Source organism: Pseudomonas morbosilactucae (genome assembly GCF_023241715.1).
Classification (GTDB): domain Bacteria; phylum Pseudomonadota; class Gammaproteobacteria; order Pseudomonadales; family Pseudomonadaceae; genus Aquipseudomonas; species Aquipseudomonas morbosilactucae.
Map to the genome: position 1 here is coordinate 1 of NZ_JALQCW010000053.1, position 57,671 is coordinate 57,671.

45 protein-coding genes and 6 pseudogenes (1 of these 51 running past the window's edge) are annotated in these 57,671 nt (G+C 62.1%); 35 read left to right on the plus strand and 16 right to left on the minus strand.

Features of this window, described 5'->3' with window-relative positions; genetic code table 11:
* Positions 1-138: 138 nt before the first annotated feature.
* On the minus strand, positions 139-2,322 hold the full coding sequence (locus M1B34_RS19625; protein WP_268266016.1) for a hypothetical protein: 2,184 nt from the start codon (positions 2,320-2,322) through the stop codon (positions 139-141).
* A 196-nt stretch (positions 2,323-2,518) separates the two neighbouring features.
* Here M1B34_RS19625 and M1B34_RS19630 point away from each other — a divergent pair, with 196 nt between their 5' ends.
* Positions 2,519-3,415 carry an NAD(P)-dependent oxidoreductase gene (locus M1B34_RS19630; RefSeq protein ID WP_268266017.1) on the plus strand — a complete coding sequence of 299 codons (897 nt, stop codon included), beginning with the start codon at positions 2,519-2,521 and terminating at the stop codon, positions 3,413-3,415.
* Here M1B34_RS19630 and M1B34_RS19635 read toward each other — a convergent pair.
* On the minus strand, positions 3,306-5,594 hold the full coding sequence (locus M1B34_RS19635; RefSeq protein ID WP_268266018.1) for a putative bifunctional diguanylate cyclase/phosphodiesterase: 2,289 nt from the start codon (positions 5,592-5,594) through the stop codon (positions 3,306-3,308). The two genes, M1B34_RS19630 and M1B34_RS19635, sit on opposite strands and share 110 nt — an antisense overlap.
* Before the next feature lie 421 nt (positions 5,595-6,015).
* Here M1B34_RS19635 and M1B34_RS19640 point away from each other — a divergent pair, with 421 nt between their 5' ends.
* Positions 6,016-7,380 carry a spinster family MFS transporter gene (locus M1B34_RS19640; RefSeq protein ID WP_268266019.1) on the plus strand — a complete coding sequence of 455 codons (1,365 nt, stop codon included), beginning with the start codon at positions 6,016-6,018 and terminating at the stop codon, positions 7,378-7,380.
* Positions 7,381-7,490: 110 nt separating this feature from the next.
* Here the strand turns inward: M1B34_RS19640 and rapA are convergent.
* Positions 7,491-10,336: pseudogene (rapA, locus tag M1B34_RS19645) on the minus strand (RNA polymerase-associated protein RapA).
* A 217-nt stretch (positions 10,337-10,553) separates the two neighbouring features.
* Between rapA and M1B34_RS19650 the strand changes: the two are divergent.
* From M1B34_RS19650 to ccoM, 3 genes are all read left to right on the plus strand, one after another.
* The gene (locus M1B34_RS19650) at positions 10,554-10,895 is read left to right on the plus strand and encodes an aspartate-semialdehyde dehydrogenase (RefSeq protein WP_123336462.1); all 342 of its coding nucleotides are present in this window, start codon (positions 10,554-10,556) and stop codon (positions 10,893-10,895) included.
* 172 nt (positions 10,896-11,067) lie between these two features.
* On the plus strand, positions 11,068-11,229 hold the full coding sequence (locus M1B34_RS19655) for a hypothetical protein (protein WP_008074569.1): 162 nt from the start codon (positions 11,068-11,070) through the stop codon (positions 11,227-11,229).
* 143 nt (positions 11,230-11,372) lie between these two features.
* Complete coding sequence (gene ccoM, locus M1B34_RS33760) at positions 11,373-11,489, plus strand: cytochrome c oxidase subunit CcoM (RefSeq protein WP_015634423.1); 117 nt, start codon at positions 11,373-11,375, stop codon at positions 11,487-11,489.
* A 150-nt stretch (positions 11,490-11,639) separates the two neighbouring features.
* Here the strand turns inward: ccoM and M1B34_RS19660 are convergent, their stop codons facing one another.
* Together M1B34_RS19660 and M1B34_RS19665 are read right to left on the minus strand one after the other, a co-directional pair.
* The gene (locus M1B34_RS19660) at positions 11,640-13,115 is read right to left on the minus strand and encodes an inorganic phosphate transporter (protein ID WP_123336460.1); all 1,476 of its coding nucleotides are present in this window, start codon (positions 13,113-13,115) and stop codon (positions 11,640-11,642) included.
* A gap of 356 nt (positions 13,116-13,471) precedes the next feature.
* Complete coding sequence (locus M1B34_RS19665; protein WP_268263628.1) at positions 13,472-13,672, minus strand: hypothetical protein; 201 nt, start codon at positions 13,670-13,672, stop codon at positions 13,472-13,474.
* Between the two features lie 619 nt (positions 13,673-14,291).
* Between M1B34_RS19665 and pcaR the strand changes: the two genes are divergently transcribed.
* The 10 genes and pseudogenes from pcaR to pcaC all read left to right on the plus strand — a co-directional run bounded on the left by pcaR (position 14,292) and on the right by pcaC (position 23,738).
* The gene (pcaR, locus tag M1B34_RS19670; protein ID WP_123336456.1) at positions 14,292-15,134 is read left to right on the plus strand and encodes a pca regulon transcriptional regulator PcaR; all 843 of its coding nucleotides are present in this window, start codon (positions 14,292-14,294) and stop codon (positions 15,132-15,134) included.
* 292 nt (positions 15,135-15,426) lie between these two features.
* Entirely contained in the window at positions 15,427-16,767 is a 1,341-nt protein-coding gene (gene pcaK, locus M1B34_RS19675; RefSeq protein WP_123336454.1) for a 4-hydroxybenzoate transporter PcaK, read from the plus strand.
* A gap of 249 nt (positions 16,768-17,016) precedes the next feature.
* Positions 17,017-17,109: pseudogene (locus M1B34_RS19680) on the plus strand (CoA-transferase subunit beta); the annotation flags it as partial.
* Positions 17,106-18,310: pseudogene (gene pcaF / locus M1B34_RS19685) on the plus strand (3-oxoadipyl-CoA thiolase). The pseudogenes M1B34_RS19680 and pcaF, both read left to right, overlap by 4 nt.
* A 31-nt stretch (positions 18,311-18,341) precedes the next feature.
* Positions 18,342-19,046 (plus strand): protocatechuate 3,4-dioxygenase subunit beta, encoded by a 705-nt coding sequence (pcaH, locus tag M1B34_RS19690; RefSeq protein ID WP_268266020.1) that lies wholly within the window; start codon positions 18,342-18,344, stop codon positions 19,044-19,046.
* 1 nt (position 19,047) lies between these two features.
* Entirely contained in the window at positions 19,048-19,614 is a 567-nt protein-coding gene (gene pcaG, locus M1B34_RS19695) for a protocatechuate 3,4-dioxygenase subunit alpha (RefSeq protein ID WP_123336448.1), read from the plus strand.
* Positions 19,615-19,795: 181 nt separating this feature from the next.
* Positions 19,796-21,091: an MFS family transporter gene (locus tag M1B34_RS19700; RefSeq protein WP_123336446.1), complete on the plus strand. Its 1,296-nt coding sequence runs from the start codon at positions 19,796-19,798 to the stop codon at positions 21,089-21,091.
* A 48-nt stretch (positions 21,092-21,139) separates the two neighbouring features.
* Positions 21,140-22,504, plus strand: coding sequence for a 3-carboxy-cis,cis-muconate cycloisomerase (locus tag M1B34_RS19705; RefSeq protein WP_268266021.1), 1,365 nt, complete (start codon positions 21,140-21,142; stop codon positions 22,502-22,504).
* 11 nt (positions 22,505-22,515) lie between these two features.
* Positions 22,516-23,319, plus strand: a complete 804-nt coding sequence (gene pcaD, locus M1B34_RS19710) for a 3-oxoadipate enol-lactonase (protein ID WP_268266022.1) — start codon at positions 22,516-22,518, stop codon at positions 23,317-23,319.
* A gap of 23 nt (positions 23,320-23,342) precedes the next feature.
* Positions 23,343-23,738 (plus strand): 4-carboxymuconolactone decarboxylase, encoded by a 396-nt coding sequence (gene pcaC, locus M1B34_RS19715; RefSeq protein ID WP_123336441.1) that lies wholly within the window; start codon positions 23,343-23,345, stop codon positions 23,736-23,738.
* Between the two features lie 111 nt (positions 23,739-23,849).
* Here the strand turns inward: pcaC and M1B34_RS19720 are convergent, their stop codons facing one another.
* The 4 genes and pseudogenes from M1B34_RS19720 to M1B34_RS19735 form a co-directional block, all read right to left on the minus strand.
* Positions 23,850-25,115, minus strand: coding sequence for an OprD family porin (locus M1B34_RS19720; protein WP_268266023.1), 1,266 nt, complete (start codon positions 25,113-25,115; stop codon positions 23,850-23,852).
* A 298-nt stretch (positions 25,116-25,413) separates the two neighbouring features.
* The gene (adeC, locus tag M1B34_RS19725; RefSeq protein WP_123336437.1) at positions 25,414-26,874 is read right to left on the minus strand and encodes an AdeC/AdeK/OprM family multidrug efflux complex outer membrane factor; all 1,461 of its coding nucleotides are present in this window, start codon (positions 26,872-26,874) and stop codon (positions 25,414-25,416) included.
* A pseudogene (locus M1B34_RS19730) lies at positions 26,871-30,028 on the minus strand (efflux RND transporter permease subunit). The gene adeC and the pseudogene M1B34_RS19730 overlap by 4 nt, the downstream one beginning before the upstream one ends.
* Before the next feature lie 3 nt (positions 30,029-30,031).
* Positions 30,032-31,177 carry an efflux RND transporter periplasmic adaptor subunit gene (locus tag M1B34_RS19735; protein ID WP_268263625.1) on the minus strand — a complete coding sequence of 382 codons (1,146 nt, stop codon included), beginning with the start codon at positions 31,175-31,177 and terminating at the stop codon, positions 30,032-30,034.
* Between the two features lie 366 nt (positions 31,178-31,543).
* Here M1B34_RS19735 and M1B34_RS19740 point away from each other — a divergent pair.
* Both M1B34_RS19740 and M1B34_RS19745 read left to right on the plus strand, forming a co-directional pair.
* A pseudogene (locus M1B34_RS19740) lies at positions 31,544-32,076 on the plus strand (TetR family transcriptional regulator).
* A 163-nt stretch (positions 32,077-32,239) separates the two neighbouring features.
* Positions 32,240-33,124, plus strand: coding sequence for a DMT family transporter (locus M1B34_RS19745; protein WP_268266024.1), 885 nt, complete (start codon positions 32,240-32,242; stop codon positions 33,122-33,124).
* Positions 33,125-33,209: 85 nt separating this feature from the next.
* Here the strand turns inward: M1B34_RS19745 and M1B34_RS19750 are convergent.
* The 3 genes and pseudogenes from M1B34_RS19750 to M1B34_RS19760 form a co-directional block, all read right to left on the minus strand.
* Positions 33,210-34,258: pseudogene (locus tag M1B34_RS19750) on the minus strand (alkene reductase).
* A gap of 33 nt (positions 34,259-34,291) precedes the next feature.
* Positions 34,292-35,458: an MFS transporter gene (locus tag M1B34_RS19755; protein WP_123336425.1), complete on the minus strand. Its 1,167-nt coding sequence runs from the start codon at positions 35,456-35,458 to the stop codon at positions 34,292-34,294.
* Between the two features lie 18 nt (positions 35,459-35,476).
* Entirely contained in the window at positions 35,477-35,779 is a 303-nt protein-coding gene (locus M1B34_RS19760) for an ArsR/SmtB family transcription factor (RefSeq protein WP_123336423.1), read from the minus strand.
* 153 nt (positions 35,780-35,932) lie between these two features.
* Between M1B34_RS19760 and M1B34_RS19765 the strand changes: the two genes are divergently transcribed.
* Positions 35,933-36,514 (plus strand): acyl carrier protein phosphodiesterase, encoded by a 582-nt coding sequence (locus M1B34_RS19765; RefSeq protein ID WP_268266025.1) that lies wholly within the window; start codon positions 35,933-35,935, stop codon positions 36,512-36,514.
* Positions 36,515-36,596: 82 nt separating this feature from the next.
* Here M1B34_RS19765 and M1B34_RS19770 read toward each other — a convergent pair whose 3' ends face one another.
* Complete coding sequence (locus M1B34_RS19770; RefSeq protein WP_268266026.1) at positions 36,597-37,391, minus strand: lysophospholipid acyltransferase family protein; 795 nt, start codon at positions 37,389-37,391, stop codon at positions 36,597-36,599.
* Positions 37,391-38,146 (minus strand): L-ornithine N(alpha)-acyltransferase, encoded by a 756-nt coding sequence (gene olsB, locus M1B34_RS19775; RefSeq protein WP_268266027.1) that lies wholly within the window; start codon positions 38,144-38,146, stop codon positions 37,391-37,393. Before olsB ends, M1B34_RS19770 begins: the two co-directional genes overlap by 1 nt.
* A 140-nt stretch (positions 38,147-38,286) precedes the next feature.
* Here olsB and M1B34_RS19780 point away from each other — a divergent pair, with 140 nt between their 5' ends.
* The 6 genes from M1B34_RS19780 to M1B34_RS19805 all read left to right on the plus strand — a co-directional run bounded on the left by M1B34_RS19780 (position 38,287) and on the right by M1B34_RS19805 (position 44,624).
* Positions 38,287-39,162, plus strand: coding sequence for an acyl-CoA dehydrogenase middle domain-containing protein (locus M1B34_RS19780; protein WP_268266028.1), 876 nt, complete (start codon positions 38,287-38,289; stop codon positions 39,160-39,162).
* Between the two features lie 117 nt (positions 39,163-39,279).
* Positions 39,280-40,380: a serine hydrolase domain-containing protein gene (locus M1B34_RS19785; protein WP_123336413.1), complete on the plus strand. Its 1,101-nt coding sequence runs from the start codon at positions 39,280-39,282 to the stop codon at positions 40,378-40,380.
* The gene (locus M1B34_RS19790; protein ID WP_123337505.1) at positions 40,380-40,712 is read left to right on the plus strand and encodes an amidase; all 333 of its coding nucleotides are present in this window, start codon (positions 40,380-40,382) and stop codon (positions 40,710-40,712) included. Before M1B34_RS19785 ends, M1B34_RS19790 begins: the two co-directional genes overlap by 1 nt.
* 175 nt (positions 40,713-40,887) lie before the next feature.
* Positions 40,888-42,063 (plus strand): M20 aminoacylase family protein, encoded by a 1,176-nt coding sequence (locus M1B34_RS19795; RefSeq protein ID WP_268266029.1) that lies wholly within the window; start codon positions 40,888-40,890, stop codon positions 42,061-42,063.
* 97 nt (positions 42,064-42,160) lie between these two features.
* A complete protein-coding gene (locus M1B34_RS19800; RefSeq protein WP_268263620.1) occupies positions 42,161-43,468 on the plus strand; it encodes an MFS transporter in 1,308 nt (435 codons plus the stop codon).
* A gap of 385 nt (positions 43,469-43,853) precedes the next feature.
* A complete protein-coding gene (locus M1B34_RS19805; protein WP_268263619.1) occupies positions 43,854-44,624 on the plus strand; it encodes an IclR family transcriptional regulator in 771 nt (256 codons plus the stop codon).
* 17 nt (positions 44,625-44,641) lie between these two features.
* Here M1B34_RS19805 and M1B34_RS19810 read toward each other — a convergent pair whose 3' ends face one another.
* Entirely contained in the window at positions 44,642-45,229 is a 588-nt protein-coding gene (locus M1B34_RS19810) for a hypothetical protein (RefSeq protein WP_268266030.1), read from the minus strand.
* A 281-nt stretch (positions 45,230-45,510) separates the two neighbouring features.
* On the opposite strand from M1B34_RS19810, the gene M1B34_RS19815 reads away from it, so the two are divergent.
* Together M1B34_RS19815 and M1B34_RS19820 are read left to right on the plus strand one after the other, a co-directional pair.
* Positions 45,511-46,092, plus strand: coding sequence for a YceI family protein (locus tag M1B34_RS19815; protein ID WP_268266031.1), 582 nt, complete (start codon positions 45,511-45,513; stop codon positions 46,090-46,092).
* A 1-nt stretch (position 46,093) separates the two neighbouring features.
* On the plus strand, positions 46,094-47,251 hold the full coding sequence (locus tag M1B34_RS19820; protein ID WP_268266032.1) for a phospholipase D-like domain-containing protein: 1,158 nt from the start codon (positions 46,094-46,096) through the stop codon (positions 47,249-47,251).
* 35 nt (positions 47,252-47,286) lie between these two features.
* Here the strand turns inward: M1B34_RS19820 and bglX are convergent, their stop codons facing one another.
* The gene (bglX, locus tag M1B34_RS19825) at positions 47,287-49,578 is read right to left on the minus strand and encodes a beta-glucosidase BglX (protein WP_268263617.1); all 2,292 of its coding nucleotides are present in this window, start codon (positions 49,576-49,578) and stop codon (positions 47,287-47,289) included.
* Positions 49,579-49,819: 241 nt separating this feature from the next.
* On the opposite strand from bglX, the gene M1B34_RS19830 reads away from it, so the two are divergent.
* The 9 genes from M1B34_RS19830 to M1B34_RS19870 all read left to right on the plus strand — a co-directional run.
* Entirely contained in the window at positions 49,820-50,428 is a 609-nt protein-coding gene (locus M1B34_RS19830) for a LemA family protein (protein ID WP_123336400.1), read from the plus strand.
* Between the two features lie 170 nt (positions 50,429-50,598).
* Positions 50,599-51,324, plus strand: coding sequence for a TPM domain-containing protein (locus tag M1B34_RS19835; RefSeq protein ID WP_268266033.1), 726 nt, complete (start codon positions 50,599-50,601; stop codon positions 51,322-51,324).
* Between the two features lie 29 nt (positions 51,325-51,353).
* Positions 51,354-51,971 (plus strand): TPM domain-containing protein, encoded by a 618-nt coding sequence (locus M1B34_RS19840; RefSeq protein ID WP_123336397.1) that lies wholly within the window; start codon positions 51,354-51,356, stop codon positions 51,969-51,971.
* 745 nt (positions 51,972-52,716) lie between these two features.
* Positions 52,717-53,835, plus strand: coding sequence for an ABC transporter substrate-binding protein (locus M1B34_RS19845; protein ID WP_123336394.1), 1,119 nt, complete (start codon positions 52,717-52,719; stop codon positions 53,833-53,835).
* Positions 53,836-53,961: 126 nt separating this feature from the next.
* Positions 53,962-54,876, plus strand: coding sequence for a branched-chain amino acid ABC transporter permease (locus M1B34_RS19850; protein WP_123336392.1), 915 nt, complete (start codon positions 53,962-53,964; stop codon positions 54,874-54,876).
* On the plus strand, positions 54,869-55,873 hold the full coding sequence (locus tag M1B34_RS19855; RefSeq protein ID WP_123336390.1) for a branched-chain amino acid ABC transporter permease: 1,005 nt from the start codon (positions 54,869-54,871) through the stop codon (positions 55,871-55,873). Before M1B34_RS19850 ends, M1B34_RS19855 begins: the two co-directional genes overlap by 8 nt.
* Complete coding sequence (locus M1B34_RS19860) at positions 55,870-56,625, plus strand: ABC transporter ATP-binding protein (protein WP_123336387.1); 756 nt, start codon at positions 55,870-55,872, stop codon at positions 56,623-56,625. Before M1B34_RS19855 ends, M1B34_RS19860 begins: the two co-directional genes overlap by 4 nt.
* The gene (locus M1B34_RS19865) at positions 56,622-57,329 is read left to right on the plus strand and encodes an ABC transporter ATP-binding protein (protein WP_123336385.1); all 708 of its coding nucleotides are present in this window, start codon (positions 56,622-56,624) and stop codon (positions 57,327-57,329) included. Before M1B34_RS19860 ends, M1B34_RS19865 begins: the two co-directional genes overlap by 4 nt.
* A protein-coding gene (locus M1B34_RS19870) for an NAD(P)-binding domain-containing protein (RefSeq protein ID WP_268266034.1) crosses the window boundary here: on the plus strand, positions 57,326-57,671 show its 5' end (the start). Its footprint extends 1,106 nt past the window's final position; the window shows 346 of its 1,452 coding nt (coding positions 1-346); its start codon is at positions 57,326-57,328; its stop codon lies off the right edge, out of view. The genes M1B34_RS19865 and M1B34_RS19870 overlap by 4 nt, the downstream gene beginning before the upstream one ends.

Sequence of the window (57,671 nt, forward strand, 5' to 3'; positions counted from 1 at the left end):
GCGCAGCGGCCCGGCGACAGGGTTTCTTCGTTTTTGCGGACGTCATCGCTGGCAAGCCAGCTCCTACAGGTGTGTGGGCGATGCACCTGTTGTAGGAGCCGGCTTGCCGGCGATCCGCGCAGCGGCCCGGCGATGAGCTTAGAAGGCGGTTTTGCCGGTGTGGTTGTTGAGCGAGATGACTTTGGTTTTACCGATGCGGTGACGGTAAATCTCGCGCAGGTACTTGATGGCCTTCTTCACGCAATCCCGGGACAGGCGGATGTCGTTGATCGAGACGAACTTGTCCTTGTCGTTGATCAGCTCGCGGTACTTCTTCTCGTACATCGGCTTGATCGCGTACCAGTTGGTGTCGAGGATCTTCGCCGGGTTCTCGAACTCGTTGAGCAGGTCGTCGATCAGGCTTTCGTCGAATTCGTCGCTGACGATGAAGTCGAGGATCGAGTTGTCCAGGGTTTCGTCGAAGCGATACGGGTTGCGGGCGAAGCAACGTTTGATAAAGGCCACGATCAGCGTCAGGAAATCGTCCGACAGGCACGGGCTCTTGGCGATCAGGGTGGTCAGCGAGAGGTTGGCCGAGGCACCGATCACCAGCGCATAGCGTTTGAGGGTGGTGTTGGGGAACAGGCTGTTGAGGTGGGTCTTGAGCCGGTTCAGGTCCATGTAGGACAGCTTGTAATCCTTGGGCAGGGAAACGATGGACACCACCGACGAGCAGTTTTTGAAGAAGTGCAGGTCGTGCAAGGCCGCCGCGTCGTAACCCGAGGCCTTGTACTGCTCAAGCGCCGCGCGGTAGCGCTTGGACTCGATGGGCAGCAGGCTGATGCCTTCGATGGCCTGGGTTACTTTGTTGAAGTGCGGCAGGTCGATGGAGCGGAAGAACAGGTCATCGATGTTCAGGCGCTGGGGCTCTTTCTCGAACACCTTGAACTTGTCGCCGGTAGGCGTTGGTTGTTCCGGCACCACGGACTCGGCGTAGGCAATCGCTACTGGGCCGGCGAGGCTCATGAACAGGTCGTTGGCGTCCAGGCGGATGGTTTCGCCGATATCGATGCCGGCGCGACGGAAGTAGTTCTGGTCGTAGTCGGTGGTCACCGCCTGGGCAGTGAGGATGTTGAAGATCTGCTGGGATATGTACTGGTTGGCGTGCTTCTCCATGGCGTTGACGTCGATGTTCTGGATGTTGCCGTCATCGCTTTCTTCGGCATAACGCATGATGTCGTTGGAGATCAGCATCATCGCGTTCCATGGACGGATGCGGCCCATGACGCTGGCTTCGCTGCTGTCTTCATTGTCGAAGTTGTAGGAGAAGTCCCACTCTTCCGAGAGGTATTTGCACAGCAGGCGGCCGGCGTTGATGTGCAGCGCTTCGGACATTTCGCTGCGGTGGTCCGAGATGTTCGGCAGCACGCAGATGCCGCTGGTGAAGATCGGCTCGAAGACGAAGGAGTGACCGCTTTTGCTGTCGTGCTCGTCCATCGGCTTGGTGTCGAAGGTTTTGTTCATGTACGAGTATTGCTGGGCCAGGCCGAATTCGGAGGCCATGCCCGAACCGGTACCGCCGCCGGCGCTGAAGATCGAAAAGTACAGGCGCGACTGGTTGGCCTTGATCCCGCAGGAGTCGATCAGGTACGAGTGGATCATTTTCCACTCGGGGCTGGAGAAACGCTGGGTGTCCTTGTTGAGGATGATCTTCGCCAGGTACTGGCCGAGGATCGGCGCGTTACCGGCGCCGCCGGCATGGACTTCGGACAGGTCCATGATCTTCATTTTGCTGTAGTCGCGGATAAAACCGCTCTTCTCGCCCTTGCGCGAGAAGCGGATGCGCCCGGCAATGTCTTTGTCCAGGTCGCCAAGCATCACCAGAGGCTCTACCAGGAACACCGGCTTGGTCGCCTTGTTCTGCACCAGGCGCAGGTTGTTGCGGATCCACTGGCCCGGGCTGTAGCCCTTCTCGGCGTAGGATTTGTCTTCGTTGTTGAATTCGTTGAGGTAGAACTTGCGGGCGTTGTACACCAACTCCGCCACATCCAGGGCAATGTTGGAGCCGCAACGGCCGAGGCCGATCAGGCAGACCGAGGGGAATTCCTGGTCACGACGGATCTCGTTGTCGCCTTCCAGGTGCAGCGGCCGGGGGAACACGCTGTCACGCAGGCCGTCGAGGTTGTCGAGGATGCGGTCGGTATTGGTTTCGGTGAAGTACAGGTATTGCTGGGTAGCCAGCGGGCGTGAGCTGGACAATGGCTTCGGCGCTGAGGGGCTGGGTTCGGGAGCGTTCAGCGTCAGTTCGTTGGCCGCATTGGCCGCGTTATTTTTAGAAGTCATTGTTCGCCATATGCCTGGACAGGTTGGCCCGCTGACAAATGTCTTCGAGCCATCACGATAGGGGGTCTCGTCGCTTCATGGAGCGCGAATTTAGCCTGAGCGTCAGGAACTTAGCCTGCGGGTCGCTCTGGGAATCCTTTCCCGGATTCTGTTGAATCGGCCAATATTCGGCGATCTTTAATCAAAAGGAGGCAATGTGATGGCAGAGTTACCTTCCCTGGGGTTTGCCGGAATCGGCTTGATGGGCCTGCCCATGTGCCAGCGTTTGCTGGCCGCCGGCTATCCGTTAACGGTGTGGAACCGCAACCCGGACAAGTGTGCGCCGCTGGTGGCCGCCGGGGCCCGGCAAGTGGCCACGCCGGCGCAGTTGTGCGAGGGCAACACCTTGGTATTGCTTTGCCTGGCCAACACCGAGGTGGTCCGTGAGGTGGTGTTCGGCGCCGACGGCATTGCGCAGAGCGCTCGGGCCGGCCAGTTACTGGTGGACTTTTCCAGCCTGGAACCCACGGCCACCCAGGACATGGCGGCCGAACTGGCCGCCTGCAGCGGCATGGCCTGGGTCGACGCCCCGGTTTCCGGCGGTACGGCCGGGGCCGAAGCCGGCAGCCTGGCGATTATGGTGGGCGGGGCGGCAGCGGACATTGAGCTGGTCCGCCCGGTGCTGCTGCAACTGGGGCAGCGGGTGACGCACATGGGTGCGGTGGGCGCGGGACAGGTGACCAAGGCCTGCAACCAGATGATCGTTGCTTGCAATGCACTGGTAATCGCCGAAGTGGTGGCCCTGGCCGAACGCGCCGGGGTCGATGCCGGGTTGATCGCCGAGGCCCTGGCCGGTGGTTTTGCCGACTCCAAGCCCTTGCAGATACTGGCGCCACAAATGGCCGGCAGCCAGTTCGAGCCGATCAAATGGCATGTGCGTACGTTGCTCAAGGACCTGGACGGTGCCGTGAAGTTTGCCCGCGAGCAGGGCTCGGCAACCCCGGTCAGCGGGCTAGCAGCCCAGTTGATGCGCCTGCATGGCAGCCAAGGCTATCTGGAAAAAGATCCCGCGACTCTGGTGCAGCTGTATCGCGAGCCTGGAACGGCGCATTGACCCCACTGGCCGCTTGCTTGCAGCGCGCTTCAAGCTCCTCCAGCACCCCCGGTAGCTCGCTCAAGGGCACGGGACGGCTGAGCAGGTAGCCCTGTAAATAGTCGCAGCCATGGTATTGCAGGAATTGATACTGCTGCTCGGTCTCGACCCCCTCGGTCACCACCTGTAAATGCAGGGTATGGGCCATGACGATAATGGCCTGGACGATTTCCCGGTCCTGGGTCGACTGGGGGATGTCCTGGATAAACGAGCGATCGATCTTCAGGGTATTGAGGGGCAGGCGCCGGAGGTAGGCCAGGGACGAGTAGCCGGTGCCGAAGTCGTCGATGGACAGCGAGACGCCGAGGGTACGAATCTGCTGCAACAGCACCAGGGTTTTGTCGATGTTGCCCATCAGGGCGTTTTCCGTAACCTCCAGTTCCAACCGTTGCGGCGCGATCCCAGCGTCGTGCAGGGCGGTTTCGATTTCCCCTGGCAGTTCCTCCCGTACGAGGTTCAAGGCCGAGCAGTTGACCGCCACCTTAAGCTGGTCGAACCCACTCTGGGACAGATGGGCCAGATCCTCACAGGCCTTGCGCAGGACCCAGTTGTCCAGGGCCTCGATCAGGCCGTTGGCCTCGGCAATGCCGATGAAACGGTCCGGCGCCAGCAGGCCGTGTAGCGGATGCTGCCAGCGGACCAGGGCTTCTAGCTTGCTGACCTTGGCGGTTTTCAAGTCATAGATGGGTTGGTAGTAGAGTCGCAGTTCGCTGTCGCTGCGCAGGGCGTGGCGCAGTTCTTCTTCGAGCTGCAATTCCAGGGTGGCCCGGGCTTTTAGGTTGCTGCTGAAAAAATGCAGGTTGTTGCGGCCACCGGCTTTGGATTGATACAGCGCCAGGTCGGCATTCTTCAGCAGTTCTTCGCAGGTGGTGCCGTCGTCCGGGAACAGGCTGATGCCGATGCTGGTGGTCATCACCATGCGCCGGCCCGCGAGCTCGATGGGCTCCTTCATTTTTTGCATGATGCGCTGGGCCATGTGCCGAGCCTCGTCGCGCTCCTTGAGGCTGGTGAGGATGCAGAACTCGTCGCCGCCAAAGCGCGCCACCACGTCCTCATGGGTGCGGGTGGAGTGTTTGATGTGGCCGGCGATGACTTTCAGCAACTCGTCGCCCGCGTCGTGGCCCAGGCTGTCGTTGATCCGCTTGAAGTGGTCGATGTCGAGGAACATCACCGCCAGCTTGCCGCCGTAGGTGGTTTTTTCCAGAAGCTTTTCGGCGAACAACTGGTTGAAGCCGCGGCGGTTGATCAGGTTGGTCAGGGCATCGTAGTGGGCCACTTGTTGCAGCGAGACCCGGGCCTGGTCCAGTTGCGAGAGCAGGGCGTTGACCCGGCGCAGGTCGTGCTCCTTGTGTTGCAATTTCTTGTCGGCCAGGGCCGCACTGATGGCGCTGCCGATCACCAGCAGGGCAATCACCGCGATGGTCAGCCCCAGTTGCATGCTGTTGTTGTCCACGGGGGCACGGGCCGGGCTGTCCAGGGGCAGCACCAGGGTCAAGGCGGCCATGCCGGTGAAGTGGCTGCTGATGATCCCGGCCCCCAGCAGCAGGCTGCTGGCGTACTTGAGCAGTTGGTGAAACATGCCGCTGCCGTTGTACAGATGGCGCGACAGCAGCAGGGCGGCGAGGCTGGTACCGATCGCCACGACCATCGAGAGCAGCATCAGCGGCGTCTGGTAGTACTGCACCGCGTTGGAACGCATGGCCGCCATGCCGACGTAATGCATGGTGCAGATGCCCAGGCCGATCCACACCGCTGCGCAGACGTAGCGCCATAACGGCAGTTGCGGGTGACTGAGGGTCTGCATGGCCAGCCACGCGGCGATCAGGGCAATCAGCAGTGACAGCAGGGTCAAGGGCAGTTGGTAGTGCACTTCGATGGGCACTTGCAGGGCGAGCATGCTGATGAAATGCATGGCCCAGATGCCCCCAGCCAGGCAACAGGCCCCGATCCAGCGCCAGAGCCGTTGGGTGGACGGGCGTTCGACGTGCCCGACGCGCTCGGCCATATCCAGGGTGGCGAAGCTGGCGGCGCAGGCCACCAGATAGGCCAGCAGCACCAGAAAGGGGCTATGACTGCAACCGAGTACTGTCTGCCCGCGCTCTGGAAGCTCGGTAAAGAAATGCACACCCAGCCATTCCATAGCATGCCTCGTCTCAGAGTCATCTCAACTCGGTGCCTTGGGGCGCCGACGAATGCCTGGAGTATAGAGGCCGTCCGGCGACCGGGAATGGTGCTGGCAGTTTGCTCCCAACGATTTAGATATGGGCGTAATCGCCAAAGATGCTAAGCGCTTCCGGCGATGACTGTTTCTGTTACCAGGGTTTTCAGAGGCGCCAGCCTGAACGCCGCTCGCAACGGTGGGCGCACAGGCTGTGATCCACGCCATCGGTGCGCTCCCGTCAGGGGGGCGTGTGTGGTTCATGGATTGAGGAGGGGCAGGCCAGGGGCCATGGCTTGATATCAGACTGGCGAATGATCACAGACAGCACGTAGCCGCCTGACTAGATTGCAGCTTCCAGGCTCGGTTGCGTCTGGCCGAATAACAATAAAGAGACCAACCCATGCAGAACTCGACCCAAGCGGCGAATGCCTGGCGCATTCTGTTCCTGTTGTTCCTGGCTAATCTGTTCAATTTCTTCGACCGCACCATCCCCGCCATCATCATTGAGCCGATCCGCATGGAATGGCACTTGAGTGACTTCCAGCTCGGGATCATCGGCACCGCCTTTACCCTCGTTTACGCCATTGCCGGGTTGCCCTTGGGACGCCTGGCCGACACCGGTTCACGCAGCAAGCTCATGGGCTGGGGCCTGGCGACCTGGAGTGCGCTGACCGCGGTCAACGGCATGGTGGGCAGTTTCTGGACCTTCCTCCTGGTGCGCATGGGCATCGGCATTGGCGAGGCCAGCTATGCGCCGGCGGCCAATTCGCTGATTGGTGACCTGTTCCCCGCCCATCGGCGTGCCCGGGCCATGGGCATTTTCATGCTTGGCCTGCCGCTGGGGCTGTTGCTGGCGTTCTTCACCATTGGCGCGATGGTCAAGGCCTTCGACAGCTGGCGCGCGCCGTTCTTTATCGCCGCGGTGCCGGGGTTGGTGCTGGCGGTGTTCATGTTCTTTATCAAAGAGCCCAAGCGCGGTGCGGCGGAAGCGGTGAAGGTTTCCCAGGAACGGGTGGACCGGCCGATTCGCCGGGTGCTGGCGATCCCGACCTTTCTTTGGCTGACCCTGGCCGGCTTGACCTTCAACTTCGCCACCTACGCCTGCAACTCGTTCCTGGTGCCGATGCTGCAGCGCTATTTCCTGATGCCACTGCATGATGCGGCGGTGGCCACAGGGATCATTGTCGGGGTCACTGGGTTGTTTGGCCTGACCCTGGGCGGCTGGGTGGCGGACAAGATCCACCAGCGCGTGGCCAACGGCCGCCTGTTGTTCGCGGCCTTCAGCTTGATCATCACCACGGTGACCACGGCTTGGGCCCTGTATGCCGGGCGCATCGAGATCGGGGTGTTTGTCGCGGTGTTCAGCGTCGGCTGGCTGTTTGCCTACAACTTCTACACCTGCGTGTACACGGCGATCCAGGACGTGGTGGAGCCGCGTTTGCGGGCGACCGCTATGGCGCTGTTCTTTGCCGGCCTGTATTTGCTGGGGGGCGGTTTGGGGCCGGTGGTGGTGGGGGGCTTGTCCGATCATTTCGCCCATGCGGCCATGTATGCCGAAGGTGCGGCGCAAATGACCGAAGCCTTCAAGGCCGCGGGGCTGCACGACGCCATGTACCTGATTCCAGTGGCGCTGTTCCTGACTATGCTGTTTCTGTTCCAGGCCTCCCGTTGTTTTGTCCGCGATGCCCAGCGCATGAAAGATGGGTTGGCGGCGGTGCAAGTACCGCTTGAGGACGCCATCGCCGGCAAGCCCGCTCACACGTGACGGAAGGTGCACACGAGCCCCTGTAGGCGCCGGTTCGTCGGTGATCAGCCACCCAATAAAAAAGGCCCGCATTGCGCGGGCCTTTTTGTTCATCAGGGCAGGGAGGGTGATTAACCCGCCACCAGCACCCGAATCGCTTCCAGTCGCAGTGCGGCTTTTTCCAGCATTGCCAGGCCCTGCTCCTGTTGTTGACGCAGCGCTACCAGCTCGCTGTCGCGTACGGTCGGGTTGACCGCTTGCAAGGCGGTCAGGCGCGCCAGTTCTTCGTCGGTGTCGGCGGCCAGGCGGCGTTGGGCTTCGGCTACGCGCTCGGCGTGACGTGGCGTGACCTTGGCTTCACCGGCGTTGATCCGTGGCGTCAGTTGGTCCCGTTGTGCCTGGATGAACTTGTTGGCGCTGGCCCGTGGCACGCTTTCCAACTGGTCATTCAGGGTCTCGAACGCCACCCGCGACGACAGGTCATTGCCGTTGGCGTCCAGCAGGCAACGCAGGGCGGCCGGCGGCAAGTAACGGCCCAGTTGCAGCGCGCGCGGTGCAACCACTTCACTGACGTAGAGCAGTTCCAGCAGCACGGTGCCGGGTTTCAGCGCCTTGTTCTTGATCAGCGCCACTGCGGTGTTGCCCATGGAGCCGGACAGCACCAGGTCCATGCCGCCTTGCACCATCGGGTGTTCCCAGGTGATGAACTGCATGTCCTCGCGTGATAGCGCCTGGTTGCGGTCGTAGGTGATGGTCACGCCTTCGTCGTCGCCCAGGGGGAAGCTGGCGTCGAGCATCTTCTCGCTGGGCTTGAGGATCAGGGCGTTTTCCGAGTGGTCTTCGCTGTCGATACCGAAGGCGTCGAACAGGGTTTCCATATAGATCGGCAGGGCGAACTGGTCGTCCTGCTCAAGGATCGCCTCCACTAGCGCATCCCCTTCACCCGCGCCGCCGGAGTTCAACTCCAGCAGGCGGTCGCGGCCGGTGTGCAGCTCGGCTTCCAGGCGTTCACGCTCGCCACGGGCTTCGTCGATCAGGGCTTGCCACTCGCCGTCGTCGGCGTTTTCCAGCAGCGGCAGCAGGCGCGGGCCGAACTGGTGCTGCAAGGCGTTACCGGTTGGGCAGGTATTGAGGAAGGCGTTCAGCGCTTCGTGGTACCACTGGAACAGGCGCTCTTGCGGGCTGGTTTCCAGGTACGGCACGTGCAGTTCGATCACATGCTTCTGACCGATCCGGTCCAGACGACCGATGCGCTGCTCCAGCAGGTCTGGGTGAGACGGCAGGTCGAACAGTACCAAGTGATGGGAGAACTGGAAGTTGCGACCTTCACTGCCGATTTCCGAGCAGATCAGCACCTGGGCGCCGAACTCTTCATCGGCGAAGTAGGCGGCCGCACGGTCACGCTCAAGGATGTTCATGCCTTCGTGGAACACCGTGGCCGGGATGCCGGAGCGCACGCGCAGGGCGTCTTCCAGGTCCATGGCGGTTTCCGCGTGGGCGCAGATCACCAGGACCTTGGTGCGCTTGAGCATTTTCAACTGGTCGATCAGCCACTCGACCCGAGGGTCGAATTTCCACCAGCGCTCTTCGTCGCTGGCTTCTGGCTGGGCCTGGAAGCTGACTTCCGGGTACAGCTCGGCGTGCTCGCCCAGGGGCAGTTCCAGGTATTCGTCCGGGCATGGCAGCGGGTAGGCGTGCAGTTTGCGCTCAGGGAACCCTTGCACAGCGGCGCGGGTGTTGCGGAACAGCACGCGGCCGGTGCCGTGGCGGTCCAGCAACTCACGCACCAGGCGCGCGCTGGCTTCGGTGTCGCCATCATTGACGGCGGTCAGCAGGGCTTCACCCTCGTTGCCGAGGAAACCATGGATGGTCTTGTGTGCCTTGGGCGACAGTCGACCTTTATCCATCAGTTCCTGTACGGCTTCAGCCACCGGGCGATAGTTCTCGCTCTCGGCGCGGAAGGCGGCCAGGTCGTGGAAGCGATTCGGGTCCAGCAGGCGCAGACGGGCGAAGTGGCTGTCCTGGCCCAGTTGTTCCGGGGTCGCGGTCAGCAGCAGCACGCCGGGGATGGTTTCGGCCAGTTGCTCCACCAGGGTGTATTCCGGGCTGGCCTGGTCTTCGTGCCACACCAGGTGGTGGGCTTCGTCGACCACCATCAGGTCCCAACCGGCCGCGAACAGTGCGTCCTGGGCCTTCTCGTCGTCCACCAGCCATTCCAGGGCCACCAGGGCCAACTGGGTGTCTTCGAAGGGGTTGCTGGCATCGCTTTCGATAAAGCGTTCTTCGTCGAACAGCGCAACCTGCAGGTTGAAGCGCCGGCGCATTTCCACCAGCCATTGGTGCTGGAGGTTTTCCGGCACCAGGATCAGGATCCGGTTGGCCCGGCCCGACAGCAGTTGGCGATGGATCACCAGGCCGGCTTCGATGGTTTTGCCCAGGCCCACTTCGTCCGCCAGCAAGACCCGCGGCGCGATGCGATCGGCGACTTCACGGGCAATGTGCAACTGGTGGGCGATAGGTTGGGCGCGCACGCCACCCAGGCCCCAGAGCGAGGACTGCAACTGGCGGCTGGTGTGTTCCAGGGTGTGGTAGCGCAGGGAGAACCAGGCCAGCGGGTCGATCTGCCCGGCGAACAGACGGTCGCTGGCCAGGCGGAACTGGATGAAGTTCGAGAGTTGGGTTTCCGGCAGGGTGACCTGCTCGTTCTGCCCATTGAGGCCGTGGTAGACCAGCAAACCGTCGACGTCGTCGACTTCTTGCACGGTCATTTTCCAGCCTTCGAAGTGGGTGATGCTGTCACCCGGGGAAAACTCACGCGAGTGAGGGGCGCATTCCGTAGCGCATACTGGCGTGTGTCGCCAGTGGCCGGATAGAGCACGGTCAGCAAGCGACCGTCCTGTGCCAGAACGGTGCCTAAACCTAGCTCGGCTTCGCTGTCACTAATCCAGCGTTGCCCCGGTTGATACTGCTGCGCCATGCTGCCTGACTCCCGCCTTGAAAAAGCCGACTATCTTAACGGAACGTGGCTCTGAGACCCAAGAACTCTGAGAAAAACACTTGGTTAAACGGTAGCGCAGGATCAGATTTATCCGGCCCAAGGGCACCTTTGGCTGACGATTGGGTCACAAGTTTGCGACAGATGGCTCAAGTCGCCCCCTATGCAGCCGACAGCTTGCCGACAGGAGACTAAAAACATGCTGCCACCGATGCTGCCCCTGAGCGCCGTGCCCGTTACATCCCAGCAGGATCCGATCCGACAGCGTCCGGACATTCCGCCGGTGGTGCCGGTACAGGAAAGCTCCAACGAAAGCACGATCGACCTGCAAAAGCGCGATGCTGAGCAGTCGGCCTTGCTGCTGCGCGAAGAACAGCGTCGCCAGCAGGAACGGCAGAAGCGCCAGCGCGAAGCCGAGGAAGACCCCGAAGAGCACCTGGCGGTGCCGGGTGACGAACTCAATGCCGACAACACCGTGCCGGTGATCCCATTGATCGAGGGCGCGCCGCGCCAGGGGTTGTGGGTGGACGTCGAGGTCTAGGGGCCTGCGGCTGCTCAAAGGCATGGAGCGAGGGATTTTATTGCCACGTGCAGGGTCCGATCACTGGTCAGGCGGCGCTTCACGCCGCATGATTGGCACACCTGCAAGGGCCGTAGGCTGTCTATCCCCAGCGCTGCGGCTGTCATTGAACCCAACGATGCCAAGCCAAACCATGAGCCAAGATGACAAGCTGATCGACCTGAATGCCGAACGTGCCAAGCGTGTGCACGACCTCAATGAAAAGCGTTTGAACGAAGTTCGCCAGGCCTTCGAGCAGGCAATGCCTTTGGGTAAAGCCAAGAAAAAGCCGAAAAACAAACCGAAAAAGCGCTGAGCAGGGCGCTTTTTTTGATTCAGATCAGTTATTCCCCCTTCCTCGTGCCCCGTCTTGGGCGTCATTGACGCCGGTCAATTTTCCCCACCGCCTGTTTGTTTAACTTAGCCCCATCGCAACAGGGCAAGAGCAGGAGGCCAGTCATGTTTTTCGACAATGTGGTGATCGCCGGAGTGCTGACTGTCGGCCTCATGGTTCTGTTTTTCGCAGGGTTTGGATTCTTCATCTGGAAAGACGCAAACAAGCGTAAGAAACCTTAAGTCTTTCCGGTACAACGAGCACGCAAGGCATTTTGGGCAACTTCGGTTGCCCTTTTTTTTGCCTGCCGTTTGGCCGTTACGAGACAAATATTCAGGCGTAAAAAAAGGTGCGACCCGCAAGGGCGCACCTTTTTTCGTGACCGCTGAAGATCAGGTGCCGAGGACGGTGGACGCCAGCCAGAACAGGCCGGCCGACAAGGCCACGGTGGCCGGCAGGGTCAGGACCCAGGCCAGCAGGATGGTCCGCACAGTGCCGCCTTGCAGGCCGCTTTTGTTGGCAACCATGGTTCCCGCTACACCCGAGGACAGCACGTGGGTGGTGGAGACGGGCAGGCTGAATACGTTGGCCAGGCCGATCAAGGCTGCTGCAGTGATCTGTGCCGACATGCCCTGGGCATAGGTCATGCCTTGCTTGCCGATTTTTTCACCGATGGTCAGGACCACACGTTTCCAGCCGATCATGGTGCCCAGGCCCAGAGCCAGGGCGACGGCCAGGATCACCCAGAACGGTGCGTACTCAGTGGTGGCGGTCAGGTCTTTGCGCAGCTTGTCCAGGTCGGCTTTTTCACGCGGGGCGAGACCCGGCAGCTTGCCGACTTTCTTCGCGGTGTCATCCAGGCACAGCAGGTAGCGACGCACTTCAATACGGGTTTCCGACGGCAGCGAATGGTAGTCGGCCACACCTTTGAGGCTGCCCAGCAGCGCAGTGATGGTCGGTTCGGTCTGCTGTGGGTTGCAGCGGAACTTGCCCGGCAGGTCGTCTTTCACGCTTTTGCCCAAGGCCAGGAATTCGCCCAGGGAATCATTGTTGCGCTGGTAGAACTGGCTGAGGTGCAGGGTGGCGTCGCGGGTGCGCTCGATCTGGTAGGTGGTGCTATTGAGGTCGAGCACGAACTGCGCAGGAACGATGCCGATCAGTACCAGCATGATCAGGCCGATGCCTTTTTGACCGTCGTTGGAGCCGTGGACAAAGCTCACGGCCATGGCGGAAATCACCAGTACCAGGCGGTTCCAGAACGGCGGGTGCTTCTTGTCATCGACCTTGCGGCGCTGTTCCGGGGTCTTGTGCATCTTCGAAATCGGACGCCACCACTTCAAGCCGATCAGCACCAGGGCGGCGATGATGAAGCCGGCCATGGGCGAGAACACCAGGGAAGCGCCGATATCGATCGCTTTCTGCCAGTTCACGCCATCGCCCAGGGGAATGTCGTTGAGCAGGGCATTGGCCAGGCCGACGCCCAGGATCGAGCCGATCAGGGTGTGGGAGCTGGACGCCGGAATGCCGAAGTACCAGGTGCCCAGGTTCCAGGCGATGGCCGCAGCCAGCAACGAGAACACCATGGCCAACCCGTGACCGGTGTTGACATTGATCAGCAACTCGACCGGCAGCAAATGGACGATGGCATAGGCCACGCCGACGCCGCCGAGCAACACACCGAGGAAGTTGAAGACACCGGAAAAGAACACCGCCAGGTGCGGTGGCATGGCTTTGGTGTAGATGACGGTGGCAACTGCGTTGGCAGTGTCATGAAAGCCGTTGATGAACTCGTAGGCGAGGACAAAGGCCAGGGCGAGCAAGAGGCTCACAAGCACCCAAGCATCCAGTCCGCTGAATAAATCGATCATGAAGGTTTTCTGACCCGGTCATAAGGGGGCGCGATTATGCCAGAAAACCCCGGTAATCAATGCATAAGGTGCTCGCCGGTAACATTTTTCAACGGAAAAATTGACCGGGAGGAGAGGATCCTGGGAATTTTCGAGGCTCGGATAAGCCATTGAATTCATTGACTGAACGTGCATCGAGCAGCCGATTTGCGAGGCGTGTCGCAGGTTCAAACGCTTGTATGAAATTTCAAGGTGCAAGCCTGTGGCGGGGCCCGGCCCGATTCTGTCAGGTCGCCGCGCCGCCAATCATCCGCCGGGCCGCTGGCTGTGGCCAGGCGGTGGGCGAAGCAGGCTGGAAAAAGATCAAGAGAGCGGCATCAAGGCTGTTCGGCCTTGAGTTCTTTCTCCATCTTTTGCAGTTCTTCGTTAAATGCCTGATCAAGAATACTGGCGCGTTTACGCCATGGTTTGCGTTCTGGTTCAGGTTGGGCGGCGTAGGTGGTGACTTCCCCGCCGTAAACTTCCTTGTAACGTTGTTCCTGGCGCTCAAGTTCCGCGCGCAGTTCGTCTTTCGTCACAGTGTTACCTAATTGAGTTGAGGTAAATTCCGGTGCTACACATTGCCTGTTGGCGATTAATCAGCGCTTGAGGATACGAGCCTGTTTAAAGGCCGAGCTCCTCGCGGTGAATCAACGACGCCCATGTTGCATGCGGCCACGCCACCGGATCAGAACAGCTGTCGTAGCAACAGTCTTGTTTGCTGGCAAACGCATTGGCCGGATGGAACATATAGGGTCAAGCGCTTGCGGCAGGTTCGTCATCTAAGTTTGAGTTGCCTGAGTGACACCCAGACCGGACAAGCAATAAGTCCCGGCGGGTCACCTGCTGCATTATAGCTATCAGGTTGAATAACTCTATTGCCGCAAAGTTAAAAAGTGGCAACTTCTGTGTGAGTATTTTGTGACGTCAAAGTTTTAATCGTTGAATGCTGGACTAGACCAACACCCATCAACGGTACTTTTGCCCTCAATAAGGCTGGCGGGTGAGGGGATGGAAAGCGTCACCTGAGTGGTGATAATCGGGTGTTGCGATTATCGGTCGCTGGTTCGATAATCGCCCGATGTGGGCGGTGCTGGCGTGTGCTACCTCTCCAGTACGCCCTGTCATACGGCAGAACTTCGTCGCAGAGAGCCTGAAATGAACGATCAAATGCGTAATTCCTTTGCCTCCGTGGCACCGCCGATTGTGGCCTCTCCAGCCAAGCGCATTCAGGCTCTGACCGGCGACCCTGATTTCATGACGTCCCTGGCTCGCGGTCTGGCGGTGGTCCAGGCCTTCCAGGAGCGCAAGCGGCACCTGACCATCGCCCAGATCAGCCACCGCACCGAAATCCCCCGGGCGGCGGTGCGCCGCTGCCTGCATACCTTGATCAAGCTGGGGTATGCCACCACCGATGGCCGCACCTACTCGTTGCTGCCCAAGGTCCTGACCCTGGGTCACGCCTACCTGTCGTCCACGCCCCTGGCGGTGTCTGCCCAGCCCTATCTGGACCGCATGAGCGAGCAACTGCACGAAGCCTGCAATATGGCGACCCTGGAAGGGGAAGACATTCTCTACATCGCCCGCTCGGCGACCACCCAGCGTCTGATCTCGGTGGACCTGTCGGTTGGCGGGCGGTTGCCGGCCTATTGCACGTCCATGGGCCGAATCTTGCTGGCGGCCCTGGATGACGCTTCCTTGCGTGAATACCTGGAGCACGCGGATCTGCAAGCCAAGACCAGCCGCACGCTGCACACCCCCGAGGCCTTGCTCGAATGCCTGCAACAGGTACGTCAGCAAGGCTGGTGCATCGTCGACCAGGAGTTGGAGCAGGGCCTGCGTTCCATTGCGGTGCCGGTGTATGACGCCTCGGGCCAGGTGTTGGCGGCGCTGAACGTCAGCACCCACGCCGGGCGGGTCAGCCGGGCCGAGTTGGAGCAGCGTTTTCTGCCGGGTTTGCTCAGTGCCAGTCGCGACCTGAGTGCCCAGCTGTTTGCTTAAGGTGTTCGATAAACGCACAAATACGCGCTTGGCGAATTGACGCTCTTTCCCTTGGCTCATTAATGTCGCGGCAGCGTCATCGGCCGTTAGTGCATGTCACCGGCGGCCAGTGGCGACCCGATAATAATGAAGAGGCCCATCCTCATGAACACAGCATCCCGGCGTCGTCGCCACGACCTGTTCTGCCGTCCCGCGCGAGTCGCCTGATTCCGCTATTCCCTTGATTGTTCGATGACCCGAGCCGTTGCGCCTGGCCTCTGCTCGCCCGCGTTTTTGTGTGGAAATAAAAATAATGACCCAGCCTCAATCCGCCAACTGCCTCGATGTGCAGTCCTTCATTAATACCCAGCCCTTGTCGCGTTATCAGTGGCGAGTGGTGATCCTGTGTTTCCTGATTGTCTTCCTCGATGGCCTGGACACAGCGGCCATGGGCTTTATCGCCCCGGCGCTGTCCCAGGATTGGGGCATCGACCGCGCCAGCCTCGGCCCGGTGATGAGTGCCGCGCTGATCGGCATGGTCTTTGGTGCCCTGGGTTCCGGGCCGCTGGCTGACCGCTTCGGTCGCAAAGTGGTGCTGGTAGGGGCGGTGTTGGTGTTCGGTGCCTTCAGTCTGGCCTCGGCCTACAGCAGCAACGTCGATCAATTGCTGGTGCTGCGCTTCCTCACGGGCCTGGGCCTGGGTGCCGGCATGCCCAACGCCACCACCTTGCTCTCGGAATACACCCCGGAGCGCCACAAGTCGTTGTTGGTCACCAGCATGTTCTGCGGCTTTAACCTGGGCATGGCGGGCGGTGGTTTTATCTCTGCCAAGCTGATTCCGGCCTTCGGCTGGCACAGCCTGTTGCTGATCGGCGGCATCCTGCCGCTGATTCTGGCAGCGGTGCTGTTGCTGTGGTTGCCGGAGTCGGCACGTTACCTGGTGGTGCGCAATCGGGGCACCGACAAGGTGCGCAAGACCTTGGCCCCCATTGAGCCGACCATCGTTGGCCAAGCCACCAGCTTCAGCGTGCCGGAACAGAAGACCGTCAAGGCTCGCAACGTCTTCGCGGTGATTTTCTCCGGCACCTACAGCGTCGGCACCTTGCTGCTGTGGCTGACCTATTTCATGGGTCTGGTGATTGTCTACCTGCTGACCAGTTGGCTGCCGACCCTGATGCGTGACAGTGGCGCAAGCATGGAACAGGCCGCGTTTATCGGCGCCTTGTTCCAGTTCGGCGGGGTGCTCAGTGCCGTTGGGGTGGGCTGGGCCATGGACCGCTTCAACCCGCACAAGGTCATCGGCACGTTTTACCTGCTGGCCGGGGTGTTCGCCTACGCGGTAGGCCAGAGCCTGGGCAATATCACCCTCCTGGCCACCCTGGTGCTGATTGCCGGTATGTGCGTCAACGGTGCGCAATCGGCGATGCCTTCCTTGGCGGCGCGTTTCTATCCGACCCAGGGCCGGGCCACTGGCGTTTCGTGGATGCTGGGCATCGGCCGTTTCGGCGCGATCCTGGGGGCCTGGATGGGCGCCACACTGTTGGGCCTGGGCTGGAACTTCGAGCAAGTGCTGACGGCGCTGGTGATTCCAGCGGCCTTGGCCACCGCTGCCGTGTTGATCAAAGGCATGGTCAGCCATGCGGATGCCACCTGATACGGGCTGCGACTGGTTGACCGGCCCTGTGCAGGCAAGTCCGCCCCGGCAATTCCTGCCGGGCCGGGCTTGCCCACAAGCTTTTATGGAGATAGATAGCCTTGCAACAATCCGTTCGATAAGCGAACGCTCAGTCGATTATCGGATTGTTTGGGCGTTTGCCCCGGCTTAATCTTCAGTACCTTTATCTTCAATTGCTTTGGCGTGCCCCTCGCGCCGTTTTTTTCAGCGGTCCGATAAACGTCGCAGACCGCCGTACTGACCGAGATCGAATTGACTGCCCTGCGTGACCTGGAAGCGCGGAATGCCGCCGCTCACGGCCAAGCCCCTGGAGAAGCCTGATGCGTGAAGTATTTATCTGTGATGCCATTCGTACCCCTATCGGCCGTTTTGGCGGTGGTCTTTCGGCCGTGCGCGCCGACGACCTGGCCGCCGCGCCGATCAAGGCGTTGATGGAACGCAACCCGTCGGTGGACTGGACAGCCGTTGACGAGGTGTTCCTCGGCTGCGCCAACCAGGCCGGTGAAGACAACCGCAACGTGGCGCGCATGGCGCTGCTGCTGGCAGGGCTGCCAGAGAGCATTCCGGGCGTGACCCTGAACCGTCTCTGCGCTTCGGGCATGGACGCCATCGGCACGCCTTCCGGGCCATTGCCAGCGGCGAGATGGAGCTGGCGATTGCCGGTGGCGTCGAGTCCATGTCCCGCGCGCCGTTTGTCATGGGTAAGGCCGACAGCGCTTTCTCGCGCAACATGAAACTGGAAGACACCACCATCGGCTGGCGCTTCATCAACCCGTTGATGAAAGCCCAGTACGGTGTGGATGCCATGCCGCAGACCGCCGACAACGTGGCCGACGATTACAAGGTGTCCCGTGCCGATCAGGACGCCTTTGCCCTGCGCAGCCAGCAACGTACTGCCGCCGCGCAAGCCGCCGGGTTCTTCGCTGAAGAAATCGTTCCGGTGCGCATCGTCCATAAAAAGGGCGAGACTGTGGTTGAGCAGGACGAGCACCCACGTGCCGATACCTCCCTGGAAACCCTGAGCAAGCTCAAGCCGGTCAACGGCCCGGATAAGACCGTCACCGCCGGCAACGCCTCGGGCGTCAACGATGGCGCGGCCGCCCTGATCCTGGCCTCGGCCGAAGCGGTGAAAAAACACGGCCTGACCGCCCGTGCCCGCGTATTGGGCATGGCCAGCGCCGGTGTCGCGCCGCGCGTCATGGGCATCGGGCCGGTGCCTGCCGTGCGTAAACTGATCGAGCGCCTGGGCGTGGCGGTCAGCGATTTTGATGTCATCGAACTCAACGAAGCCTTCGCCAGCCAAGGTTTGGCGGTATTGCGTGAGCTGGGCCTGGCGGACGATGCGCCTCAGGTTAACCCCAACGGCGGTGCCATTGCCCTGGGCCACCCGTTGGGCATGAGCGGTGCACGCCTGGTCTTGACCGCTTTGCATCAGCTAGAAAAGACCGGCGGCAAGAAAGGCCTGGCGACCATGTGCGTCGGTGTTGGCCAAGGGCTGGCACTGGCGATTGAGCGCGTCTGACGCGCTGCTTTATAAGAAGAGAGAGTTGAACATGACTGACAAGCCCGGTTACCGGCGCCCGCAAGCGGGCACTCAGCCTGATTACTTGCACCCTGAATACAAGTCCACCAACCTGCGCTCGCCGTCCCAGCCGTTGGTGTTCCTGCCCCATTCGCTGTCGGAAATCACCGGCCCGACCATCGGCGCCGATTACCTGCAGGACAAGGATAACGACCTGACTGCCCAACACGCTGCCGAGCCCCAGGGCGAACGCATCATCGTGCACGGGCGGGTACTGGATGAGAACGGCTTGCCGGTGCCGGGGATCCTGGTGGAGATCTGGCAGGCCAACGCCGCCGGTCGCTACAACCACGACCGCGACCTGCACGATGCGCCCCTGGACCCGAACTTCACCGGCACTGGCCGCACCGTCACCGACGCCGACGGCTGGTATCAGTTCCAGACCATCAAGCCCGGTGCCTATCCGTGGGGCAACCACCACAACGCCTGGCGCCCGGCGCATATCCACTTTTCGCTGTTCGGCCCGAGCATCCTCACGCGCCTGGTGACCCAGATGTACTTCCCGGGTGACCCGCTGCTGGCCTACGACCCGATCTACAACTGCGTACCAGACACCCGTGCCAAGGAACGCCTGATCGCCAGCTTCGACCTGGACAAGACCATCCCTTCCTACGCCCTCGGCTACCGCTGGGACATCGTCCTGCGCGGCCGCGATGCCACGCCGATGGAGAAATAACATGACGCTGACTGCGACCACTTCCCACACCGTCGGCCCTTACTACCACATCGGCCTGACCTGGCTGAACCGTGAAGACCTGACCCAACCCGAGACCTGGGGCGACCGCGTAGCGATCACTGGGCAAGTGGTGGACGGCAACGGTGACTTCGTCAACGACGCGATGCTGGAAATCTGGCAGGCCAACGCCGTGGGCAAATACGATCACCCCGAAGATGAACAGGACAAAGCCCTGGACCCGAACTTCCAGGGTTTCGGCCGCGTGCCGGTGGACGCCGAAGGGCGTTTCCGTTTCACCACCATCAAGCCGGGGACCGTGCCGGGCCTCAAGGGCAGCACCCAGGCACCGCACTTGGTGGTGCTGGTGTTCGCCCGTGGCCTGGTCAAGCACTTGCTGACCCGCATCTACTTCGATGCCGAGCCTGCCAATGCCAACGACCCGCTCTTGGCCTGCGTGCCCGAAGCGCGTCGCGGCACCTTGTTGGCCAAGGCCGATGCCGATGGCCAGTACCAGTGGAACGTGATTCTCCAGGGCACCGACGCTGAGACGGTGTTCTTCGATTATTGAGTTCGCTGGGTGTTGATTGCCGGCAAGCCGGCTGCTGCGAGCCCACGATCTCGTAGAAGCCGGTTTGCGGGCATCGCCTTGAGGCCAGAAGCGCTGATCGGCGCCTGGTCGATGGGCTTTGCGGAACGGGACTGTTGCTAAGTGTGTCTAGACTCACACGGTCCCCTCAGAGTGAAAAACCATGACAAGCACAACCAGTCACTACACCAGCGAGGAACGCAGCAAGAGGATCTTCGCGATCGTCGGTGCGTCTTCCGGCAACCTGGTCGAATGGTTCGACTTCTACGTCTACGCCTTTTGCGCCATCTATTTCGCCCCAGCCTTCTTCCCCTCCGATGACCCCACGGTGCAGTTGCTCAACACCGCCGGTGTGTTCGCCGCCGGGTTCCTGATGCGTCCCATCGGCGGCTGGCTGTTCGGCCGAGTGGCCGACAAGCACGGGCGCAAGAATTCCATGATGATCTCGGTGCTGATGATGTGCGCCGGCTCCCTGGTCATCGCCTTCCTGCCGACCTACGCCAGCATTGGCGCCTGGGCCCCGGCGCTGCTCTTGGCGGCGCGGCTGTTCCAAGGGTTGTCGGTGGGCGGCGAGTACGGCACCACGGCCACCTACATGAGTGAAGTGGCGCTCAAGGGGCAGCGTGGCTTCTTTGCTTCCTTCCAGTACGTGACCCTGATTGGCGGGCAACTGCTGGCAGTGTCGGTGGTGGTGATCCTCCAGCAGTTCCTCGACGAAGCGGAGTTGAAAGCCTGGGGCTGGCGCATTCCGTTTGTCATCGGTGCCATTGCGGCGGTGATCTCGCTGTTGTTGCGGCGCTCCCTGAAGGAAACCAGCAGTAAGGAAATGCGTGAAGACAAGGACGCCGGCAGTATTGCCGCGCTGTTCAAGAATCACTCCAAGGCCTTTATCACCGTGCTCGGCTACACCGCCGGCGGCTCGCTGATTTTCTACACCTTCACCACCTACATGCAGAAGTACCTGGTGAACACCGCCGGCATGCACGCCAAGACCGCCAGCTACATCATGACGGGCGCGCTGTTCCTCTATATGTGCATGCAGCCGTTGTTCGGCATGCTTGCCGACAAGATCGGCCGGCGTAATTCCATGCTCTGGTTTGGCGCCCTGGGCACCCTGTGCACGGTGCCGATCCTGCTGACCCTGAAAACCGTCACCAGCCCGTTCCTGGCCTTTGTATTGATCACCCTGGCGTTGGCCATCGTCAGTTTCTACACCTCCATCAGCGGCCTGGTGAAGGCCGAGATGTTCCCGCCGCAAGTGCGTGCGCTGGGGGTGGGCTTGGCGTATGCGGTGGCGAATGCGATCTTCGGCGGCTCTGCGGAGTACGTGGCCCTGGGCCTCAAGTCCCTGGGCATGGAAAACACCTTCTACTGGTACGTCACGGCGATGATGGCGGTGGCGTTTCTGTTCAGTCTGCGCCTGCCCAAGCAGGCGGCTTATCTGCACCACGATCTTTGACCTGTTCGCCGGCGCCCATGGTGGGCGCTGGCTTCCATAGGACTGTTTATGAGTACACCGGCGAGCAATCAGCTGTTTGATGCCTACTTCACCGCCCGCGACATGCGCGGCGTGTTTTGCGACCAGGGCCGGGTCCAGGCCATGCTCGACTTCGAGGCTGCCCTGGCGCGGGCTCAGGCCCGTGTGGGGTTGATCCCGTCGAGCGCGGTGGCACCGATCGCAGCCGCCTGCCAAGCCCAGCGTTACGATTTTTCGGCCCTGGGTGATGCGATTGCTACGGCGGGCAATTCGGCGATTCCCCTGGTCAAGGCCCTGGGCAAGCAGATTGCCCAGTCCGATGCCGAGGCCGAACGCTATGTTCACCTGGGAGCTACCAGCCAGGACGTGATGGACACCGGGCTGGTGCTGCAACTGCGCCGCGCCCTGGCATTGCTCGAAGCCGACCTGGAACGTCTCGGTGGAACCCTGGCCGCCCAGGCCAAGCGCTACGCGACCACGCCGTTGGCCGGTCGTACCTGGTTGCAGCACGCCACGCCAGTGACCCTTGGCATGAAAATCGGCGGCTGGCTGGGGGCGCTGACCCGCAGTCGGCAACGCCTGCAAGAACTCAAGCCACGGCTGCTGGTGCTGCAGTTCGGCGGGGCGTCCGGAACCCTGGCCGCCCTGGGTGACCAGGCCCTGCCGGTGGCCGAGGCCCTGGCCACCGAGTTGCAGCTGACATTGCCGGAGCAGCCTTGGCACACCCAGCGTGATCGCCTGGTGGAATTCGCCGCGGTGCTGGGCTTGATCGCTGGCAGCCTGGGCAAGTTGGGCCGGGACATCAGCCTGCTGATGCAGACCGAGGCGGCGGAGGTGTTCGAACCTTCGGCGCCGGGCAAGGGTGGGTCGTCCACCATGCCGCACAAACGCAATCCGGTGGGCGCAGCGGTGTTGATCAGCGCTGCGACCCGGGTGCCGGGCTTGGTGGCGACGATGTTCAGTGCCATGCCCCAGGAGCACGAGCGCAGCCTGGGGCTGTGGCACGCCGAATGGGAAACCCTGCCGGAGATTTGCTGCCTGGTGTCTGGGGCCCTGCAACAGGCGTTGCTGGTGGCTGAAGGGCTGGAAGTCGATGCCGAGCGCATGCTGCGCAACCTCGATCTGACCCAGGGCCTGGTGCTGGCCGAAGCGGTCAGCATTGCCCTGGCCCAGCGTCTGGGTCGCGAGACGGCACATCATCTGTTGGAACAATGCTGCAAACGCGCGGTGGCTGAACAACGCCATCTGCGTGCCGTACTGGGGGACGACCCGCACGTGACCGCCGAATTGTCGGCGGCCGAGTTGGACCGTCTGCTGGACCCTGCCCATTACCTCGGCCAGGCGCACACCTGGGTCGAGCGTGCCGTGGCCGAACATTTCGCGTTGAACGCCTGAAGGAGACTGCTGTGGGATTCGTACAACTCGCCGATGGCGAACTGCACTACTTGATCAACGAGCGGCAGAGCGAGGGTCCTGATGAGGCCCCGGTGCTGGTGCTGTCCAACTCCCTGGGCACCGACCTGCACATGTGGGACGCGCAGATTCCGGCGTTCACCGAGCATTTCCGGGTCCTGCGTTTCGACACACGTGGCCATGGCAAGTCCCTGGTCACCGAGGGCCCTTACAACATCGAACAGCTGGGGCACGACGTGCTGGCCCTGCTGGACGCCTTGAATATCCAGCGTGCGCATTTCTGCGGCCTGTCCATGGGTGGCCTGATCGGCCAGTGGCTGGGCATCAACGCTGGCGAGCGCCTGCACAAGCTGGTGGTGTGTAACACCGCGGCGAAGATCGGCGAGCCGGCCATCTGGAACCCACGGATCGAAACCGTGCTGCGTGACGGCCAGGCGGCCATGGTGGCCCTGCGTGATGCCTCGATCGCGCGCTGGTTCACCCCGGACTTCGCCGAAGCCCATCCGGACCAGGCCAAGCGTATCACCGACATGCTGGCGGCCACTTCGCCACAAGGTTATGCGGCCAACTGCGCTGCGGTGCGCGATGCCGACTACCGTGAGCAGGTGTCGGCGATCAAGGTGCCGACCCTGGTGATTTCCGGCACCGAAGATGCGGTGACGCCGCCGTCGGGCGGGCATTTCATCCAAGAGCGGGTCGCCGGCGCCGAGTACGCCGAGTTCTATGCTGCCCACCTGTCCAACGTTCAAGCCGGTGCCGCGTTCAGCGACCGGGTTGTGGAATTTCTGCGGGCTTGAGTGCCCCATTCAAGGAGCCCCTTGTGGACGAGAAACAACGTTACGACGACGGCATGCAAGTGCGTCGCGCGGTGCTGGGCGATGCCCACGTCGACCGCAGCCTGAGCACCCTGACCGAGTTCAACTCGGAGTTTCAGGAAATGATCACCCGCCACGCTTGGGGCGATATCTGGACCCGTCCGGGTTTGCCGCGGCACACCCGCAGCCTGATCACCATTTCCATGCTGATCGGCATGAACCGCAATGAAGAGCTCAAGCTGCACTTGCGGGCGGCCGCCAACAACGGCGTCAGCCGTGGCGAGATCAAGGAAGTGATCATGCAGAGCGCGATTTACTGCGGCATTCCGGCGGCCAATGCCACCTTCCACCTGGCAGAATCGGTGTGGGACGAGCTGGGCGTGGAGTCTCGCGAGGGCTGATTGCCCTGGCGCGTTAAAACACAAAGGCCAGCCCGGTAACGGGCTGGCCTTTGGCGTTTCTGCTGCTCGGGTATGGGCCGGAAGCGCCCCGCAGGACGCTCCGGCGCAACGTTACAACAGGCTCAGAGGGTAGCTGACGATCACCCGGTTTTCGTCGAACTCGTTGGTGCTGAAGTCGCGGCGCATGGTCGAGTTGCGCCATTTGAGGCTGAGGTTCTTCAGGGTGCCGCTCTGGATGGTGTAAGCCAGTTCCGACTCGCGGCCCCACTCCTTGCCGTCGGTAACCCCCCCAGTGTGCACGTTGCTGCCGCTGATGTAGCGGTTCATCAGGGTCAGGCCCGGAACGCCGAGGCCGGCGAAGTTGTAGTCGTGGCGCACCTGCCAGGATTTTTCCTGGGCGTAGTCATAGCTGGCGTTGTAGCTGTCGTTCGCCAGGGTGCCGCCGCTGGTGCCGTTGACGCGCATCCAGGCGCTGTCGCCGGTGAGTTTCTGCAGGCCGACATAGAAGGTGTTGCTGCCGTACTTGGCGGAGAACAGGCCAGACCAGGTGCGGTTGTCCAGGTTGCCGGCCAGGGCGCTGCCGTCTTCCTTGCCGTAGAAGTAGCCGAGGTTGGCGCCCAGGGTCCAGTCGCCCAACGGTTGGCTGTGCACCAGGTTGACGTATTGCTGGCTGTAGATGTCTTTCAGCTCGGCATTCCACACGCCGATCAGGGTGCGCTTGTCGTTGAAGGTGTATTCGCCGCCCTGGAAGTTGAAGCGATCGGAGGTGATGCCGGCTCGGCCGTTCATCGACATCTCGGTCATGCTGCTGTCGTTGCGCGGGCTGTTTTCGCGGAATTGGCCGCCGTACAGGGTCAGGCCGTCGATTTCCTTGGAGGTGATCTGGCCACCGCGGAAGGTTTGCGGCAACGAGCGGCCGTCATCGGAGCGCAGGATCGGCAGCACCGGCATCCATTCCCCGACCTTCAGTTCGGTCTGCGACAGCTTGGCCTTGAAGGCCACGCCCAGGCGGCCGAAGTTGTCGGCCGGGCGGCCGTCATTGTCGGTCGGCAGCAGTTGGGTGCCGCGGGTGCCTTTGCCGCCATCAAGTTTCACCGAGTAGGTGCCCAGTACGTCCATGCCGAAGCCGATGGTGCCCTGGGTGAAACCGGACTTGGCGTCGAGGATAAAGCTTTGCGTCCACTCTTCAGCCTTGCCCTGGGCGTTGTCCGGGTTGGTGAAGTTGCGGTTGATGTAGAAGTTGCGCAGGTTCAGGTTGGCCTTGGCGTCTTCCAGAAATCCGGATTCCTCAGCCATGACCGGTACGGCAGCGCTGGCCAGGGCCACGGCCACGAGGCTTGGCAAGAAGAGGTGTTGAGGGGCGGTGATTGGCTTCATGTTGTCGCTCTCTAATTGTTAGGGGTGCAGCACTGCACTGCGGCAAAAACACTTGTCGCAAGGGTTCGGAAGTAGGGGGGCAACGCTGACGATCAGCCGGAGCGGGCAGGGCGCTGGGTCATGGTGAAGAACCTGTTGTTATTGGTTTTTGTCAGTGCGGGGAATGGTGGTTTGCGCGAAGAGGCGTTTCAATCGGGGGGAAGCGGGTTTTGGGCGATAATCGAACACTACTGTAGGCGATGCTCCCCGCATAAAAAAACCCACCGCAAGGTGGGTTTTTCGGGTGGCCGCCAATCGATCAGAACAGTCGCAGCTTCGGCGCTTGTTCCGCCACCGGCTCGTTTTTCGCCGTCTGCTCGTTCCAGCCGCCGCCGAGGGCCTTGTACAGGTTGACCTCGCTGGTCAGCTGGGACAGGCGGTCGGTGATCAAGGCCTGTTGGGCGCTGAACAACGAACGCTGGGCATCGAGGAAGGTCAGGTTGCTGTCGACCCCGATCCGGTAGCGACGCTCGGCCAGGCGGTAGTAATCCTGGTTGGCGTTGACGAAATCACGCTGGGCCTGCAACTGCTGGTTGTAGGTCTGGCGTGCCGCCAGCCCATCGGAGACTTCCTGGAAGGCGGTCTGGATGGACTTTTCGTATTGCGCGACGGTGATTTCTTTCTGGATTTTCGAGTAATCCAGGCTGGCGCGCAGGCTGCCGGCGTTGAAGATCGGCAGGTTGATCTGCGGCTGGAACAGCCAGGTCCCCGACCCCCCCTTGAACAGGCCGGACAGGTCCGGACTCAGGCTGCCGGCGTTGGCGGTCAGGCTGATGCTCGGGAAGAACGCCGCCCGTGCCGCGCCGATGTTGGCGTTGGCCGCCTTGAGGCTGTGCTCGGCCTGGAGAATATCCGGGCGTCGTTGCAGCAGCTCCGACGGCAGGCCGGCCGGCAACTCGCTCAGCAGGTCGGCCGACAGTGGTTGTGCACCTGGCAGGTTGCCCGGAACCGCCGTGCCCAGCAGCAGGGTCAGGCTGTTTTCATCCTGGGCCACTTGGCGGGTGTAACGCGCCAGTTGCACCCGGGCATTTTCCACCGAGGTGCGCGCCTGGCTCAGGTCCAGGGCCGAGGCCACGCCGACTTCATTGCTGCGCGAGGTGAGCTTGAAGCTCTCTTCGTAGGCGTTCAGGGTGTCCTGGGTCAGCTTCAGCAGTTCCTTGTCGGCCTGCCAGGTCAGGTAGGCGTTGGCCACGCTGGCCACCAGGCTGATCTGGGTGCTGCGCCGAGCCTCTTCGCTGGAGAAGTAGGTCTGCAGGGCTTGCTCGCTCAGGCTGCGAACGCGACCGAACAGGTCCAGTTCGTAGGCGCTGATGCCCAGGGTTGCCGAGTACTGGCTGCTGATCGCCGCTTCGCCGGTCTGGGAAACCCGTGCCGGCGTGCGCTGGCGGCTGCCGCTGCCGGTCGCCGATACCGCAGGGAACAGGTCCGCCCGCTGGATCTGGTACTGGGCGGCATACGCGTCGATGTTCAAGGCCGCGACCTTGAGGTCGCGGTTGTTCTCCAAGGCGGTCTGAATCAATTGCTGCAGGGCCGGGTCATGGAAGAACTGGCGCCAGCCCTGTTCGGCGGCCGCCTGGTTGGCGGCCTCCGCTGGCGAGTAGGCCGGGCCTTGCGGGTACTGCGCCGCTACCGGCGCTTGCGGCTGCTGATAGTCAGGGATCAGCGAGCAACCACTCAGCACTGCCGCCGTGATTGCCAGGGAGAGTAGCGACTTGCTCATTGGCCAGCCTCTTTAGGAGTTTCAGTGGTGACGTTCTTGCGGCGGCCCATCGCGGTCACGATCACGAAGAACAGCGGTACCCAGAAGATCGCCAGAACGGTGGCGGTAATCATACCGCCAATTACCCCGGTACCAATGGCGTGCTGGCTGCCCGAACCGGCACCGCTGGAGATTGCCAGCGGCAGTACGCCGAGGATAAAGGCCATGGACGTCATGATGATCGGGCGCAGACGCATCCGGGATGCTTCGACGGCCGATTCGATGATGCCCTTGCCCTGTTCATGCAGTTCCTTGGCGAACTCGACGATCAGGATCGCGTTCTTCGCCGCAAGCCCCACCGTCACCAGCAAGCCCACCTGGAAGAACACGTCGTTGGACAGCCCGCGCAGGCTGGTGGCCATCAGTGCACCGAGAACCCCCAGCGGCACCACCAGTACCACCGCGATCGGGATCGACCAGCTTTCGTACAGCGCTGCCAGGCAGAGGAAGACCACCAGCAACGACAGGGCGTACAACGCAGGCGCCTGGGAGCCGGACAGACGTTCTTCATAAGACAGGCCGGTCCAGGCGTAACCGACGCCCGCTGGCAGTTTCTTGGCGATCTGCTCGACTTCCGCCATGGCGTCACCGGTACTGTAGCCAGGTGCTGGCGTACCGAGGATTTCCATCGCCGCTACACCGTTATAGCGCGAGAGTTTCGGCGAACCGAAGATCCAGTGGCCCGAGGCGATGGCCGACAGTGGCACCATTTTCCCGGAGTCGCTGCGCACGAACCATTTGTTCAGGTCTTCAGGGGACATCCGGCCTGCGGCCTCACCCTGGAGATAGACCTTCTTCACCCGACCACGGTCGATGAAGTCGTTGACGTAGCTACCGCCCAGGGCAATCGCCAGGGTCTGGTTGATGCTCGACAGGCTGATGCCCTGCGCGCTGGCCTTCTCGTCGTCGATGGTGAGTTCGTACTGCGGCTCATCGTTGACGCCGTTGGGGCGCACGCCTGCGAGGATCTTGCTTTGCGAGGCCATGCCGAGGAACTGGTTACGGGCCTCCATCAACTTGTCGTGGCCGACGCCGCCCTGGTCTTGCAGGAACACGTCGAAACCGGTGGCGTTACCCAACTCCAGGACCGACGGCGGCACGATGGCAAATACCATGGCGTCCTTGAAGGTCTGGGAGAAGTAGCCTTGGGCCCGCTTCGCCACTTCGAACACCGACTGCGACGCATCCCGCTCGTCCCAGGGCTTGAGCATCACGAACGCCAGGCCGGAGCTTTGGCCGCGACCCGCGAAGTTGAAGCCATTCACGGTGAACACCGACTTCACAGCCTTGCCTTCGCCTGGCTCGCCTTCCTTGTCGTTCAACAAGAAGATGCGCATGTCGTCGATGACTTTCTGCGTGCGTTCCGCTGAAGAGCCGACCGGCGTCTGCACCTGGGCAAAGATCACGCCCTGGTCTTCCTCGGGCAGGAACGCGCCGGAATCCGGGTGAACAGCCAGATCATGCCGGCGAAGATGATCACGTAGACCAGCAGCGACGGAAACTTGTGCTTGATCATGTTGCCGACGCCGCGCTCGTAGCTCAGAACGCCACGGTCGAAGTTACGGTTGAACCAGCCAAAGAAACCGCGTTTGGGTTGGCCGTGCTTTTCCGGGTCGATCGGCTTGAGCATGGTGGCGCACAAGGCCGGGGTGAAGATCAGGGCAACCAGTACCGACAGCGCCATCGCCGAGACAATGGTGATGGAGAACTGTTTGTAGATCACGCCCGTGGAGCCGCCGAAGAACGCCATGGGCAGCAGTACCGCGGACAGCACCAGGGCAATACCCACCAATGCGCCCTGGATCTGGCCCATGGATTTGACCGTCGCCTCCTTGGGCGACAGATGCTCCTCGGCCATGACCCGCTCGACGTTTTCCACCACCACGATCGCATCGTCCACCAATAGACCGATGGCCAGGATCATGCCGAACATGGTCAGGGTGTTGATGGTGAAACCGAAGGCCGCGAGGATGCCGAAGGTCCCCAGGAGTACAACCGGCACGGTCATCGTGGTGATGATGGTGGCGCGGAAGTTCTGCAGGAACAGGTACATCACCAGGAACACCAGGACGATCGCCTCGATCAGGGTGTGAACCACACCGGAGATCGATTCGGTCACCACGGGGGTGGTGTCATACGGGACCACGGCTTTCATGCCCGGCGGGAAGAACGGCTCCAGGGACGCGACCGTGGCGCGAATGGCCTTGGCGGTGTCCAGGGCGTTGGCGCCCGAGGCCAGCTTGATTGCCATGCCGGAAGCCGGTTTGCCGTTGAACTGTGCACTGATGCTGTAGTTCTGGCCGCCCAGCTCAACACGAGCCACGTCGCCCAGGCGAACCTGGGAACCGTCGGTGTTGACCCGCAGCAGGATCTTTTCAAACTGCTCGGCGGTTTGCAGGCGCGTCTTGCCGATGATGGTGGCGTTCAGCTGGGTGCCGGGCAGGGCAGGCAAGCCGCCCAACTGGCCGGTGGCCACTTGCACGTTCTGCGCCTGGATGGCGGTGCTGACATCCACCGGAGTCATCTGGAAGTTGTTCAACTTGGCCGGGTCCAGCCAGATACGCATGGCGTACTGGGAACCGAAGACCTGGAAGTCACCCACGCCCGAGGTCCGCGAGATCGGGTCCTGGATGTTGGAAACGATGTAGTTGGACAGGTCGTCCTTGTTCATGCTGCCGTCTTCCGACACCAGCCCGATCACCATCAGGAAGTTCTTCACCGACTTGGTCACGCGGATACCCTGCTGCTGCACTTCTTGCGGCAGCAGTGGGGTCGCCAGGTTCAGTTTGTTCTGCACCTGAACCTGGGCGATGTCCGGGTTGGTACCCTGGTTGAACGTCGCGGTGATGGTCATGCTGCCGTCGGAGTTACTGTCCGAGGCGACGTAACGCAGGTTGTCGATACCGTTGAGCTGTTGCTCGATGACCTGAACCACGGTGTCCTGCACGGTTTGTGCGGAAGCGCCTGGGTAGGTGACCTGGATATCAATGGCCGTTGGTGCAATGGCCGGGTACTGGTTGATGGGGAGCTTGAGGATCGATAGTGCCCCGACCAGCATGATCACCAGGGCAATTACCCAGGCGAAAATGGGACGGTCGATAAAGAATTTCGACATGAATTACTCCCCTTTGCCAGCGGCAGCAGCAGGAGCGGTGGTGCCAGCGGCCTGGGCGTTGGTGGCATCCTTGACTTGGACTTCGATGCCCGGCTTGATGAATTGCAAGCCTTCGGTGATCACGCGGTCACCGGCGTTCAAGCCTTTTTCCACCAGCCAATAGGCGCCGGCGGTGCGGTTGGCGACCAGGACGCGCTGTTCAACCTTGTTGTCCTGGTTGACCACCATCGCGGTTGGAATGCCCTTGAGGTCACGGGTCACACCTTGCTGCGGCGCGAGGATGGCCTTGGCGTTCACACCCGCCTGCAGCTGCGCGTGGACAAACATGCCCGGCAGCAGGGTGTGGTCTGGGTTGGGGAACACAGCGCGAAGTGTTACGGAACCGGTGGTTTCGTCCACGGACACTTCGGAGAACTCCAGCTTGCCGTCCTGGCCGTATTCGCTGCCGTCTTCCAGGGTCAGCTTGACCTTGGCGGAGTTGGCACCGGCTTTCTGCAACTGGCCACTTTCCAGGTCACGACGCAGCTTCAGCATCTCGGCGGAAGATTGCGTAACGTCGACGTAGATGGGGTCCAGCTGCTGGATCACGGCCATGGCGTCGGTTTGGCCGTTGCTGACCAGTGCACCTTCGGTCACCGAGGAGCGGCCGATGCGCCCGGAAATCGGGGCGAAGACCTTGGTGTAGCGCACGTTGATCTGGGCCGTCTGCAAGCTGGCTTCCGACTGCAGGCGGTTAGCCATTGCGGTGTCGTATTCCTGGCGACTCACGGCTTGCTCATCCACCAACTGCTTGTAGCGGTCGGAGATCGACTTGGTGGATTGCAGGTTGGCTTGGGCACTTTTCAGGGTTGCCTCATAGACCGACGGATCAATTTGGTAAAGCTGTTGCCCTTCCTTGACGTCGCCGCCTTCCTTGAAAAGGCGCTTGAGAATGATGCCGTTGACCTGAGGACGAACTTCGGCAATGCGGTACGCAGTGGTACGACCCGGCAGCTCCGACGTCAGGGTGAAGGCTTGAGGTTGTAGGGTGACTACGCCGACCTGAGGGGTCTGAGGGGCCGGAGCCGCCTCTTCCTTTTTACATCCGCTGAGCAGCGATGCCAGGGCGACGGCAGTAACCAGAGCGGTAACAGCTGGCTTGAGTTGCATGAAGATCCTCGGGTCAGGCACGCGAGATGCGCACAAGAAAAGTGGAAGGGTAAAAAAAGAGTGCTGAGTGGATAAGTAGCTTGCTAAGGAATATACTTACGTTCATGGTTGTTTGTAAATACCTTTCGGCTGCGTATCCACACGGTTACAGAGGCCGTTTCAAAGGTTGAATTGTAGGCTGGGTAAACGGCACCAGAGAGGCCGTTCCATATTTATTCAGAAGGTCTTCATGCATCGCTTGAGGATCCTGATCGAGGTTTGACTGCCATGGTCCGCCGTACCAAAGAGGAAGCTCAAGAAACCCGTAACCAGATACTCGAGGCGGCTGAAAAAGCCTTTTACGAGCGCGGTGTTGCGCGTACCACCCTGGCCGATATTGCGACATTGGCGGGGGTGACTCGGGGCGCTATTTACTGGCACTTCAGTAACAAGGCCGACCTGGTGCAAGCCATGCTCGATAGCTTGCGTGAGCCGTTGGATGAGATGGCCAAGGCCAGTGAAAATGTAGATGAGATGGACCCGTTGGGCTGCATGCGCAACCTGCTGATTCATTTGTTTCATCAAGTTGCCCTGGACCCGAAGACCCGACGCATCAATGAGATTTTGTTTCATAAGTGCGAGTTCACCGATGAAATGTGCGACTTGCGTCGTCAGCGGCGCTCGGCCAGCCTGGATTGCAACGTGCACATCGAACTGGCGTTGCGCAATGCAGTGAACCGGGGGCAATTGCCGAAAACCTGGACACGGCCCGTGCGGCTATCACCCTGCATGCCTTTATCGACGGCATGCTGTATCAGTGGCTGTTGGCGCCGGAAAGTTTCGCGCTGCACGCCGAGGCCGAACGCTGGATCGACATCGGCCTGGATATGCTGCGCGTGAGCCCTAGCCTGCGTCATTAAGACAACCTGTGAAATTGAGTCCAGGTGTGTCAACGCCCACCCCGCTGGAAGATCACTCCCCGTGCTCGCGTTGTTTCAATGGCGTGCTTTTATATACGTGCGGGCTCTATCTTGATAGATAGCGAGCTATGTATTTTGTAGGAAATTTGTGTCGAGCGTGTAAATGAGTGTGAGTGCCTCCGTCTTCAAGGGCTCCGAGCAGCCCATCAAAGGCATCGCCCTGATCTGTCTGGCGGTGTTGCTGTTCGCCAGCCACGACACCCTGTCCAAGTACCTGTCCGGCTTCTACCCCATCGTCATGGTGGTCTGGGCCCGCTACGTGGTGCATACCTTGTTGATGCTGGTGGTGTTCGTTCCGCGCAGCGGTTTTTCAGCAGTGGTGCGCACCAAGCGTCCCGGCCTGCAGTTGCTGCGGGCGTTGTGCCTGATCGGGACCAGCCTGTTCTTCACCACGGGCTTGCGCTACATCCCGTTGGCGGAAGCCACGGCGGTCAACTTCCTGGCGCCGCTATTGGTCACTGCTCTGTCCGTGCCACTATTGGGCGAGCGGGTCACGCGCAGCCAGTGGCTGGCGGTGTTGGCGGGTTTTGTCGGGGTATTGATTGTGGTGCGTCCCGGCGGCGCATTGTTCACGCCGGCGATTCTGCTGCCGCTGTGCTCAGCCCTGTGTTTCGGCTTCTATCAATTGCTCACGCGCAAACTCAGCGGCATCGATAGCCCGACCACCAGCAACTTCCTCACCGGGATTCTCAACAGTCTGATCATGAGTGCGCTGCTGCCGTTTTTCTGGAGCACTCCGAGCCTGCTGCACGGCCTGTTCATGATCGGCTTGGGGGCCTGTGGCATGCTCGGCCATATGTTGCTGACCCAGGCGTTTCGCCATGCTGCTCCGGCGATGCTGGCGCCGTTCAGCTACGGGCAGATTCTGTTTGCCGGTCTCTATGGCTACCTGATTTTCGATCACACCCCCGACACCTATGGGGTGGTCGGTATCACGGTGATTTGCCTCAGTGGTTTGGCGGTAGCCTGGGTACAACGCAAGACTTGAGTCGCTCGCTACCCTTTACCAGTGGCCACAAACAACAAAGCCCCGACTCGTTAGAGCCGGGGGCTTTTTCATGCCGCGCTGAACCTTACAACGTCGGGTAGTCGATGTAGCCGACCGGGCCCTGGCCGTAGAAGGTTTCCGGGTGCGGCTCGTTCAATGGGGCGTCGGCCTTCAAGCGTGCTGGCAGGTCCGGGTTGGCGATGAAGGGGACGCCGAAGGCCACTGCATCGGCCTTGCCGCTGGCCAGCCAGGCATTGGCGCTGTCTTTGGTGAAGCGTTCGTTGGCGATGTAAGGGCCGCCAAAGGCCTCTTTGAGTTGCGGGCCGAGGCTGTCGGCCCCTTCTTTTTCGCGGGAGCAGATAAAGGCGATGCCGCGCTTGCCCAGTTCACGTGCCACGTAGGTGAAGGTCTCTGCGAGGTTCTCGTCGCCCATGTCATGGGAGTCGGCGCGGGGTGACAGGTGCACGCCCACGCGGCCGGCGCCCCAGATTTCAATGGCGGCGTCGGTGACTTCCAGCAGCAGGCGGGCACGGTTTTCCAGGGAGCCGCCGTAGTTGTCGGTGCGCTGGTTGGTGCTGCTTTGCAGGAACTGGTCCAGCAGGTAGCCGTTGGCACCGTGGATTTCCACGCCGTCGAAACCGGCGCCTTGGCGTTTTCCGCACCCACGCGGTAGGCGTCGATGATGTCGGCGATTTCAGCGGTTTCCAGGGCGCGCGGGGTCGGGTAGTCGGACAGAGGGCGCACCAGGCTGACGTGGCCTTTAGGCTGCAGGGCACTCGGTGCGACCGGGGTTTCACCATTCAGGTAGGACGGGTGCGAGATACGCCCCACGTGCCACAGTTGCAGGAAGATCTTGCCGCCGGCGCCGTGGATGGCCTTGGTCACGTTGCTCCAGCCACGGACCTGGTCGTTGGACCAGATGCCAGGGGTATCCGGGTAGCCGACGCCCATCGGGGTGACCGACGTGGCTTCGCTGAGAATCAGGCCCGCGGAGGCACGTTGCACGTAGTACTCGGCCATCAGCGAGTTGGGCACACGGCCTGCGTCGGCGCGGCAGCGGGTCAGTGGGGCCATGATGATGCGGTTGGACAGCTCCAGGTCGCCCAGTGTGATCGGGTCAAAAATCGTCGTCATGAAGTACACCCTTCTTTAAATGAAATGAACGTATCAATGAGTCGCAGGCGCCAGGTCGGGGTTGCCGCCCTGGCGAAAGGTAATCAGCGTCACCAGCAGCGCGAGCACCGCCAGCAGGGCCGCCGCCAGTGGCACGCTGGTCAGGCCGAAACCGTGGGCGATGACGCTGCCGCCCACCCAGGCGCCCAGGGCGTTGCCGATGTTGAAGGCGCCAATGTTCAGGGTCGACACCAGGTTCGGCGCGGCCTTGCCGAAGCTCACCACGTTGACCTGCAGGGCCGGCACGGCGGCAAAGGACGCTGTGGCCCAGAGGAACAGGGTGATCTCGGTAGGAATCAGCGCGACGCTGGTCCAGCTCAGTACCGTGGACACCACCGCCATGGCGACGAAGACCCCGATCAGGGTGGCGCCCAGGCGTTTGTCCGCCAGCTTGCCGCCGATGATGTTGCCCAGGGTCAGGCCCAGGCCGATCAGCAGCAGGGTCCAGGTCACGCCGTCGGGCGACACACCGGTGACATCCCCCAGCAGCGGGGCGACATAAGTGAAGAGGGTGAACATCGAGGCGGCGAACAACGCGGTCATGCTCAGGGACAGCCAGATGCCAGCGCCCTTGAGGGCAGCGAGTTCCGAACGCATGTCGAGTTTTTCTTCATCGCGCTTGGCCGGCAGAAAGCGGATCAGGCCGATCAGTGCAATCACGCCGATCACGGTCACCGCCCAGAAGGTCGAACGCCAGCCGGCATCCTGGCCCAGGGCGGTGCCCAGCGGCACGCCGAGAACGTTGGCCAGGGTCAAGCCGGTGAACATCAAAGCCACCGCCGAGGCGCGTTTGTTGGCAGGCACCAAGCCGGCGGCGACCACCGAACCGATACCAAAGAAGGCGCCGTGGCACAGGGCCGTGACCACCCGGGCAAACATCAGCACGTTGTAGTCACTGGCCAGGGCGCACAGCAGGTTGCCGACGATAAAAATCCCCATCAACGCCACCAGGGCGGCCTTGCGCGGTAGCTTGGCCGTGGCCAGGGCCATGAAGGGCGCGCCGATGGCCACGCCCAGGGCGTACCCGGTCACCAGCCAGCCGGCACTGGGGATCGACACACCGAGGTCCTTCGCCACATCGGGCAACAGGCCCATGATGACGAACTCGGTGGTGCCGATGGCGAAGGCACTCAAGGCCAGGATGATGAGCGAGAGGGGCATTGATGGATCCTTGTCAGGTCAGAGCTCTTGGCTCATTTGCTTGAGGAATTGCTGGATGTTTTCCTCATTGCGTTTGAAAAAGTGCCATTGGCCGACTTTGCGGCTGCTGATCAGCCCGGCACGTTGCAAGGTGGACAGATGGGCCGACACGGTTGACTGCGACAGGCCGCAGCGCTGATCGATCTGCCCGGCACACACGCCGTGCTCGTTGCTATGGGACTGATCGGGGAATTCGACTGTCGGGTCTTTCAGCCAGTGGAGAATCTCTCGCCGTACAGGGTGCGCCAGGGCTTTTATTATTTCGTCGAGGTCAATGGACATGGCAGGGCTCGGTATCCGTAAAACGTTATATCGCGATAAGGCGAACTTTAAATCGGTACTTCGCGATATACCAATATGATTTTGGTCTTAAATCATGCTTTATCGGTATATCGAGTTATAACGATATGTTGGGCGCGGTGCTAAGCTGCGCGGATGAATTATCTCGGACATCTGCACCTCGGCGGCCAGCGCCCCGGCCAATTACTCGGCAGTCTGTACGGCGACTTTGTCAAAGGGCGGCTGCAAGGCCAGTTCGTCCCGGACGTCGAAGCCGGCATCCGCCTGCACCGCAGCATCGACATCTACACCGACAGCCACCCTTTGGTGGGGGCGGCGTTGTCGCGGTTTTCCCTGACCCGGCGACGTTACGCCGGCATTGTCCTGGACGTGTTTTTCGATCACTGCCTGGCGAGGGACTGGGCGCAATACGCCGACCGGCCGTTGGCACTCTTCACTCGCGATGTGTATCGGGTGCTGGCGGCGGAGCCCCAGTTACCGGGGCGCCTGGCGCAGATCGCGCCCCACATGGCGGCCCATGACTGGCTGGGTTCCTATCGGGATTTCGAGGTGCTGGAGCAGGTGTTGCAGGGCATCGCCCGGCGCTTGTCGCGGCCGGAGGAACTGGCGGCGGCCATGGGGGAGCTGGAGCGTTTGTACCAGCCGTTGAGCGAAGATTTTCGGGCCTTCTACCCGCAACTGCAGGCGTTCGCTGCGCAACATTCCACCCCGTTGTAGGCGTTGGCTTGCCAGCGAAGGCGGCCTGATGGGCGTTGTTTGCCTCAGGGCGCTCTTCGCCGGCAAGCCGGTTCCTATACGTTCAGGCGGCGATCAGTTCGCCGGCGCGACGCGGTTCGGCCGGTTGTGCCACATCGCCAAACAAGGCTTTCTGCACCGCCTGTTGTGCCTGGAATGCCAGTGCTGCGCGCTCCTGGCCCTGGCAGGCGATCGGCTTGAGCAAGTGGATGTGCACCTGGCCTTGATCGTTGGCGAACAGGCGCATCAGGTGTGACAGCAGGTCATCGTCGCCGATAAAGGGTGCCAAGGCATCGATCTGCCCGTCTCGCAGGTAACGAATCGCCACCGGTTGCAGCGCCACGTCGGCATCGATGGCGCTGGCCAACAGGCGCCCGTGGAAGGTGCGCAGGGCACGTCCGTCGGTGGTGGTGCCTTCGGGAAACATCAGCAAGGGATGTTCCTGCTGCAAGTGCCGGGTCATCTGTTTGCGGATCAGTTGGCTATCGCCCGAACCGCGACGGATAAACAGGCTGCCGGCCTTGGCCGCCAGCCAGCCCGCCACGGGCCAGGTGCGCACTTCGGCCTTGGACAGGAACGACAGCGGCGCCAGCATGCCCAGCAGGGGAATGTCCGTCCACGACACATGGTTGCTGACCCACAGCATCGGCTGTTCGGGCAACGGCCCATGGACCGTGACGCGAAAGGGCAGGGCATTGCTCAGGCGGGCCATGAAAAAGCGTGACCAGCGCTGGCGACGCACCATTGAGTGGGCGATGCCCAGGCGCTCGAACAGGCCGAACACACCGGCCATGCACAAGCCCAGGGCTACCACCAACAGCACTCGGGCGATGCGCCCGTAGACCCGCAGGCGGCTCATCAAACGGCCGCCTTGAAGTGGCGGGCGTAACGCGGGCACAACTCGTCGCGCTTGAGCAGGATGAACACGTCGGCCACCTGAAAGTCCTCATCCCAGCAGGGTTCACCACAGATTTTCGCGCCCAGGCGCATGTAGGCCTTGAGCAGGGGCGGCATTTCGGCGATCACGTTGGACGGCACATCCAGGTTCGGCAGCGGCTTTTTCGGTTCGGCCCGCAGGTGTTCGGTGCACAGGTAGCGTTCGCGCAGGCGCTGCATGATCGCCTGGGCCTGCACACCGCCGTCCTGCATCGGGATGCTCGCGCAGCCCATCAGGTAGCTGTAGCCGCCCTGGTTGAGCACTTCGGCCAATTCGCCCCAGAGCACGGCGATGGTGCCGCCGTTGCGGTACGCCGGGTCGACGCAGGTGCGACCGATTTCGAGGATTGGGCCCTTGAGCTGGAGCAGGCCGTGGAGGCTGAATTCTTCTTCGCTGTAGAAGCGTCCCAGGCTGCTAGCGGCCTGGTGGTCGAGCAAACGGGTGGTGGCGACCAGTCGACCGCTGTTCAAATCCCGCACACCGATGTGGCTGCAGTGAACATCATAGTCATCCATGTCCAGGCCCAGTTCCGCGCCTTTCAGCTTGGCGTTGAACTCGCCGCTGAACACGTTGAAGCGCAAGGCTTGAGCTTCCTCAAGGGCCTGGGCGCCAATCAGGCGTTCGGCTTGCAAGCGGCGTTCATGGCCGGTGTCGCTGATGCGGGCGATCTGAGTCATTGTGAATCTCCGTGCGGGCCACTGACCCGCCTTGGGTTGCAGCCGATCGACTTTGTTGTGCAAAGTCAGGCTATGTAGCCCCGGTGTCATCGCCATGAAGCTTTGGTGATGCTTGTATGACAGCCCCAGAGGAAGCCCCCATGCCTTGGCCAGCCCTGCTCAACTGCCGTGAACGCCTGCCCGTCCAAGCCGATCTGGCTGAAGCCTTTGCCGCGTTGTTGCAGCATGTGGGGCCGGTCACTCCCTTCGAGTTGGCGGTGCGCGGCGGGCGCTCGATGGCCACCCCGGGGCTGGCGTTCCTGGTGGGTTACCAGGCCGCCTTGCGCATGCTCTGGCCCAGTGCGCCGCCGGGCCTGGGGGCCCTGTGTGCCACCGAGCAGCGCAGCCTGCGGCCGGCGGACATGCAAACCCGTCTGCAAAATTTGCGACTGACCGGGCGCAAGGATTTCGTCACCGCCGGCGATGCGGCCGACTGGCTGCTGGTGGCGGCCCGCAGTGAAGGCCCGGAAGAGGCCCCGCGCCTGAACCTCGCCGTGGTGTACGCCGGCGACCCAGGCGTCAGCGTGGAAAAACTCCCGGCCTTGCCGCTGATGCCGGAGATCAGTCACGGCCGCCTGCTGTTGGACAACGCCTTCTGCGAGTTGCTGGCCGGTGATGGCTGGGACGCTTACGTGAAGCCTTTTCGCACCCTGGAAGACATTTATGTACTCAGCGCCATGAGTGCCTGGCTGTACGGGGTTGGCCAAGACTGTGACTGGCCGCAAGCCCTGCAACTGCAATTGCTGGCCTTGCTGGCGGGCTGCGCCGAAGTCAGCCGGCAGAACCCGTCGGCGGGCAGCGGGCATGTGCTGCTGGGAGGTTTGTTCGCCCAGTTCGATGGGCTTGCGCCGCAGCTGACCGCCGCGTTCGCTGCAGGGCCCGAAGAATGGGCCGGGTTATGGCGGCGAGACCAGGCGATCCTGGCGTTCGCTGCACCGGCCCGTGCCCAGCGTCTGGCCAAGGCCCTTGCCCGTTAACGAGCACTTGTTCAAGGCGCTGGCTAGTCCCGCCTGGCGCCAGCGCCCCTTGCGCTGCTGCAAAACTGTCATCTGGCCAGGCTAGTCTTGACGGTTGCCGCTTCCCGAGTGCCCACCATGGCCAAAGGCTCGACCCTATTGTTGATGCTGCTTCTATGGCTGCCCTGTGTCAGCCAGGCGCAAGAGTGGCCGGGTGTGCAATGGCCTCAGGGGCCGGCGCTCAGCGGCCCGGCACTGACTGCCCTGGAGGATTACGCCTTCCCGCCCCGGGATGACGTGACCCGCGCAGGCATTCGCAGCGACGCCTTGCTGGTGATCCAGGACGGCCGTCTGATCTATGAGCGCTACGCCGCGCCGACCACCGCCCAGACCCCGCACCTGACCTGGTCCATCAGCAAAAGCCTGATGGCGACCTTGCTGGGGGTGGCCTATGGCGAAGGGCGTTTTGCCCTGCAGGACAAGGCCGTCCGCTACTATCCCCCCCTTGCGCAGCACCCTGACCTGAGCCTGGCCGACCTGCTGCATTGGGCCTCGGGCCTGGATTGGCAAGAAGACTACGAGTACGCGCCCTTGCATTCTTCTGTGGTGGCGATGCTCTACACCCGTGGCTCGCAGGACATGGCGGCCTTTACCGCTGAGCGAGGGGCATTCGCCAAACCCGGTCAGGCGTTTCGCTATTCCAGTGGCGATAGCAACCTGTTGTCCGCCGCCTTGAAGCATATGCTCGGCGCCCAGGCGTACGCGGACTACCCCTGGACTGCACTTTTCGAACCCTTGGGCATACAGCACGCGGTCTGGGAGCGGGACGCCAGCGGCACTTTCGTCGCGTCTTCCTACGCGTACTTACGTGCCCAGGATTTGGCACGGGTGGGCTTGCTCATGCTGCGTGACGGCCGTTGGCACGAGCGGCAGTTACTGCCCAAGGACTGGGTGGCCTTCAACCGTGAGCCGTTCCCCGGCTACCAGGACGGCCAGGATGAGGCCGTGCCCGGCGGCCATTGGTGGCTCAATCGCTCATTGGCCGGGGCCCCTCGGCCCTGGCCCGATGCTCCGGCCGATACCTACGCTGCGTTGGGCCATTGGGGGCAGGCCCTTTATATCGTGCCCAGCGCGGGGCTGGTGATCGTGCGCTACGCCGATGACCGCGAGGGTGGCTATCAGCACAACCAACTGCTCAAGCGGGTGCTGGCCGCCGTTACGGCCCGGGTGCAGCCGTGATGGCGCGGACAGGGCAGCGATCTTGGCGTCGTCCTTTCAGCCTGGGGCTTCTGCTGTTGCTGGCGCTGCTGCTGGGCTGGGGCTGGCAGGAGCGAAAAGCCTTACAAGCCTTTCCCGATATTCTCAGTGCCTACACCGCCAAGGAGTACTGCTCCTGTCGCTACGTGATGCACAACCCGGCAGACAGTTGTCGGGCGTATGTGCAGCAGTACCTGCCCATCAGTCGCCTGGACGATGACCCCGAGCGGCGACAAGTCAGCGCCAGTGGCTTGGGCCGCAGCCACCGTGCGATCTGGCTGGACGAACGCCAAGGCTGCCGTTTGCAACCCTGAGTTCTCACCCCGGTATCGGGCGGCTTCGGCCAGTGGTTCCACCCAGCGGAACCACATTTGATTGTTCTCTGATCGACCTCGCGGTTAGCTGGCGCAGAGCGTTCACTACGCCTTGCGGCGCCCTGCAATGCTCCGAAAAAGAACGGGAATACACCCGCCCCCGAGGAGATTGGCCATGACCGAATACCCGCATATTGTTGCCTGGCTCGAGGACGTCGTCAGCGACCTGCGTGCCACGCGCCAAGACATTCACGCCCACCCAGAACTCGGCTTCGAGGAGCAACGCACCTCGGCCCTGGTGGCCCGCGCCCTTGAAGAGTGGGGCTATGACGTCCACACCGGGGTTGGCAAGACCGGCGTGGTGGGCGTGCTGCGCAATGGCAACAGCGCGCGGACCCTCGGTTTGCGCGCCGACATGGACGCTTTGCCCATCGTCGAGAACAGCGGCGTGCCCTACAGCAGCCGCCACCAGGGTTGCATGCACGCCTGTGGCCACGACGGCCACACCACCATGCTGCTTGGGGCCGCCCGTTACCTGGCCGCGACCCGGCTGTTCGAGGGCACCCTGAACCTGATTTTCCAACCGGCGGAAGAGGGGCAGGGCGGCGCCGAGGCCATGCTGGCCGACGGTTTGCTGGAGCGCTTCCCCTGTGAGGCGTTGTTCGCCATGCACAACATGCCGGGTTTGCCGGCCGGGCACCTGGGCTTGCGCGAGGGGCCGATGATGGCTTCCCAGGACCTGCTTGAGGTGGTGATCGAGGGAGTTGGCGGCCATGGTTCGATGCCGCACCTGAGTATTGACCCGGTGGTGGCCGCGTCAGCCGTGGTCATGGCCCTGCAAACGGTGGTGGCGCGCAATATCGATGCCCAGCAGGCGGCGGTGGTCAGCGTCGGAGCCTTGCAGGCCGGTGAAGCCGCCAACGTGATCCCGCAGCAGGCGTTGCTGCGCCTGAGCCTGCGTGCGCTGGACAGCGCGGTACGCGAGCAGATGCTGGAGCGGGTCAAGGCGATCGTCCAGACCCAGGCCGAGAGTTACGGCTGCAGCGCCCGGATTGTGCATCGTCCAGCCTACCCGGTGCTGGTCAACAGCCCGGCAGAGACCGAGTTTGCCCGCCAGGTGGGGGTGGCGCTGGTGGGGGCGGCAGCAGTCAACGGCAATACGCCGACGCTCATGGGCAGCGAGGACTTCGGTTGGATGCTGCAACGCTGCCCTGGCAGCTACCTGTTCATTGGCAACGGGCTGGCCCAGCCCATGGTTCACAACCCCGGATATGACTTCAACGACGACATCCTGCTGACCGGTGCCGCCTATTGGGCTGCCTTGGCCGAACGCTGGCTCAAGCCGGCCTGACACCCGGCTTGTTGCTGCCACCGAACCGGGCGCATGAGCATGCCCGATCCCTTCCCGAGCCTGCCCTTTGGCTCACGCGTGATTGAAGGTCAGCCCTATGAGTTCCACGACACCCTCTGTTTCCCGCAACCGCCAGGTGGTCGCGGCCGTGATCGGCAACGCCCTGGAGTGGTACGACTTTATCGTTTACGGTTTTCTCGCCAGCGTGATCGCCCGGCAGTTCTTTCCCTCCGATGATGAGTACACCTCGTTGCTGATGGCCCTGGGCACCTTCGGTGTGGGTTTTTTCATGCGCCCTGTGGGCGGTGTGCTGTTGGGCATCTACTCGGACCGCAAGGGGCGCAAGGCCGCGATGCTGGTGATCATTCAGTTGATGACCCTGGCCATTGCGCTGATTGTCTTCGCGCCAAACTACGCGGCCATCGGCCTTGGTGCGCCGTTGCTGATCGTGGTGGCGCGGATGCTCCAGGGCTTCGCCACCGGCGGTGAGTACGCCAGTGCCACGGCCTATCTGGTGGAGAGTGCGCCGCCGCATCGCAAAGGTTTGTACGGTTCCTGGCAGTTGGTCGGGCAGTGCCTGGCGGTGTTCAGCGGTGCCGCCATCGTGGCCCTGGTGACCCATTTCCTGCCCCCGAAAGCCTTCGAACTCTGGGGTTGGCGGCTGCCGTTTATCTTGGGCTTGTTGATCGGCCCGCTGGGCTTGTGGATCCGCAAATACATGGACGAGCCGCAAGCCTTTGTCGAGTCCCGCAAGGGGCGTCGGGGCAAAGGGCCGGGCCTGTTGCAGGTGCTGGCCGAGCATCGCCGGGCCATCCTGGTGTCCATGGGCCTGTGCTGCGGTGGCACCGTGGCGTTCTATGTGGTGCTGGTGAACATGCCGACGTTCGCCCACAGCAACCTTGGCCTGCCCCTGGATCAGGTGCTGCTGGTGCAAATGTTCGCCGTGGCCTTGATGACCCTGGTGATTCCCCTGGCCGGGGCCCTGTCGGACCGTGTGGGCCGGCGCCCGGTGCTGATGGCGTTTACCCTGGCGTTCTTTGTCATGGTCTACCCGCTGTACATCTGGGTCGCCGCAGCGCCTTCCATCGGGCGCTTGCTGGTCATGCAGTCCCTCTTGTGTGCGGCGATCGGCGGTTTTTTCGGCCCCGGGCCGACGGCGCTGGCGGAGCAGTTCCCGATTGCCGTGCGTTCCACCGGAGTGTCCGTGGCTTACAACGTAACCGTGATGCTCTTCGGCGGTTTTGCGCCGCTGATCGTCACGTGGTTGAGCCGGGTCATGGCCACGCCGGTGGCGCCTTCGTTCTATGTGTTGGCCACGTCGTTGCTGAGCTTGCTGGGGATCTATTGCATGCATGACCCAGTGGTGAGCGACGAGCCCGAGGCGCTGCCCCTGGGGGAGTCTTGAGCGATCCCGCCGGGTTGTCCTCCGTGGCTCGCGTTGGGCCTGGGCATCCGCCCGGGCCCACTGCCTGATCGAAGGTTACGATTGGCGCCGAGGCCCAGTGCCCAAGTGTTCCCTTTCGATGCACTCCAGCCTTGGGCGCACCGGCTAAGGCCAGTCCGGGTCGCTTCAGGCCTTGGGCAGCGACTGTAGCCGGGCTCTGCCGATCAGGTCTGCGGTAGGCTGGCGTGGAGTCGGCCTCCTGCTACAGCGGGCTGATTCCCGCCGTACGGCGTTTTCAGGTGGCCGTGCAATCAGCTGTAACCATGAGTGGACCATCGGGGGTGCCCAAGGGCCTGCATCTTGCTGCTGGAACTGTTCTTTTGTCTGCGGTCAGGGAGTGTGGAGTATGGCCAGCAAGGTGGAAACCGGCAGCGTGCGTTCGGTGGAGCGAGCCTTGGCGATTGTCGAGTTGCTGGGGCAGCATCAGGCGTTGGGGCTGGAGGAGTTGCACTACCTGACAAACCTGCCCAAGGCCACGGTTTCGCGCATGCTCATGACCCTGCAAGAGCAGGGCTGGGTCTACCGCGGCCTCAGTGATCGACGTTATCGCCTGTGTGCCAGGCGCCTGTTCGGGGATAGCCGGCAGCGCTTCAAGCATCACCTGGCGGAGCAGGCCACGCCCTGGTTGCTGGAACTGAGTGAGAGCACCGGGTTGGTAAGCGACTTGTCGAGTTTCGATGGCGAGCACCTTGAGGTCATGGAAAGCTCGGTGCCAGCGGTTTTGCGCAAACGTTACCCGAGCCATTGCCGAGTCGTGGGCCAGCACGCCAGCCTGTTCCATTCCGCCATGGGCAAGGCCTGCCTCGGTGCCCTCGATGGGAGCGAGGTGGAGCGCCTGGCACAGCGTGAGCGCGTGGCCCAGGAGGACCGGCACCAGGCCTGTGAGCAATCCCAGCACCTGGGTTTTGGCCAGCGCACCGAGGGCCACTGGGAATACCCGGTGCGCCTGCCGTTCCTGATCCGCGCGCTGGCCCTGCCGATTCAGCATGAGGGTAAGGTCGTTGGTAGCATCGCTTTGCACTGGCCGATGGATCTCTGCGGCGTGGAGCCGGTGCGCCAGCGTCATTTGGCGCGCTTGGCCGACACCATCGGGCAACTGCAGAGGAGCCTCGCCTGAACCTCATAACTTCGTCGTCAGCACGGCAAGTGCCAGGCTGTTTGATGTGTGCCCCTCATAGGCGGAGCCGAACGTTCTTGGCCGTTTAGTTTGAGGAACAGTTTTTTGAAGTCGCCGCGCTCTTGACCTTGGTCGAGGATAACGAGGGTCTTTATCGCGTAGCCGTGTTTGAGCGCGTTGCATAAGCCCTTGATCAAGTTTTCGCCGTAGCCTTTGCCCTCGTTGCTGGGCCCGAAGCGCTGATCGATAGGGGCATTAAGGCCAAAGTGGCTTAACCAGGCCGTCTTGGCGAATGGATCGACGTCAAGACCCTGAAGCTGTGCCAGTGGTTCGCCGTTGAACATGATGATCAGGTGTCCGAGAGACAGACTCTGTGAATGCTCGTGCAGGCTGGCATCAGGTTCGACGTATTTAGGGAACTTCCGCATAGGGCCTTCTTGCTCATGGCAGGCTTTGACGGCGTGGTTCAGTAGATGATTCTTCAGCTCTAAGCGGATCTCGTCGGGGTTGTAGTGTTTTTGTTTTTTTCTTGACCACAGCAGTTCTGTAAGTCCGTTCCGGACTTGGGCAAGTTGGTCTTTGATGCGGTGGATCCAGGTTCCCATGGGCTCATCCTTTTCCTTTGGTTGCCAACCCTATTTTTTGGGAGGGCCACCGTTACGTAACCATCCCCGGCGGCCGTTGTGATGTGCGAACTCTACTCGACAATCACTGGGCCCCCTAACTCTGACCTCGTTTGAGTTAATAGCTGGCTTTAAAGCCTGGCGTCCTTTTGTGAGCGCTCCACAGCCCTTCTGGTACTGACAGTATGAGTTGGCCGATCACCGGGTTTGCCAGGGTTCAGGCAGCCGGTTAAGGTTGGCGCCCACTGCCCAGAGGACCTTGCATGCCTACGTCGATTCGTCTCTTTCTCAGTCTGCTCGGGCTTTTGGCCCTGCCGGCCCATGCCAGTTGGTACCTGGACAACGAATCTTCCCGCCTGTCGTTCATCACTACCAAGAACGCCAACGTTTCCGAAGTGCATCGATTCCTGGTGCTGCATGGCAAGGTCGATGCCAAAGGTCAGGCCCAGTTGCAGGTCGAGCTGGACTCGATCAACAGCGGCATCCCTTTGCGTGATGAGCGCATGCGCAAGGAGCTGTTCGAGGTGGCGACCTTCCCGGAAGCCCTGATCAGCGCCCAGCTCAACCTGCAGCCGATCAATGACTTGGCCCCGGGGGCGCAGATTGAGTTGCTGCTGCCGGTGACGGTCGAACTCCATGGCCAGCAGCACACTTACAACGTCGAGTTGCTGGCGACCCGCCTCGACGACCGGCGCTTCCAGGTGGTGACCCTGGAGCCCCTGGTGCTGAATGCGGAAGACTTCAACCTGGCTCCTGGCCTGGAAACCCTGCGCAAGGCCGCTGGTTTGTCGGCCATCAGCTTTTCGGTGCCGGTGGGTGCGGTGCTGATTTTCACGGCGCGCTGATATGCGCGGCGCGGTGTTTCCCTGGCGTGAAGGCAATCGCTTCGAGTTGCTGATCGACGGCCCGGACTTTTTTCCACGGATGCTGGTGGCCATTGCCCGGGCCCAGCAACAGGTGGAGCTGGAGCTGTACCTGGTGGAGGCGGGCGCCTGTGCCGAAGCCATGGTCGTGGCCCTGGTCCAGGCCGCCGAGCGCGGCGTGCAGGTCCGTTGCCTGTTCGATGATTACGGCAGCCTGGCCTTTACCCTCAGCTTGCGCCAGCGTCTGACCACGGCCGGGGTCGAACTGCGTTTCTACAACCGTCTGCGCTGGCGCCAAGGCGCCCGCAACTTGTACCGCGATCACCGCAAATTACTGCTGGTGGACCAGTCCCTGGCGGTGGTGGGCGGCACCGGCGTGACCGACGAGTTCTGGAACCCGGTGCACAACAGCAGCGACTGGCACGAAGTCATGGTGCTGATCTACGGCCCGCTGGTGCAGGACTGGCAGCAGTTGTTCGACCGGCAATGGGAAGCCAACTCCCAGCGCAGCGCCTGGAAGCCCGATGCGCAGTTCGGCCTGCCACGCTTGCCCCGGCCGCCGCAGTCGGGCGAAGGCCTGGGTCGGGTGGCCTACGCCGACGCCCGCCAGCATCGGGACATCCTGCATTCGCTGATTCGTGCCCTGAACAGTGGTCAGCGGCGGATCTGGCTGGCGACGCCGTATTTCCTGCCCACCTGGTCGGTGCGTCGTTCCCTGCGCCGGGCGGCGGCCCGCGGGGTGGATGTGCGCCTGCTGCTGACGGGGCCGCGCACCGATCATCCATCGGTGCGCTACGCCGGGCATCGTTATTACCCGCGCCTGCTCAAGTCCGGAGTGCAGATTTTCGAATACCAGCCGTGTTTCCTGCACCTGAAAATGGTGTTGGTGGATGATTGGGTGAGCATCGGTTCATGCAACTTCGACCACTGGAACCTGCGCTTCAACCTGGAGGCCAACCTGGAGGCCCTGGACCCGCAATTGACGGCGGCGGTGGCGGCGAGTTTTACCGCCGACTTTGCGCAAAGCCAGAGCGTCAGCCTCGAGGCATGGCGCAGCCGGCCGTTGTGGCGGCGGGTCAAACAGCGGATCTGGGGCTGGGTCGACCGGGTGGTGGTCAACCTGCTGAATCGGCGGGGCTGATCGCTCCCACGCGCTGGGCGTGGGAGCGGGAGGGCTCAGAGCAGTTCGAAGCTCTGTTGTTCGACGTCCTGGGAGTCCAGGCCGATCTGCACATTGAAGTCACCCGGCTCGGCGGCGTACTTGAGCTGGGCGTTGTAGAACTTCAAATCCTCTTCGGTAAGGGTGAAGTGAATGACCTTCGTTTCACCGGCCTTGAGCATCACTTTCTGGAAGTTCTTCAGTTCCTTGATCGGGCGGATCATCGACCCGGCCACATCCTGCACATACAACTGCACCACGGTTTCGCCGTCACGCTTGCCGGTGTTCTTCAGGGTCACGCTGGCGTCGAGCTTGCCACCCTTGTTCAGGGTGGTGGACGACAACGCCATGTCCGACAGGCTGAAGCTGGTGTAGCTCAGGCCGTAGCCGAACGGGAACAGCGGGCCGGTGGTGTCATCGAAGTACTGCGAGGTGTAGTTGCCCGGTTTGCCCGGCGTGAACGGCCGGCCAATGGTCAGGTGGTTGTAGTAGGTCGGAATCTGCCCTACGGAGCGGGGGAAGGTGATCGGCAACTTGCCCGAAGGGTTGTAGTCACCGAACAGCACGTCGGCGATGGCGTTGCCGCCTTCGGTGCCGCTGAACCAGGTTTCCAGGATGGCGTCGGCCTGTTCGTTCTCTTCCAGCAGCGACAGTGGCCGGCCATTCATCAGCACCAATACCAACGGCTTGCCGGTGGCCTTGAGGGCCTTGATCAGCTCGCGCTGGCTGGCGGGAATGTGCAGGTCGGTGCGGCTTGAGGACTCGTGGGACATGCCCCGCGACTCGCCCACGGCCGCCACGACCACGTCCGAGGCCTGGGCCGCTTTCACTGCTTCGTCGATCATCTGCTGCGCCGGGCGCGGGTCATCCACCACTTCCGGGGCGTCGAAGTTGAGGAAGTTCAGGTAGTCCACCACTTTCTTGTCGGCGGTGATATTGGAGCCTCGGGCATACACCAGTTGGGCCTTGTCACCGAGGACGTTGCGCATGCCGTCGTACAGGGTCACCGATTGCGCCGGCACGCCGGCGGCGGCCCAACTGCCCATCATGTCGATCGGCGCCTTGGCCAGGGGGCCGACCAGGGCGATCTTCGCGGTTTTCTGCAGCGGCAGGGTCTCGTTCCGGTTCTTCAGCAGCACCAGGCTGCGGCGCGCGATGTCCCGGGCGTCGCTGCGGTGCAGGCGGCTTTCGGCGTTGGTTTCGACCGGGTCATCCTCGGCCTTGCCGATGCGCAGGTACGGGTCCTTGAACAGGCCCATGTCGTACTTGGCCGCCAGCACTTCACGCACCGCGTTGTCGATGTCCTTCTGTTCGATCTCCCCGGACTTGAGCAGCCCCGGCAGTTCCTTGCCGTACAGCGAGTCGTTCATGCTCATGTCGATGCCGGCCTTGATCGCCAGCTTGGCGGCTTCGCGCCCGTCCTTGGCAACGCCGTGGCGGATCAGCTCGATGATCGCTCCGTGGTCGCTGACGGCCAGGCCCTTGAAGCCCCAGTCCTTGCGCAGCAGGTCGTTCATCAGCCAGGTGTTGGAGGTGGCGGGCACGCCGTTGATCGAGTTCAGGGCCACCATCACCCCGCCCGCGCCGGCGTCGATCGCGGCGCGGTAGGGCGGCAGGTAGTCCTGGTACATCTTCACCGGGCTCATGTCGACGATGTTGTAGTCGCGTCCGCCTTCCACCGCGCCATACAGGGCGAAGTGCTTGACGCTGGCCATGATGCTGTCGGCGGCTGCCGGGGTGGCGCCCTGGTAGGCCTTGACCATGACTTTGGCGATGCGCGAGACCAGGTAGGTGTCTTCACCGAAACCTTCGGAGGTGCGGCCCCAGCGAGGATCGCGGGAGATGTCGACCATTGGCGCGAAGGTGATGTCCAGGCTGTCGGCGCTGGCTTCCAGGGCGGCGATGCGCCCGGAGCGGCCGATGGCGTCCATGTCCCAGCTCGAGGCCAGGGCCAGGCTGATGGGGAAAATGGTCCGGTGGCCGTGGATCACGTCGTAGGCGAAGAACATCGGGATCTTCAGGCGGCTGCGCATGGCCGCATCCTGCATCGGCCGGTTTTCCGGGCGAGTGATGGAGTTGAAGGTACCGCCGATACGCCCGGCGGCAATTTCCTTGCGGATCATCTCCCGGGGCATTTCCGGGCCGATGCTGATCAGGCGCAACTGGCCGATTTTCTCGTCGAGGGTCATCTGCTTCATCAGGTTGCTGATGAAAGCGTCCTTGTTCTCAAGGGGCACCGAAGTGGATTCGGCCAACACAGGGTGACTGGCCAGGCTGACCAGCAGGCCCAGCAAACACAGCTTCTTCATGAATATTGTTCTCAAAGGCTCAAGGCCGACGCTGGAGTGACGCGTCGAGCAGCCGAAATTTAGGGAGCGACTATTGTTGTTCAGATAAATCCCGCACACTTCCGAACTCTTTTTCGCGCTGGGCATCTTTTAGCCCATCGGCTCGACGCATTCCAGTGGCGCAGGCAGATTTTGCCGCCCTCCGTGAATTTAGCGAGCCACAGGATCCATTCCATCAGGTTGTGCAAGGAGCCCCACCCCCATGAACATCGGACTACGTCTGCGTTCGAGCTGGCCCGTCGCGGCCCTGATCCTGCTCAGCAGCTTGCTCAGCGGCTGCGGCATCAACAACATTCCGACCCTCGACGAGCAGGTCAAGGCCGATTGGGGCCAGGTGCAGAACCAGTACCAGCGCCGTGCCGACCTGATTCCCAACCTGGTGGAAACCGTCAAGGGCTACGCCAAGCACGAGCAAGACACCCTGACCGCGGTGATCGAAGCACGGGCCAAGGCGACGTCGATCCAGGTGGACGCCAAGACCCTGGACAACCCCGAGAAGCTCAAGCAGTTCCAGCAGGCCCAGGACCAGTTGAGCGGCGCCCTCAGCCGTTTGATGGTGGTGTCCGAGCGCTACCCGGACCTCAAGGCCAACCAGAACTTCCTGGCCTTGCAATCCCAGCTTGAAGGCACCGAGAACCGCATCGCCGTGGCCCGCCGCGACTTTATCCTCGCGGTGCAAAAATACAACACCGAGATCCGTACCTTCCCCGGCCGCCTGTGGCACAGCCTGATGTACAGCGACCTGCCGGTGCGAGAGTCCTTCGAGGCCATCACCCCCGACGCCGAGCAAGCCCCTAAAGTCAAATTCTGATGGCGCCGTTGTCGCGCCTGCTGCCCGGCGCGCTGCTGTCGACAGCGCTGACGTGGTCGGCGAGCTGAAACCGCGACCAAAATAGCCGAGGCTGCACCAGGCTTCGCAGTTTTGGCGGGGGCGGCGCTTCCGGCAGTTGGTCACAGGGATCACAACAGAGCGAGGTGCGGATGCGAGCGATTAAAGTGGGGCTGTTGCTGCTCTGGGTGTTCGCGGTCACGGCCCAGGCCGAACTGAGCTTCCCGACCCTGAGCGGGCGAGTGGTGGACAACGCGCAACTGATCGAACCGGCCACCCGCGCTCAACTGACCCAGGAGCTGCAAGCCCACGAGCAGGCCACCGGCGAGCAATTGGTGGTGGTGACCCTGGCGGACCTGCAAGGCGCCACCATTGAGGACTTCGGCTACCAACTGGGGCGTCATTGGGGCATCGGCCAGAAGGACAAGAACAACGGCGCGCTGCTGATCGTCGCCCGGGATGAGCGCAAGCTGCGTATCGAAGTGGGTTATGGCCTGGAGGATCGCCTGACCGATGCCCAGGCCTCGGTGATCATCAACCAAGTGATCACCCCGGTGTTCAAGACCGGGCAGTTCAGCAAGGGCATCAGCGACGGAGTATCGGCGATACTCCTGGTGCTCGGCGGTACGCCCCTGGATGAACCGGCGGCGGTGTATGGCGGCGACGCTGAGCAGTCGGATTTTGTCGAGCGCCACCCGCTGCTGTTCATCTTCCTGGTGATGCTGTTTATCCTGGCGATTTTTATCGGCCAACTGCTGGGGATCTTGCCCAGTGGTGGCCGTGGCGGTGGCGGCGGTTCCGGTGGCTCCCGGGGCGGGGGAGGGTTCAGCGGCGGCGGTGGCAGTTTTGGCGGCGGCGGGTCCTCGGGCAGTTGGTAACCAACAATAAAAGGCGGGTATTGAACGACATGGCATTACTGAGTGAGTACGAACAGCGGCAGGTCGCCGAGGCGATTGCTCGGGTCGAGCAGCAGACCGACGCCGAGCTGGTCACCGTGCTGGCCGCACGGGCCGATGACTACGCCTATATCCCGCTGCTCTGGGCCAGCCTGCTGGCGCTGATTGTGCCGGGCATCGTGCACTACGCCACCGGTATGCTGAATATGCACCTGTTGCTGCTGGCGCAATGGGCGACCTTTATCGTGCTGTGCCTGGTGTTTCGCATTCCCTCCATCACCACCCGCCTGATCCCGCGCTCGGTGCGCCATTGGCGCGCTTCTAACCTGGCTCGCCGGCAATTTCTCGAGCAGAACCTGCACCACACCGTGGGCAGCACCGGGATCCTGATCTTTGTCTGCGAGGCCGAGCGTTATGTGGAAATCCTGGTGGACGAGGGCATTTCCCAACGCCTGGACAACAAAACCTGGGACACTCTCATCAAGGCCTTCACCCAGCAGGTGAAGCAGGGGCAAACCTTGCAGGGCTTTCTGGATTGCATCGAAGCCTGCGGCGAAGTGCTCAAGGTGCATGTGCCGGTGACCCAGGTGCGAAATGAATTGCCCAATCGTCTGGTGGTGCTGGGCTGAGCTCAGCCCGCGCCGCCCCCTACAGGCCCCGTGATAAAGAGGGCCTGTTACCACGGTCCCGGGCGAATTTGGATCGCTGCTGTTTGAGCGTGATAGGTCGAAAGTAGTAGTTGGCCGAATAGCGCTTTTAAATATCGATGTACGCCATCTTCCTCAATGTTTATTCCCCTCACGTGCGTGTCATGAACAAGACTCGAACACACTTCCCATGTGATTAGCCCAGAACTTCAGTCTGGTTATTTACGACTAAAGTATCAATTCGATGATGGCGCTCGGTTAAGTCTCCATCGCCAATCCGTCTCCGGGTCTCTCACTCTTCTGCTGTGAATAACCGATTAAATCCGTCAGTAATAATTTACTTCTTATTCGATATTTGCATATAAATGCAAAAAACAATATTAGAAGCGAATAAGCATAGTGAGTATTCTTCGCAACGCTGGGCCAAGGCAGGCGAGGCCTCTGGGCTGCGGTTCGACGCGTGTTTGAGCCTGGGTGCCGGTGGGTTTGTGCAGTGCCGGTTGCCCGTGTTTCCGCCTGCGCGTTGAACGCTATTGGTGCAACTTCGGGCCAGGTTTTTTTCAGCTCGATCAACTAACGACTTGATAAGGCAGCGGACGACTAACCCTCGGGCTCTTTGGTCGTGGCCGGGTTTTGTGCGCGTTGCACAGAGGAACTTTGAATCGATCAAGTTCTGCTGGCGCGTGAGTATTTATAACGCTGATCAACTTTGGGTTTTGGGGGATACATGGGCATTCGCAAAAAGGTCGTGTTCAGCCTGGCGTTCACGGCATTGGCCTTGGCCGGGGTTGCCAATGGGGCGGACAGCCTGCGTATCGGCTATCAATTACCGCTCACCGGCAACACCGCCCAATATGGGCAGGACTTCAAGGTCGCCGCGCAAATTGCGCTGAAGGAATTCAACGCGTCCGGCCGGCTTCCAGTGCCGGTGGAAATTGTCTTCGAAGACTCCCGCTCCGATGCCAAGGAAGCGGTGTCGATTGCCCGTAAATTCTCCGACGACCCGAGCATCCTCGGCGTGCTGGGGGACTTCACCTCGACGGTGTCCATGGCCTCGGCCCAGGTCTATAAGCGCGCAGGCTTGTCCCAGCTGTCGCAGACGGCGTCCCACCCCGACTACACGAAAATTTCCCAGTGGCAATTCCGCAACATCACCAATCAGGATCAGGAAGGCCCCTACAACGCCGACTGGATCGCGGCCCAGGGTTACAAGAAGGTGGCGGTGATTGGCGAACAGACCGACTGGGGGCAGTCGGCGGTGCGGGCCTTTGAGAAAAAGGCCAAGGAAAACGGCATCGAGGTGGTGTTCTCCGAGTACTTCAACCGCGGCATTCCGGATTTTCGTTCGCTGATCACCAAGGTCGACCGGGCCCAACCCGATGCCATTTACGGCGCGATTTTCTATGAGGACGCGGCGCAGTTCCTCAAGCAGCTGCATCAGTTGGGGGTCAAGGCGCCAGTGTTCTCCAGCTCTGCGGCCTACAACGAGCAGTTGATCAAGCTGGCGGGCAAGGACGCCGATGGCTTGCGACTGACCTCGACCTTCCTGCCCACGGTGGACAGCGATAACGTGCGGCACTTTGTGAGCGAGTGGAAGGCGGCGCGCAATGGCGAGGAGCCCGGCCAGTTCCCGGCCCAGGCCTATGACGCCACCAACATCATGCTCGACGCCCTGGCCCGGGCCTATCCCGAGCCGACTAGGGACAAGGTGCGCCAGGCGTTGGCCGACACCAAGGACTTCCCGGGGGTGACCGGGTCCACCACCTTCGACGCCAACCGTGAGCCGCAAAAGTCCCTGGTCAAGGTGGAAGTGGTGGCCGGCAAGTTCGAGCCTTCGACCCACTGACCACCCCGGTGGCCCCGTGGTTGAAACCTTCAATCGCGTGGCCGCCGACGGCCCGGGCCACCCCGGGAACCTGGCGCGCCCACCTGTGCGCCGGGGAGCCAGCCCTACCTGTTCGAGGCGTTAGCCGTGATCGATTCCTATTATTTCCAGCTACTGGCCATCGGCTTGTCGCAAGGCATGACCTATGCGCTGGTGGCGATCGGTTTCACCCTGATTTTCGGCGTGCTCAATGCCGTGAATTTCGCCCACTCCGAGGTCTACACCATCGGCGCCGTGGCCGGCCTGTTTATCATCGGTGCCTACGCGCCGCCGCTGGCGGGCGTGATCCTGCTGGTGGCGGCGGTTGGAGCCTTGCTCGGCTTCGGCCTGGAGCGACTGGCGTTCAAGCCGTTCCGGCGTTTCTCCGACGAGGCGTCGCTGAAGTCCCGGGCCATGCGCGAGTCGACGCTGATGTCGTCTCTGGCGCTGTCCATCATCGTGCGTGAAGGCCTGGAACTGGGCATGGGCTCGCAGATGCAGCCGGTGCCCTTCGGCTACATGCTCAATACGCCCATTGCCTTGGGCAGCATTACCATCGTCAGCGGCGACCTGGTGATCTTCGGGGTCTCGGCGAGCATGCTGATCGGCCTGCAATGGCTGCTGAAAAAGACCCGCATCGGCCTGTCGATCCGTGCGGTGTCCAACAACCCACTGGGGGCCAAATACAGTGGCATCAACGTCGACCGCACCATTGTCAGCACCTTTATCCTCGGGTCGCTGATGGGCGCCGTGGCCGGCTTGCTGGTGGGCCTGTATTACGGTTCGGTGTTTCCTTCCATGGGCTTTGCCCCGGGGATCAAGGCCTTTGTGGCCATGGTCATGGGCGGCCTGGTGTCGATTCCTGGGGCGGTGATCTGCGCCCTGATCCTCGGGGTTTCGGAAAGCATGGCCACCACCGTGATGCCCTCTGCCTGGGCCGACCTGGTGCCTTATCTGTTCCTGATCCTGACCCTGGTCTTTTTTCCCCGGGGTTTGTTTGGTGGAGGGCGGGAACGTGTCTGAGCGATTCACTCCGCGCGCGGTCATTGCCGCGATCTTGCTGCTGGTGCTGGTGGCGGTGCCCCTGGCGCTGTACCTGCATGGCGGCGGCTATTACTACCAGTTGGCCAGCCTGGCGCTGATCTTCGCGCTGCTGGCCTCATCCCTGCACCTGGTGTCGGGCGTTACCGGCCTGCTGCACCTGGGCCAGGCAGCGTTCTACGGCGTCGGTGCCTATCTGGCGGCCCTGGCCGGGGTCGCCTACCAAGTACCGTTCTGGCTGGCCCTGCCGCTGGCGGGGCTGGGCTCGGCATTGATCGCCTTCCTGGTGGCGCTGCCCACTATGCGCCTGGTGAGCATTTACTTCGCCGTGGCGACCCTGGCCATCGGGCAGATGATTTACATCGTCCTGATGAATTGGGTCGAGGTCACTGGCGGGCCGAACGGCGTGACCCTGTTCTCGCCGATGAACCTGTTCGGCTACGAGGTTACCGACAACACCGGCATCTACTACGTGGTCGCGATCACCGTGTCGCTGTCGATCTGGGTCATCCACCGCCTCAGTTACTCCTACTACGGCAACGCGCTGCGGGCCCTGCGCGAGGATGACCAGTGCGCCGCGGCCATGGGCATCGATGCGGCCCGGCTGAAGACCGAGGTGTTCTCCGTGGCGGCGTTTTTTGCCGGTATTGCCGGTGCGCTCTGGGCCTACACCACGGGCTACATCTCGCCGAACGACTTCAAATTCTCCGAAACCATCCTGATCCTCGCCATGGTGGTGGTCGGCGGCCTGGGCAGCCTTCCCGGGGCGATCATCGGCGCGCTGTTGCTGGTTTTGCTGCCGGAAGCCCTGCGCGGTTTCGGCGACTTGCGCAACATCATCGTCGGCCTCGTCATGTTCTTCTCCATCCTGTTCCTGCCCAAGGGCCTGTGCGGCGAAGTGCCGGCGATTTCCCTGGCGCGCGGCTTGCTGGGCGGGGCCTGGAGACAACAGCAGGGTAAGAAGGTGGGCTGGAAATGAGGCTGCTTGAATTTACCGACCTGAGCCGACGCTTCGGCGGGCTGAATGCCATCGACCAGGTATCCGGGTACGTCGACCAAGGCGAACTGGTGGGGCTGATCGGCCCCAATGGCGCCGGCAAGACCACCCTGTTCAACCTGATCACCGGGTTTGTCCCGGTCAGTTCCGGCAGCGTGCGTTTTGCCGGGCGTGAGATCACCGACCAGGCGCCGCACTCGATTGCCCGGCTCGGCCTGTCGCGCACCTTCCAGAACCTGCGGATCTTTCCCAACATGACCGTGTTCGACAATGTCTCGGTCGGCGCCACCGGAGTGATCGGCCAGGGCCTGTTGGAGAGCATTTTTGCCCGGGGGGCGCGCAGTCGGCGGATCTCCGAACTGAGCTGGCAGGCCCTGGAGCGGGTTGGTTTACAGCATCTGGCCGACGAGTTGGCGGCCAATCTGTCTTACGGCCAGCGCAAGTACCTGGAAATTGCCCGAGCCCTGGCGATGCAACCGCAGTTGCTGATCCTCGACGAGCCGGCGGCCGGCCTCAACGACACCGAAACCGCCGAATTGGCGGCTTGCATCCGCCGTCTGCACGAGGAGGGGCTGAGCCTGATGCTGGTGGAGCACGACATGAACCTGGTGATGTCGATCTGTCAGCGGATCATCGTCCTGGCCTCGGGCAAGAAAATCGCCGACGGGCCGCCAAGCGCCATTCGCACTGATGCGGCGGTGCTGGAATCCTACTTGGGGACGGACTGGCAATGAGCATCCTTGAAGTACAGAACCTGAAGATCAACCTCGGCACCCACGACATCTTGCACGGCATCAGCCTGGCGGTGCCCGAGCGCAGCATCATCGCCGTGCTGGGGGCCAACGGCGCCGGCAAGACCAGCCTGATGCGGGCCATTTCTGGCATCTACCAGGCCAGTGGCGGCAAGGTCCTGCTCGACGGCCAAGACATCAACGGCCTGCCCAGCCACACGCGGGTGCAGCGGGGCATTTTGCAGACCCCGGAAGGCCGGCAGATTTTTTCCAACATGACGGTTCGGGAAAACCTGCTGGTGGGCGGCGGGCCTTACGGCATGCGCGAGGCCGAGTCGGTGCTGGATCTTTTTCCGGTGATCGGCGAGCGCCTCAACCAACTGGCCGGCTCGCTCTCCGGCGGTGAGCAGCAAATGCTTTGCATCGGTCGTGCGCTGATGCGTCGTCCGCGCATTCTGCTGATGGACGAACCCTCCCTGGGCCTGGCGCCCAAGGTGGTGGGGGAAATTTTCCGCCTGATCCAACACATCCGCTCCACCGGCCTCACCGTGCTGCTGGTGGAGCAGAACGCTCGGGCCGCGCTGCGGGTGGCCGACCACGCGGCGGTGCTGGAGGGCGGGCACATCACTTTTTCCGGGCCGGCCGAGCAAATCGCTGCCGACCCACGGATTGTCGAAGCTTACCTCGGAGGTCATTACCACCCATGACGAAGACAGCGTCCAACACCCTGGCCACTCAACGCCTGAGGGAAGAACTGGCCTACCTGAAACTGCCCCCGGCGGCCTGGCCGACCCAGGGCCAAAGCGTCGACGGCGAGGAGCTGGCCGATGTGGCGATTGTCGGGGCCGGCATGTTCGGCATCGCCGCGGCAGTGGCGCTGATCCTCAAGGGGGTGCAGAACATTCGCCTGTTCGACGACCAACCTCAGGGCCACAGCGGGCCTTGGACCACCTACGCGCGCATGCCCACCTTGCGCTCGCCCAAGGACTTGCCGGGGCTGGCCCTGGGCATTCGCGCCCTGACGTTTCGCGCCTGGTACGAGGCGGTCC

Excerpts from the sequence above, each read along its gene's own strand:
- M1B34_RS19625 (WP_268266016.1), bottom strand. The coding sequence starts at position 2,322 with ATGACTTCTAAAAATAACGCGGCCAATGCGGCCAACGAACTGACGCTG.
- M1B34_RS19635 (WP_268266018.1), bottom strand. The coding sequence starts at position 5,594 with ATGGAATGGCTGGGTGTGCATTTCTTTACCGAGCTTCCAGAGCGCGGG.
- M1B34_RS19640 (WP_268266019.1), top strand. The coding sequence starts at position 6,016 with ATGCAGAACTCGACCCAAGCGGCGAATGCCTGGCGCATTCTGTTCCTG.
- M1B34_RS19650 (WP_123336462.1), top strand. The coding sequence starts at position 10,554 with ATGCTGCCACCGATGCTGCCCCTGAGCGCCGTGCCCGTTACATCCCAG.
- M1B34_RS19655 (WP_008074569.1), top strand. The coding sequence starts at position 11,068 with ATGAGCCAAGATGACAAGCTGATCGACCTGAATGCCGAACGTGCCAAG.
- ccoM (WP_015634423.1), top strand. The coding sequence starts at position 11,373 with ATGTTTTTCGACAATGTGGTGATCGCCGGAGTGCTGACTGTCGGCCTC.
- M1B34_RS19660 (WP_123336460.1), bottom strand. The coding sequence starts at position 13,115 with ATGATCGATTTATTCAGCGGACTGGATGCTTGGGTGCTTGTGAGCCTC.
- pcaR (WP_123336456.1), top strand. The coding sequence starts at position 14,292 with ATGAACGATCAAATGCGTAATTCCTTTGCCTCCGTGGCACCGCCGATT.
- pcaK (WP_123336454.1), top strand. The coding sequence starts at position 15,427 with ATGACCCAGCCTCAATCCGCCAACTGCCTCGATGTGCAGTCCTTCATT.
- pcaH (WP_268266020.1), top strand. The coding sequence starts at position 18,342 with ATGACTGACAAGCCCGGTTACCGGCGCCCGCAAGCGGGCACTCAGCCT.
- pcaG (WP_123336448.1), top strand. The coding sequence starts at position 19,048 with ATGACGCTGACTGCGACCACTTCCCACACCGTCGGCCCTTACTACCAC.
- M1B34_RS19700 (WP_123336446.1), top strand. The coding sequence starts at position 19,796 with ATGACAAGCACAACCAGTCACTACACCAGCGAGGAACGCAGCAAGAGG.
- M1B34_RS19705 (WP_268266021.1), top strand. The coding sequence starts at position 21,140 with ATGAGTACACCGGCGAGCAATCAGCTGTTTGATGCCTACTTCACCGCC.
- M1B34_RS19720 (WP_268266023.1), bottom strand. The coding sequence starts at position 25,115 with ATGAAGCCAATCACCGCCCCTCAACACCTCTTCTTGCCAAGCCTCGTG.
- adeC (WP_123336437.1), bottom strand. The coding sequence starts at position 26,874 with ATGAGCAAGTCGCTACTCTCCCTGGCAATCACGGCGGCAGTGCTGAGT.
- M1B34_RS19735 (WP_268263625.1), bottom strand. The coding sequence starts at position 31,177 with ATGCAACTCAAGCCAGCTGTTACCGCTCTGGTTACTGCCGTCGCCCTG.
- M1B34_RS19745 (WP_268266024.1), top strand. The coding sequence starts at position 32,240 with ATGAGTGTGAGTGCCTCCGTCTTCAAGGGCTCCGAGCAGCCCATCAAA.
- M1B34_RS19755 (WP_123336425.1), bottom strand. The coding sequence starts at position 35,458 with ATGCCCCTCTCGCTCATCATCCTGGCCTTGAGTGCCTTCGCCATCGGC.
- M1B34_RS19760 (WP_123336423.1), bottom strand. The coding sequence starts at position 35,779 with ATGTCCATTGACCTCGACGAAATAATAAAAGCCCTGGCGCACCCTGTA.
- M1B34_RS19765 (WP_268266025.1), top strand. The coding sequence starts at position 35,933 with ATGAATTATCTCGGACATCTGCACCTCGGCGGCCAGCGCCCCGGCCAA.
- M1B34_RS19770 (WP_268266026.1), bottom strand. The coding sequence starts at position 37,391 with ATGAGCCGCCTGCGGGTCTACGGGCGCATCGCCCGAGTGCTGTTGGTG.
- olsB (WP_268266027.1), bottom strand. The coding sequence starts at position 38,146 with ATGACTCAGATCGCCCGCATCAGCGACACCGGCCATGAACGCCGCTTG.
- M1B34_RS19780 (WP_268266028.1), top strand. The coding sequence starts at position 38,287 with ATGCCTTGGCCAGCCCTGCTCAACTGCCGTGAACGCCTGCCCGTCCAA.
- M1B34_RS19785 (WP_123336413.1), top strand. The coding sequence starts at position 39,280 with ATGGCCAAAGGCTCGACCCTATTGTTGATGCTGCTTCTATGGCTGCCC.
- M1B34_RS19790 (WP_123337505.1), top strand. The coding sequence starts at position 40,380 with ATGGCGCGGACAGGGCAGCGATCTTGGCGTCGTCCTTTCAGCCTGGGG.
- M1B34_RS19795 (WP_268266029.1), top strand. The coding sequence starts at position 40,888 with ATGACCGAATACCCGCATATTGTTGCCTGGCTCGAGGACGTCGTCAGC.
- M1B34_RS19800 (WP_268263620.1), top strand. The coding sequence starts at position 42,161 with ATGAGTTCCACGACACCCTCTGTTTCCCGCAACCGCCAGGTGGTCGCG.
- M1B34_RS19805 (WP_268263619.1), top strand. The coding sequence starts at position 43,854 with ATGGCCAGCAAGGTGGAAACCGGCAGCGTGCGTTCGGTGGAGCGAGCC.
- M1B34_RS19810 (WP_268266030.1), bottom strand. The coding sequence starts at position 45,229 with ATGGGAACCTGGATCCACCGCATCAAAGACCAACTTGCCCAAGTCCGG.
- M1B34_RS19815 (WP_268266031.1), top strand. The coding sequence starts at position 45,511 with ATGCCTACGTCGATTCGTCTCTTTCTCAGTCTGCTCGGGCTTTTGGCC.
- M1B34_RS19820 (WP_268266032.1), top strand. The coding sequence starts at position 46,094 with ATGCGCGGCGCGGTGTTTCCCTGGCGTGAAGGCAATCGCTTCGAGTTG.
- bglX (WP_268263617.1), bottom strand. The coding sequence starts at position 49,578 with ATGAAGAAGCTGTGTTTGCTGGGCCTGCTGGTCAGCCTGGCCAGTCAC.
- M1B34_RS19830 (WP_123336400.1), top strand. The coding sequence starts at position 49,820 with ATGAACATCGGACTACGTCTGCGTTCGAGCTGGCCCGTCGCGGCCCTG.
- M1B34_RS19835 (WP_268266033.1), top strand. The coding sequence starts at position 50,599 with ATGCGAGCGATTAAAGTGGGGCTGTTGCTGCTCTGGGTGTTCGCGGTC.
- M1B34_RS19840 (WP_123336397.1), top strand. The coding sequence starts at position 51,354 with ATGGCATTACTGAGTGAGTACGAACAGCGGCAGGTCGCCGAGGCGATT.
- M1B34_RS19845 (WP_123336394.1), top strand. The coding sequence starts at position 52,717 with ATGGGCATTCGCAAAAAGGTCGTGTTCAGCCTGGCGTTCACGGCATTG.
- M1B34_RS19860 (WP_123336387.1), top strand. The coding sequence starts at position 55,870 with ATGAGGCTGCTTGAATTTACCGACCTGAGCCGACGCTTCGGCGGGCTG.
- M1B34_RS19865 (WP_123336385.1), top strand. The coding sequence starts at position 56,622 with ATGAGCATCCTTGAAGTACAGAACCTGAAGATCAACCTCGGCACCCAC.